Here is a 57,671-nt window from a genome sequence, read left to right as displayed (position 1 = left end):
AATCCAGCACACTAGATTGTATACCATCAAATTTTGAATTTTTAATGTATACGAATTCTGCATTGTATTCTCCCAAATCTTCATTCTCATCTGCTAAGCGAATTCCTCTTTTACAATTTTTAAAAATTGAATTATCTATCGAAATGGTATCCGAAAACGCATCTTTATAAGCATTTAATACCGTATCAAAATTGCTAACTTCTATATTATTGGTCGAAAGATTATAAGCACTTTTCATGTTTTTCTCTAAAGTTGCAAAAGCATATTGTACTTTGTTTCCTTTCAAAATTAGATTCTCAACCACCAAGTTACCTTTTGGCTCCATCAAAAAAGCAGGGCTTTTGCTAGCTCCAGAATACACAATTGTTGCTTTATTTTTCTTGTCTTTTCCTTTAATTGTGATTACTTTATTAATGACTAATGATGCTTCTATTTTGTAGACTCCTTTTTTTAATTCAATAATAGTTCCATTAACCGCACTCTCCAAAACAGCTACCAATTCTTTGGTAGAAGCTACTTTTATCGTTGCTGTAGTTGCTTTATTCATCTTTGTAGAAAACCAGTTGGTTCCGTACGCTTTTGCTACAATTGTTCCTTTATTTTTATCCACAGGTAAAACTATTGCGCCAATTGCATTTGATAAGACTCTATCTTTGCCAAAAATATCTTTTTTAATGTTTTCGAAATCAAAGCCATTATAAACATCAATATTATTTGTAGTAGGAACATACAACCAATCTGATATTTTGGTTGCAGAAAAATTTTCTGTTTGAATCCCACTATCTTTTACAACGCTGTTATTAGGACTATTCAAAATATTGTTTTTGAATACTACTCCATCTACCTTATCATACGCCTTCACCGGAAAGTTATTTGGTATTTGATTGTAAATAACATTGTTTGCAACTACAATTCTATCGGGTCTTGCCGAACGGATTTCTTGTGCTGGTAACACATCACTTTTACTCATATTTGCACCAACACTGAACTGCCATGGTGTACTACAATCTACAAAAGTATTATAAGCAATCACTGCATCTGTCACTTGATTGTAGCGATTTAATGGAGATTTTGGAACTCCATTCATAACTGCCAAAGCGCTTCGAAATTCATCACCTTTGATTTTATAAAAATAATTATTAGTGATCCAGTGTCCTGTATTCACTACACGAACACCTCCCATGAAATCAGAATTTTTGTCTCCTATAAATATGTTTCCGTCAATAGTACAGTAATTTCCATGACGCAATACCAATGAACCTTCAGACTTGTAGAAAATATTATTTCGGTATTCATTATAATTTGATTTGTTCGAAATAATCTCAACCTCACCATCACATCTTTCGAATAAATTATAAGAAACTAGAGTAAATGAAGGCACCATTGAAGTTCCGCTGTCTCCAATTTGAATTGTTTCACCATGTGGCCCTCCTTTTCTAGGTCTTGGTCCAAAATGATTGTTGGTGATTTTGTGATGATTATTGATATGTTCATTTCCTTTCAAAACTACCATTATAGTTGGCCCTTGATTCGATTTTCCAGTAATATAATTGTGATCCAATTGATTGTTTCTTCCCCAAAATTCAATCCAGTGATCGTCTTTTACACGATTTAATTGCGTAAAATCTTCGATAACACATTGTGAAATTTTACAATGATTAGCTATTAATGTTTCGTCTATATGAAAATCAATTATGGTACTCGATGGAGTATATCCATTTCTGAAGTACAATCCACTCACTTCAAGGTAAGTCCCTCCTATTTTTAAATCAGAAACTCCTTCTATAAAAACTTCTCCTGAAGTTTCGGCTCTCATAACAATCGGAGCCTCTTGCGTTCCTTTTCCCTTGAATTGTATTTGAACATCTTTCCACACCCCATTTGCTAGAATAATTTCATCTCCAGCTACGGCCTCTTTAATCGCTGCGTTTAACTCTTGCAAATTAGTAACCTTAGTACTTTTACCCATATCTGTTGGACGAAAGGAAAACAATAAAAAAATGATTCCTAAGAAAATTACCTTCTTCATAACGTTATTGACTTTTATATTTTAATTACTTATCTTTACGTAAACTAAATTGGTTTGCCAGTTTGGGTTTCCAAATATAGACATAAATTATTGATTTCAATACCCTTTCTTTTAAAAAAAATTATTAAATGAAAAAATTATCTGCCACAACCAGAGAAAAATTAAAAACAGTAAGCACACCTACTATTGCAACTTGCTTGTATAAAAAAGGATTTAAAAATCAGTTCATCCAAGAAGTAAAACCATTACAATTAGGCAAACCCACTATGGTTGGAGAAGCCTTTACTTTACGATACATTCCGGCGAGAGAAGATCGAAATCCAATCACTGTTTTTAGAAATGTAGATCATCCACAACGAGTTGCAGTCGAAACATGTCCTGAAGGAAGTGTATTAGTGATTGACAGCAGAAAAGATGCTCGTGCAGCCTCTGCCGGAGATATTTTAGTATCTCGATTGATGGTTCGTGGAGCCGCAGGAATTGTTACCGATGGTGGCTTTAGAGACTCCGCATCAATAGCAAATTTACCATTCTCAGCATACCATAATCGCCCATCTGCTCCAACCAATTTGACGCTGCATGAAGCATTGGATATCAATATTCCAATTGCATGTGGTGACGTAGCCATTTTTCCTGGTGATGTACTTGTAGGAGATGATGATGGGGTCATGGTAATTCCTGCTCACATTGCTGACGAAGTAGCTGATGAATGTATAGAAATGACGCTGTTCGAAAATTTTGTTTTAGAAAAGGTAGCTGAAGGCAAACCTATTATTGGGCTCTATCCTCCAACGATCGATCAAACATTGGTTGATTTTGAAGAATGGAGAAAAAGAAAGTAGTTAAAAAAAGTTCCACAGATTAAAATAATTAATACAGATGGAATCTGTGTAATCATTTTAATCTGCGGCAAAAGTAGGACCTAACAATTCAATTATTTATACAATTGCCTCCTTCGAGAAAGCTCCATTTACAAATCGCATAATTTGATCTGGATTTTCATTTTTCAACGCATTTGGCAATAGAAAAGATGGATAATTCTGAAAACATACAGGACGCACAAAACGTTTGATTGCCTGTGTACCTACCGATGTAGATTGTGGTGCAGTCGTGGCTGGATATGGACCTCCATGTACCATTGAATGACAAACCTCAACCCCTGTTGGAAAACCATTAATCAGGATTCTACCTACTTTCAACTCTAAAATATCGAAAAGTTCTTTGTAATTTTCAAAATCTCCAGTTGTACCATGCACTGTTGCGGTCAGGTGACCCTCTAAATTTCGAGCAGCCTCTAATATTTGCTCTTTAGTTTCTGCTTCGACTAAAACTTGTGATGGACCAAAGTTTTCTTCTACCAAGTAAGGAGTATTAATAAAATTTCTTATCGAAGTTTTGAATACCATTGCAACACCTCCATTCTCTGTTGTTGCTGATTTTCCTTTGGCTAGTTCTACTACATTATTCATAGCAGCTATTTTCTCAAGATTCTTTTTATACGTTTTACCAATTCCAGCTGTTAACATCGTTCCAGCAGGTGTTTCGGTGATATTTTGAGTTAATTGACAGTAAAATTCGTCTGCACTTGCCGATTTTTGTATGAATACCAAACCTGGATTGGTGCAAAACTGGCCCACGCCTTGTACGATAGAACCCGCCATTCCTTTTGCAATTGAAGTTGCTTTTTCTTTTAAAATTTCAGGTAAAATAAAAACGGGATTCGTGCTACCCATTTCTGCAAATACAGGAATAGGTTCTAGTCTTCCATTAGCCAAATCAAATAAAGCCTTCCCTCCTGTAAAAGACCCAGTAAAACCAACTGCTTTTATAGAAGGATGACTTACTAAAGCTGTGCCCAATGCGTTTGTATTTCCTTGGACTAAGGCAAAAGTGCCTTTTGGCATTCCGCAAACAGCAATAGCTTTCTCAAAAGCTGAAGCCACCAAAGCTGAAGTTCCTGGATGTGCAGGGTGCCCCTTAAAAATTACTGGACAACCTGCCGCCAATGCAGAAGCCGTATCACCACCGGCAACAGAAAAAGCCAACGGAAAGTTACTCGCTCCAAAAACCGCTACAGGTCCCAAAGGCAATAACATTTGACGAATATCTGGTTTTACTAAGGGTATTCTCTCTGGCTGAGCGGTATCAATTTTTGCCTCTACCCAGGAACCCTCTCTTACAAATGATGCAAATAATTGCAATTGTCCAACGGTGCGCCCACGTTCTCCTTGTAACCTTGCTAGCGGTAATGCTGTTTCTAGATGACATCTTTCTAACAACGCGTCACCAAGATTTAAGATTTCCTTCCCAATTTGATCTAGAAAATCGGCAATTTGATTCTTATCTTTCTTTCGATAAATATCAAAATCATTTACAGCTTGCTGTACAACAACATCTAATTCCGAATTAGTCGTATTAATAAAACCTCCATTTAATAAAGTATTAGTAGTAGGATTGACGGCATGAAATTCTGTACTTAAACTCATAATTAATTAGATTTATTCGTAAAAAGATTACTTAACTGCTTTTACACTGCAATTTGAGTAAGCAAATATACCATAAAACTACTTTATTTCACTAAATTGGTTAACCAATACTGGTAACAAAAATATTTTAATCAAAAAATAGACTATTAATCCCGCAAAAAAATAGAGTTTAAAAACTAAATTCTTTAAAAAAGAATGATTATATAAACAAATACATATAAATACAATACACATTGATAATTAACCACTAGAAACAAAAATATTATATAAAAAATTAAGTAAATTAGTCGTTAAACATGATTATACTACTAAATATTAATGATTTCTTAAACTTTTAATAAAACCGGGAATGATAAAATTAACACCAAATTTAAACCCAAAAGGATGGGATGAGATGTTTTCTAAGGATGGAGTAAGGGAACCATATCGTCAAGTACTACAAACATTAGAAAGTTTAAACCTTGAGAAACTAACTCAAAAGCAAAAACAAGCTTCTGATATTTTTATGAACCAAGGAATCACTTTTACGGTTTATAGCGATAATAACGAAGGGATTGAACGAATTTTTCCCTTTGATATTATTCCCAGAATAATAACGCAAAAAGATTGGCTCGAAATAGAAACAGGAATTGCGCAGCGATTAAAAGCATTGAATTTATTTCTAGAAGATATTTATAATAATCAGAATATTATCAAAGACGGAATTGTTCCTGCTTCATTAATTGCCTCATGTCCACATTATTTACAAGAAGTACACGGAATAAAGCTTCCGCATAATATTCATGTTCACATTGCTGGTATTGATTTGATACGTGGTGCTGATGGAGAATTTTATGTTTTAGAAGACAATTTACGCTGCCCTAGTGGTGTGAGTTATATGCTCGAAAATCGCGAAATCACCAAACGCGTTTTCCCCGAAATGTTCAAAAGTAACAACGTGAGTATGGTAGTGAACTATCCTATGATTTTTCACAACATCTTAGTTTCACTATCTCCTAGAGCAATTTCAAATCCAAATGTGGTTTTACTAACACCAGGAGTTTATAATTCTGCCTATTATGAACATACCTTTTTGGCACGACAAATGGGTATTCCACTTGTAGAAGGTCGTGACTTAATTGTAAACAACAATAAGGTATACATGAAAACAACTTCAGGACTACAACAAGTGGATGTAATATACAGAAGGATTGATGACGAATACCTAGATCCATTGGTATTCAAGCCAGACAGTACACTTGGGGTTCCTGGACTTATAAGTGCATACAAACTTGGAAACGTAGCTCTTGTAAATGCAGTAGGAAATGGAGTAGCCGATGATAAAGCTGTTTATGTTTATGTTCCAGATATGATTAAATATTACCTGAATGAGGAACCTATATTAAAAAATGTGCCAACCTATCAAATGGAAAACAAAGATGAAAGGGAACACGTTTTTGCCAACATGGAAACAATGGTTATTAAAGAAACGAATCAAAGTGGAGGATACGGAATGATTATGGGAAATAAAGCTACTCAAGAAGAACTTGAAGCAGCAAAAATTGCAATCGTTGCCGATCCTAGAAATTTTATTGCACAACCAATTATTCAACTTAGCACTGTTCCTTGTTTTATTGATGGTGAACTAAAATTACGACATGTTGATTTAAGACCCTATGCTTTATGTGGACCAAAAGGTGTAGAGATTGTACCCGGAGGACTTACCCGAGTGGCATTGACCGAAGGTTCATTAGTGGTTAACTCATCTCAAGGAGGTGGTAGCAAGGATACTTGGATAATGAAATAATATTAATTAAATCTATACAACTTAAACTCTATTATATGGAAGTAAATATGCTTAGCCGCGTAGCAGATGGAATCTATTGGCTTAATAGATATATGGAAAGAACTCATGGAATGTTACTGACATTAAATACTCTTTACAATTTATCTTTTGACCAAGAAGCCGGTGACTTTCAAGGCTACAAACCACTACTAGATTACTACACAAACTTGACCGAAAAGGAGAAAACAGAGGTACAATACAACACCAATTTTGTATTGAACTATATTATTTGTGATGCAAAAAACAACAATTCAGTCAAATGTTTGATCACAAAGGCACGCGAAAATGCAAGAGGTGCGCAAGATAAAATTACCAAAGAATTATGGGAACATATCAACTCGATGTATCATTATATGAATGAACCCGATTTACCTAAGCGATTGGAGACAGCAGAAGCTAGTGCCATATTATCTAAGATAAATAAGGACTTTCTATTATATAACGGAGTATTTCATGTAACTATGCCCCGTGGTATTGGATGGAGTTTTTCTATCATTGGTAAAAATATTGAACGTTGTTTACAAACCATCACCTTTACACAAGCTTATTATGCTCCGATTGAATACAACCTAGAAGGAGAAGGAAACCTATTGTATTGGAGAAAACTCTTACTATCGCTATCTGGATATGAACTATATATGAAAAGCTACAGTAACATACCTCATAATCGCAAAGTAGTGCAACAAGTCATCTTCAACAAGGATTTTGCCCATTCGGTAATTTACACACTGGGATTGATAGAAATTAGTTTGAATAATTTATTCAAAGACAATCATTTGAGTGAAGCTAGAACCATGCGCAATCATTTTGGAAGGCTAAAGAGCGCTGTAGAATTTACAGATTACCACAATTTAACAAATCAACAATTAGAACATATATTAGAGGATACAAAAAATCAACTATATAACTTCTCTGCAGATTTTTCTAAACTATTCTTTTCTTATACCTAAAAAAAATGGCAGTATTCAAAATCGTACATATCACAAAATACCAATACAATTGGCCCATAAAAGAGAGTGTTAACGAAATACGTCTGTACCCTTATAACTTTGCCAATCAAGATGTACTGCAATTTCAGCTCTCGATTACCAATAATCCCGAAGTAGCCGTTTCTACTGACAACTTTGGGAATCAAGTTGGTAATTTTAGCACACTCGAAAGCCATACCGAATTGGTAATAGAAAGTCGCATAGTTGTACGTGTCAATCACTCACTTAAAATTCCAGAAATCGACCACGATACACTAGAAGATTTAACAAAAGAAAAAGAAAAAAGCATCGCGCTACTTCGTTACTCATATCCTGATGTCATTACAAAACAAAACATAATTGACGAAATTCTGGACGAAATAGGAACAGAGGATAAATCTATCGTTATGTTAGCGCAAGAGTGTAGTTCCTATATTTACAATCGTTTTACCTACTCCAAAGGGATTACTACCATTTACACCACTCTAGATGAAATTTTAGTTACCCGAGAAGGAGTTTGTCAAGATTTTGCACATGTTCTATTACAACTTATGCGAACCAAAGGTATTCCTGCGCGTTATGTAAGTGGATACATCTGTCCCAATAAGGTAGGATTAAGAGGGGAAGGCGCAACTCATGCTTGGGTTGAAATTTACTCTCCAACACAAGGCTGGTTGGGAATTGACCCAACTAACAATATCTGGACAATGGACAATCACGTTAAGCTTTCGGTTGGTTTGAATTTTGCTGATTGTTCGCCTGTAAAAGGGACCTTTAAAGGTATTGCAGTACAATCCTTATCTGTTTTTGTATCTATTGGATATGAAGACGGAAGACACTTTGAAGAATTTAATGATGTACAACTAGAAGAAATACCAGAGGATGTAAAAGCACAACTAGAATACATAGAACAAGCCCGCCAACAACACATTCAACAGCAGTAAGTCACTTTATTTACTTATTAAAACTAAGAAAGGTATATATCAAAATCAAAACGGCTATCTAAAATGAATTAGATAGCCGTTTTTCTATATTATAAATAGTCTCTTTAATTTTTCAAATCTTTGATTACCTTAAATGCTACATCAACTTGCTCTTCACTTACCAATATTGTGAATTCATTTGAAGTCGAAATTACTTCGTTGATTATAATTCCTTCCCATGCCAAACGTTGGAAGATGAAATAATAAATCCCTGGAATCACGATATTTTCTTTTGGTAATTTAACCGTAATAGAAGCTAAATTATCAATTTTCTGAAGCAATTTTTCGTTTACAAAGTGTTTATCAACCAAAGCATTAACGCTATTACTTACCACAATATTAATTTCATTAACACCTCGAGAAGAAGTATAGAATACATCTGGAAAAGCATTGATATCTGAGATTAATTCGGCTTGCTTATTCAAAACCGTTTCTGAAACTGCAAAAGCATAATCTGTCAAAGCAGAACGCACCGTAATTTCACCAATATTCTTGATAACCTTATTAATTTTATGATTGAGTCGAAAGTCTAATTCCTCGGTCAAGCGCTTTAGAGACATAACTACAGCTCCTTGTTTTACTTCTTTACCAAATTCACTTTCTAACTCAGACATGATGTTTCTAGACAACGAAGTCAAATTGATAATCCCTAGAGATAAAGCGTTCAATAAAAATGGCTTTGTTTTGATGTAATTCTCTACAATTGACGATACAGTTTTCATAATCTATATAGGTATTTATACTTAGTTTTTTAGAATTGTCTAATTGTTTAGCAAGTCAAAAACTTACACAAAGATATATAAAAAACATTTTGTTACAAATATAACAAGATGTTTTTTTAATTAAAAATGATAAAAAGCATCTGTAATATGTTCTATAACAAAGGAATTATGCTCTTTATAGATTGATATTACATCAAAACGGACTTCAACATCAAGATTTTTTGCGCATACGTATTCATCTATAGCCCTTGTAAGTAGTCGGATTTTCTTTGTGTTAACAGCGTCAATTGGTAAACCAATTTCAATCGAAGAACGCGTCTTTACTTCAACTACAACAAGAAAATCATTTATCGTGCAAACTATATCGATTTCGGCTTTTTGAAAACGCCAATTTGTATCCAAAATAGCATATCCATTTTCTTTTAGAAAATTTACAGCCATTTCTTCACCCAATTTACCAAGATCATTATGTGCTGCCATGTTTAAAATAAAATTATAATTTTAGAAAAAACTAAGTAAAATAACTAAGTATGAATCCAAGCAAGACTATTCAAAAACAACAGTTGATTTGGATGTATTAACATCTATTGTAATTGTATTCCCCATGATCAAGGTACGATTATCATGAATGTGTCCAGCAGGAAAATTATAGATAATGGGAATATTGTATTGCTTGGTCACATCTTGAATAATCTCCATAGCATTTTTACCCCAGGGTATATCATTATCCTTCATACTACTCATTGCACCCACCAAAATTCCTTTAATACTTTCTAAACAGCCATTACGCTTAAGATTCATCATCATTCTATCAACATGATAAAGGTATTCGTCCAAATCTTCTATAAAAAGAATTTTATCCTTGCAATCTATCGATGATTGCGAACCAAACAAACTGTACAAAATAGAAAGGTTTCCTCCTACCAACTCTCCAGTGGCTGTTCCCATTCGATTCATAGGGTCTGGAGCAATTTCATATGATAGCTTTTCACCAAACAAAGCTATCCTCAAACTTTCAATGGCCGCTTTGGTTGCTCTAGGGATACTAATTGGCATAACCCCGTGAATGGACTTGAAACCCATTGTATTCAAATGACTATGCAAAACTGTCACATCACTAAAACCAATCACCCATTTTGGACTTTGTTTAAATTTCGTAAAATCTAATAAATCTACCATTCGTACCGTTCCATAACCACCACGAACACACCAAATTGCTTTGATATTGGGATTATCCATTTGCGACTGAAAGTCGGCAGCTCGTTCCTGATCACTCCCAGCCAACTGATTTTCTTCCAAACCTATGGTCTTACCAATAACCACCTCTAGTCCCCAACTATGCAACAAACTAATGGTGGGTTTCAAATTATCAACATTATTTTTTCGAGCGGTTGATACAATCGCGATTGTATCCCCTTTTTGCAAGTATGCAGGTGTAATCATAGTATTTTGAGATTGGCAATTAAAAATAGTTAGTAAAAAAATTAAAAATACAAAATTGAATTTTTGTAAGGTAGCTATCGAAAAAGAAAAAATAGACATCATAAGAAGTTAATAGATAAGACTGACTCCACTAAAATCAGTACAAAACAAAGATACGTTTTTTTGAAAATAAGAATTGTTTTCTAGATCGAATTTGTATTTTTACTATACTAACACACTTACAATGAAATCTTTAATCACAACCCTAATTTGCATTGTTTCGATATGCTCTGCCCAACCTAAGAAATACAGCATACACACGGTTGCTTTTTATAATTTTGAAAACTTGTTTGACACTATTAATAATCCATTGACCAATGATGACGAGTGGACTCCAAAGGGTTTTCAACATTGGGATTCTAAAAAATACAACCAAAAGCTTCATAATTTATCCCAAGTCTTAGCAGAAATTGGCACCACTGAAAATACAAATGCACCAACCCTAATTGGTTGTTCTGAAATTGAAAATAGAACAGTTCTGGATGACTTAATCAAACAACCCTACATCAGTGATAAAGATTACGGTATTATTCATTATGATTCACCCGACAAACGGGGAATAGATGTGGCACTCTTATACCAAAAAAAACATTTCAAACCAACGTCCTATACCAATATCCCATTGATCATTTACAGTAAAGAGAGAAAACAAGATGTACCGACCAAAATTCAAGATAACACAGAGGACGAAGCCGAAATTAGCTTGGACAATCATCGAATATTCACTCGGGATCAACTGTTGGTCACTGGGTATCTTGAAAATGAAGAAATTCATATCATCGTTAATCACTGGCCATCTCGATCAGGAGGCGAAAAAAAATCGAGTCCATTGCGAGAAGCTGCAGGAGCTTTGAATCGAAAAATAATTGATTCATTACAAAGAATAAATCCTAATGCAAAAGTCATCACCATGGGAGATTTGAATGATGGTCCTTTCAATAACAGTCTAAAAAAAATGCTCAACACCAAATCCAAAAAAGAAGAGGTACCACCACTAGGAATATTCAACCCTTTTGAAGCGATGGCCAACAAAGGGTTTGGCACTATAGCCTACAGAGATTCTTGGGATATTTTTGACCAGGTTATGGTTACTCAGTCCCTGATTCAAAATGACTACAAGCAATTTCAATTCTGGAAAGCTGGCATTTATAACAAACCATTTCTTATTCAAACTACGGGACCGTATAAGGGATACCCCAAAAGGCATTCTGCAACAGAAATTGGTTTTAGCGATCACTTTCCAGTATATGTCTATTTGATAAAAGAAAAGAGGTAAGGTAAGATAACATTAATAGTTTTCTTTATGATATAAAAAGCAACTACTAGATAGACCCACTTGCTAAGAAGATCTGAGTATGTCTCACTATACAAGAAAATACTTTTTTGTACCTTAGCAAAACAAACAATACGCAAATTCAACATGGCAACAACACCGACCACTTTCGACATACAACAAGTTCTTTTTCAATTAGGAATAAAACCTGTTAACTTAGGAACCTCAACTGGAATAGAACGATTCTCAAACGGTGAAATTTTTGACAGCCACTCTCCTGTAAATGGACAATTAATAGCCAAAGTGTATGCAACTACTGCAGACGATTATGAACAAGTAATAACTTCTGCAACAGAAGCTTTTCAAGTTTTTAAAACCGTTCCTGCACCAAAAAGAGGTGAAATGGTACGTTTGTTTGGTGATAAACTAAGAAACAACAAAGAAGCTTTAGGGAAATTGGTTTCGTTTGAAATGGGAAAATCATTGCAAGAGGGATATGGTGAAGTACAAGAAATGATCGACATCTGTGATTTTGCAGTGGGACTTTCTCGCCAATTACACGGATTAACCATGCATTCTGAACGCCCTAGTCACCGCATGTATGAGCAATACCATCCATTGGGAGTAGTTGGAATTATATCGGCATTTAATTTTCCCGTTGCAGTCTGGGCATGGAATACTGCTTTGGCATGGATTTGTGGAGATGTATGCGTTTGGAAACCTTCAGAAAAAACACCACTTTGTGGCATAGCGTGTCAAAATATTATTCGAGAAGTGATTCAAGAAAACAACCTACCAGAAGGAATTTCTTGCTTAATAAACGGCGATTACAAAGTAGGCGAAATGATGTCTCAGGACAATAGAATTCCTTTACTATCTGCAACAGGATCTACCCGAATGGGAAAAATAGTTGCACAAACTGTAGCAGCAAGGCTAGGAAAAACATTATTGGAATTAGGTGGAAACAACGCCATTATTATAACTCCAGATGCTGATTTAAAAATGACAATAATAGGTGCTGTTTTTGGCGCTGTAGGAACGGCAGGACAACGTTGTACCTCAACTAGGCGATTAATAATTCATGAGAGCATGTACGACAAAGTAAAAGAAGCATTGGTCACTGCGTACAAACAATTAAGAATTGGAAATCCATTGGATGAAAATAATCATGTAGGACCGATTATCGATAAAGAATCTGTTGCTAATTACTTGGATACTTTAGAAAAAGTGGTTATCCAAGGCGGAAAATTATTAATTCCTGGCGGCGTCCTTTCTGGTGAAGGTTATGAAAGTGGCTGCTACGTGCAACCCGCCATTGTAGAGGTCGAAAATAATTATGCTATTGTGCAAAAGGAAACTTTCGCTCCTATTCTCTACTTGATAAAATACCATGGTGAGGTTACCAATGCGATAGCATTACAAAATGGAGTGGCTCAAGGATTATCATCTGCTATTATGACCAATAACCTTCGTGAAGCCGAATTATTCCTATCCTCATTAGGTTCTGATTGCGGAATAGCCAATGTAAACATTGGAACCTCTGGTGCAGAAATCGGTGGTGCTTTTGGTGGTGAAAAAGAAACTGGTGGCGGTAGAGAATCTGGCTCTGATGCTTGGAAAGTCTATATGCGCCGACAAACTAATACGATTAACTATAGTACAAGCTTACCTTTGGCACAAGGTATAAAGTTTGAATTGGACTAAAGTATAGGTCAAAAAAAAAGGCAATTGAACTGATTCAATTGCCTTTTTTTTTGACCTATATGTTGTTTACAGATTAAATGAGAACCCGATATTAACCACAAATTGATTGTTTAAATTCTGGAATCTATCAGTTGTAGTAGGATCGTATTTTGCAATAGGAAATCCGATTTCACTAAAAACTCCAATACCTTCTGAGAAAAAGTAACGCGCTCCTAAGTGGGCACCAAAATTTTTCAAACTTAAATCTAAACCTGGATAAATATCAACATTTTGACCCAAAGTTAAAATAGGACCTAAGTGTGCATCAAAACGACCTTTTAAATCAAAACGATCTCCAAAATTTGGCTTTTCTCCTTCAATCTTAGATACTCCAAGCAAATAAGACGAAACGAATCCGAATGAAATGTTTTCGGCAACACCAAAGTCAGCTGCAACGCGAACTCCAGAACCACCATCTTGAAAATTTGCTCCAACATCAAATTTAGTATCCCCTTTTCCTTTGAATGCTTGTGCGTTAACAAATACAGCAGAAAACATTAATAATAAAATAAAAATCTTTTTCATATTCTTTTTTTTAAATTTAAATTTTCTGCAAATCTACACTATAAATTTAATTTCTTCCTTTTTCATCAAAATATAAATGGTGTAGAGGTTCTGACTGCCAATATTCTTTAGTATCTATGTCCATAATTGTCAATGGCCCAGTGAACGCTGCGCCTGTATCGATGTTCCAAATACAAGCTCGGTGAATTGGAACAGTTTCATTAATACGCGTAACAGGAGTATGACCTATATAAATTTCATCGTACAAGGTCAATCTTTTTGGGTATAGTAAATCATTTGGTTTGATTGAAGTATCTAATGAGAGAGCTGTCTCCCAAAGTGTTCTATCCCAATAAAACAATTTAGAAAAATATTCATATTTGACACCATTCATGTTCGTAAAACCAGCATGAAGAAACAATCGATTTTTATTATCTAAGTAATAGTCATCCAAAGAAAGTAAAAAATCGATATGCAACTGCTTGGTTACTTTATCTACAGATTCATAGGCATTCAGAGTTGCTTCGCCACCATGTTCAAACCAAAGCTCATTGTCTTTGCCATCTCTTAACCAATGTAGTAAAAGTTCATCGTGATTCCCTCTAATAAAGATACAATTATTGGTAGATCTTAATTCAATCAAACGGTTAATCACTTGTGGTGATTGGCTCCAACCATCTACATAATCTCCCAAAAAAATCAAAGTATCATTTGGGGTTACCTTTGCTCTTTCAATAATTTGATGGAGTGCACGTAGACCTCCGTGAATATCTCCTATAACTAATGTTCTCATTTATTTCTTAACGCTTACATTGAAAGTATCCTTACTTTCATTTCTATAAAAATAAGAAAAACTGTGATGCTAGTACGTTTTTTTCTTGTTTTTTTAATCACCAAAGAAAACATTCATTCATAAACGTTGAAAAACACGATCATAATCCACTCAAAATAACCGTCTAAATATACCCACTTTTAGTGATTGACATAGTATTAAAAAGCAATTATCTTTGTACTTGAAATACTGAGCAAGAATTATAACATACTGATTATGAAAAAAGCAGCACTTTACATTAGCCTTTTGATGAGTATCTATCTTATACTAACTTTTTTAAGTATAATCTTCAATCCAATCCAAAAATGGACTCAATATAATAATGAATTCCGCTTTGGTCTTATCTTTACTTTAATTATTTTCGGATACCTTTCCCATCTTTTCACAAGGCCTATTAAGAAGTAATCTTTTCAATTTTCCTTTTACAGTAAAGAAATCTATAGCATACATCCATTTGTTACCTAAAATTTCAAATTATTTAAATAACTATTTCGTACTTAAATGTTAAATTTTAATTAAATTAGCCTAATTAAAATACCAACAAATGCATAAATTTTGGACTGCTTCCCTACTTATCCTTTTTCCAATATTTGTTTTTTCACAATCAGAAACAAATTCATTACTCAATGAATTAGATGCTACTCTTGAGAACAACCATATCTATAAAACAAAAAAAGAAAATGAAATTGGCAAACTTAAAGAATTATTAAAATTCACTACAACTGATCTTCAAAAATATGAAATTTATGGCAAGTTGTTTGGAGAGTATCGTTTTTACCAATCGGATTCAGCTTTAAGTTATGCCAGAAAAAATCTAAGAATCGCCAAACAATTAAGTGATATCGCCAAAGTAAATACGGCCAAACTAAATCTTGCGTCGATAATGGAAACTTTGGGCATGTATAAAGAAGCTACCGATATTATAAATAAAATTAATATTCAAATAACTCCAGAAATCAAAGTTACCTATTTTGGCGTCGCCAGTTCTTTGTATCTTTCGATGTCGTACTATGCTGCTTCAGTTGAAGAAAAAAAACACTACATAGCCCTTCGAAAAAAATATAGCGATTCTATTTTAAAATTCTATCCCACGCAATCAAAATCACATTTATTTACTACTTCAAACCAATTACTAGAAAGCGGAAAATACCAAGAAAACTTAGATTTATTACTGAATTACTATCCTAAATTAAAGAATTCAGATACCGACCAGGCCGTTGTTGCCTATTTAATTTCTCAAACCTACCATCAAAAAAAAGAGTTTGAACTTGAAAAAGAATGGCTCATCAAGTCGGCTATATCCGATTTGAGACTAGAAAAAAAAGAATACATTTCGTTACGTGCATTGGCTTTCCTATTGTATCAAGAAGGAGATATTGATCGCTCCTACACCTACATAAAGCGCTCGCTCGAGGATGCGCTGTTTTGCAATGCTCGCTTGCGTACGTATGAGATTTCGAAAATGATGCCCATCATTAATAAAGCCTACGAGAAGCAAAACGAGACCAACCACAACCAATTGGTTTATTTTTTGGTCAGTGCAACAGTCTTGTCTTTGATATTGCTAGTGATTTTGTTTTTACTTTTCAAACAAATGAAAAAGTTGGCCAAAGCGAAAAGAGAGATTAGCATTGCCAACAAACAATCATTGACACTAAATGAAGAGCTAAAAGTTTTTAACGAAAAACTGAATGAAACCAATACCACTTTGAAAGAAGCTAATTTGGTAAAGGAAATTTATATTGGTCGTTACATGGATCAGTGTTCCGTATACATTAGTAAACTTGATGGTTACCGAAGAAAATTGAACGTAATTGTCACTAGTGGTAAAAAAGACGAGCTAGTACGTGCCATCAAATCAAAAGAATTTATTGATGAAGAATTGAAAGATTTCTATAATAATTTTGACAAGACATTCTTACTACTCTTCCCTAACTTTATTGAAGATTTCAGCCGATTGTTAACCGACAAAGATGATATCAAATTAAAATCGGGTGAACTGATGAATACGGAACTTCGCATCTTTGCTTTGATACGATTAGGAATTTCAGATAGTGTGAAAATATCTGAATTTCTTCGCTATTCCTTATCTACTATTTATAATTATCGCACCAAACTGCGTAACAAAGCCGCTGGACCAAGAGAGGAATTTGAGGCCAACGTAATGCGCATTGGAACCAATAAATAATTTTTAAAATCCTACCTAAACACCTCTTTTATGCTGTTTTTTGACATAAAAGAAGTATTTTTTTGCTACAGAGTCACTACTTTTTTTGTGTTAACAAAAATAAAAAATCCTTTATTAGCAAGGCTTTACAAAGAGTCGCTCACTACATTTACTACCATTTTGGAATATTGAATTTAGTCAAGGCCAAATCATCTTAATTTTGGGTTATTAAAGATTTCTAAAGCAATTTATAAATACATTAACTAAACCATAATGAAGCAATTTCTAGTAACCACATTAGTTTGCCTTGCCTTTTTTCCTCTGGCAATTGGACAACAATTAAAATCCCCCAATTCAAAACTTCAAATGGAGTTTTCCTTGCAAAAGGATGGAACACCAACCTATGCTTTAAACTATAAAAACAAAGCGGTAATAAAAACTAGCAAGTTAGGACTGGAACTAAAAAACGATCCCAAATCATTGCTAAATGATTTTAAGATTATCGACACCAAAACAGCAACTTTCAATGAAAATTGGACGCCGGTTTGGGGAGAAGTAAGCAGCATTCAAAACAATTATAACGAACTGGCTGTTACTTTAAATCAGAATACTACTGATCGAAAATTAATTATTCGTTTTCGTTTATTTAACGAAGGTCTTGGTTTTCGATATGAATTTCCTTCGCAAAAAAACCTAACCTACTTCGTTATCAAAGAAGAGCATACGCAATTTGCTATGGCTGGAGATCACAAAACATTTTGGATTCCAGGTGATTATGAAACACAAGAATACGACTACACTACATCAAAAATGTCTGAGATACGCGGTTTGATGAAAACAGCTACGACAGAGAATGTATCCCAAAAATCATTTTCACCAACAGGAGTACAAACCTCTTTGATGATGAAAACTGCCGATGGATTGTACATCAATTTGCACGAAGCTGCTCTTATTAACTACTCCTGTATGCATTTGAATCTAGATGACAAAAACATGATTTTTGAATCTTGGTTAACACCTGATGCAAACGGAGACAAAGGATACATGCAAGCTCCTGGAACATCACCTTGGCGTACGATCATGGTGAGCGATGACGCACGTGAAATCTTGGCTTCAAAAATGACATTGAACCTAAATGACCCTAGTAAAATTGAGGACACTTCATGGATCAAACCTGTAAAATACATTGGTGTTTGGTGGGAAATGATTACCGGAAAAAGTTCTTGGTCTTATACCAATGATTTTACCTCGGTTGAACTTGGAAAAACAGATTATTCTACAGCAAAACCAAACGGAACACACGGAGCAACCACTACCAACGTTAAGAAATATATTGATTTTGCGGCCAAAAATGGTTTTGATGCTGTACTTGTTGAAGGATGGAATACAGGATGGGAAGATTGGTTTGGTAACTCCAAAGATTATGTTTTTGATTTTGTAACCCCTTACCCAGATTTTGATTTGAAAGGAATTCATGCTTACGCAAAAGAAAAAGGAATTAAGATGATTATGCACCATGAAACTTCAGGATCAGTGCGAAATTATGAACGTCACATGGACAAAGCCTACCAATTCATGAAAGACAATGGGTATGATGCTGTGAAAAGTGGTTATGTTGGAAACATGTTGCCGAGAGGTGAGAAACATTACAGCCAATGGATCATCAACCATTACCAATACGCTATAGAAAAAGCGGCTGAATACAAAATTATGGTCAATGCACACGAAGCTGTCCGACCAACTGGGATTGCTAGAACGTATCCAAATTTAATCGGGAACGAATCTGCACGTGGGACGGAGTACCAAAGCTTTGGTGGCAACAACCCGAATCACGTCACTATACTACCCTTCACCCGTTTGATTGGAGGTCCAATGGATTACACACCTGGAATTTTTGAAATGGATTTGAGTAAAATGAATCCAGAAAACAATTCTCATGTAAACAGTACAATTGCCAACCAATTAGCCTTGTATGTTACTATGTACAGCCCGTTGCAAATGGCAGCTGATACACCTGAGAACTACAACCGCTTTCCAGATGCATTTCAATTTATAAAAGATGTGGCTGTAGATTGGGATGACAGCAAATATCTAGAGGCAGAACCTGGAGATTACTTAACTGTTGCTCGAAAAGCAAAAGGAACCAACAATTGGTTTGTAGGGAATGTAAATGGAAATACAACACGTACTTCTACCATCAATTTTGATTTCTTAGAAAAAGGCAAAAAATACATCGCCACGCTATATGCAGATGCAAAGGATGCCAACTACAAAACAAATCCGCAGGCGTACACGATCAAGAAAATGAAAGTGACTAGCAAATCAAAACTGAATCAAATTTCGGTCCCTGCAGGTGGATACGCCATTAGCATTATGGAACAAAAATAAATACACAGAAACTAAATTATTTAGGGAGAAATGTTTAAATTGATTTAGCAGTCTTAAAAATTGTTTTTTTGATAGGATTGCAGTTCTTTATTCGAAAAATAGTAGTGAAATATTGACTTTTAAGCCTACACAACCACTACTATTTTTCTTTTAGAAAAACACATAAAACACTATAATTCAGTATTTTATTTTCGAAAAATAGCAAAATCAACTACTTTTTAATTGTTACAACTATAGTCAGGCTATAAGCAAAATATCTTTACTTTAAGAAATCGATATAGTTGAAACCACAGTTAGAAAAAACTAAACTGATTTCCCGAAAAACTAAACTTTAACAAACCAAAAAAAACCAGAAATTATGGTACAAATGAAAAAAAGTTTGCATTGCATTCTTCTTTTATGCAGCATACTATTTATTATGCCAAGTACAATTGCCCAAATTGCATCAAAGACAGTCACGGGAGTTGTCATGGATCAAAAAGGAGAAACCTTAATAGGGGCTAGTGTCGCTATCAAAGGCACAAGTATTGGAACAATTACAGATGTTAACGGAAAATTTACGTTGCCAGTAAGTGGCAAATCAGCTATTATCGCGGTGTCTTTTGTGGGTTTTGAAACCAAAGAAGTACCAGCTGCACAGAGTTCAAAAATTATTTTAATCGAAAACTCCAACGAACTTAAAGAGGTCGTTGTTCAAGTTGGATACGGTACCGTTAAGAAAAAAGACGCAACAGGATCTGTATCTCAAATCGCAGCCAAAGACTTTAACAAAGGTCAAAACGTAACACCAGAAAGTTTGATAAGCGGACGTATATCAGGTGTGAATGTAACCGGTGGAGGAGCGCCAGGTGCCAAAGCAGATATTCGTATCCGTGGAGGATCATCACTAAATGCATCCAACGATCCTTTAATTATCTTGGACGGATTACCATTGAGTAACGCCGTACCGTCTGGATCAACAAGTATCTTATCAACTATTAACCCAAACGATATTGAATCTTTTACCGTTTTGAAAGATGCATCTGCTGCCGCAATTTATGGTTCTCGTGCTGCCAATGGTGTAATTGTGATTACTACCAAAAAAGGTACAAAAGGTCGTGTAAAAGTAAACTTCAGCTCACAAGTGGGTGTGAACACGGTTGCTAATACGGTTGATGTTTTGAGTACAGACCAATATAGAGCTTTGGTAAACGAAAAAGGATCAGCTGCTCAAAAAGCATTACTAGGTACTGCAAATACCAACTGGCAAGATGAAATTTTCAGAACTGCTTTGACTGTAAACAACAACATATCTGTAAGTGGCGCCTTGTTTGACAAAGTTCCTGTACGTTTGTCTGTGGGTAATGTAGACAATCCTGGTATCTTGAAAAACACAAGCTTTGAAAGAACAACTACATCGCTTGCTATTAATCCGGTATTGTTTGACAACCACCTAAAAATTGACATCAGCGGAAATTTATCTTTTGGTAAAAACCGTTTTCAAGACGAAAACGCTGTAATAGGTAGTGCTATTGGATTTGATCCAACACAATCCGTTTACCAAACAGGTTCGCATTACGGAGGATACTTTGAATGGTTGGAGCCTAACGGAAACCTAGCTTTGTTACCAGCTAAAAATCCGGTAGCTAGATTGAATCAAAACGAAAGCAGATCTACCTCTACTAGAAAATGGGGTAATGTGCGTTTGGATTACAAACTACATTTCTTTGAAGATATGAGAGTGGTAGCCGAAGCAGGAATTGATAGATTTGATAGCAATGGATACACTCAAGTAAGCAATCTAAGTGCTAACGGATACCAAGCTGCTGCTTTTAGCTCAGGAAACTGGACCAACGTAGGAAATTATTCGAACTACACTGATGCACTTCAAAATAAAAACTTGAATACCTATTTGAATTATACCAAGAAGGTTGCGGGATTGAATGTTGATGCTACAGCAGGATACAACTATCAATTGTTTCAAAAAGTGAAATATGAGTCTGGAGAAACAAGACAGCCTACACCAAATGAAGATGTTACTACAGACCCAGATATTAACTTACAATCGTTTTTTGGTCGTTTAAATTTAGGATATGAAAGCCGTTATTTATTGACTTTAAATTATAGAAGAGATGGTACTTCTCGTTTCTCGAAAGAAAACAGATGGGGTAACTTTGCTGGAGCTGCTTTTGCATGGAATATTGCTGAAGAATCTTTCTTGAAAGACAATAATACTATTTCTGGCTTGAAATTGAGAGTAGGATATGGTACCACTGGTCAACAAGATATCTCTGCATCGTATGATTATTTGAGAAGAGTAACTCTTGGATCGATAAATACACAATATGTTTTCGGAAACACGGTTTATGCAACTGCTCGTCCTGAAGGATATAACCAAAACATCAAATGGGAAGAATTATCAGAGATGAACGTAGGTTTGGATTATGGTTTCTTCAACAACCGAATTACGGGATCTATTAACTATTTCGATAAAAAATCAAGCGACTTACTAGCAGACGTTCTTGTTCCTGATGGAGCAAATTTAAGAAATCAAGGTTTCAACAACATTGGTAGTTTAAGCACAAAAGGACTTGAATTTAGTATCGAATCAGATATCGTTAAAACTGATAACCTACGTTGGAATGTAGCTTTCAACACAACCTACATCAACCAGAAGATCACCGATTTGGGAGCGACTGTTCCTGGATTTACAGGATATGCTGTAGGAGACATCTCGGGTGGACAAGGAAACAAAATCCAGATTAACTCTGTAGGATCGTCTCCAAACTCTTTCTTTGTTTTCGAACAGTTGTATGATGCCAACAAAAGACCTATTCAAGGGGCGTATGTAGACCGTAACCAAGACGGAAAAATTGATGATGGGGATCGTTACAAATTTCACAAAGCAGCACCCGATTATACTTTTGGATTGTTCTCTACTGTGAATTACAAAAAATTTGATTTCACAATGAACTGGAGAGCAAGTATGGGGAACTATATTTTTGATAATGTGAGTTCAGACAAAGGATACCTACTTGCTGGTTTAAGAAGAGATACCGATTTATCAAACGTAAGCTCAGACTACCTCAACACCGGATTTACTGCTGAAGACAATGGAACACAACGTTATTTATCTAATTATTTTGTGAAAGATGCTTCTTTTATCAAACTAGACAATGTAACAGTAGGCTACACCTTTGACAAATCATTGTTGAAAGTGGCTACTTTGCGATTTACTTTGGGCGTTCAAAATGTATTGACTTTGACCAAATACAACGGAATTGATCCAGAACGTTTTAGCGGAATTGACGGAAATGTATACCCAAGAGCAAGAACATTCTTGTTTGGAGTAAATGCAAATTTCTAAATACATCAGGTTGAAACCATTAATTTAAAAAACACAAAAGATGAAAACATCATTTAAATATATATCTTATTTCTTCCTAATGATTTTGGGATTGAATTTGACACTTAGCTCTTGTACGAGCGACCTAGACGTGACTCCAAAAGATGACGATGAATTTCTGTCAGAAACCTTTTTTCAAGATCCTGCATCTTACAAACAAGTCCTAGCCAAATTATACTCTGGATTGTACGTAGGAGGAAATGACGGAGACAACAAACCGGATATTGCTGGTATTGGTGGCGATTTTAGTAGTTACTTGCGTTTACTTTTTGTAATGCAAGAATTCACGACAGACGAAGCTATCATTGCTTGGGCAGATGGAACTTTGCCAACCTTAAACACGCAAACTTGGGCACCTGCCAATGAGTTTTTGTACGGAACTTATTCTAGAGCTTTTTACGAAATAAGTTTGGCTAACGAATTTTTGAGACAAACGTCTGATGATAAATTGACCTCTCGTGGTGTAGACGCAAATTTAAAAGCAGAGATTGCGAACTTTAGAGCAGAAGCACGTTTTTTAAGAGCTTTCTCTTATGTGAACTTGATGGACTTATTTGGTAACGTGCCAATTACAACAGAAAAAGATCCAGTGGGTTTCTTTTATCCAGAACAAAAATCAAGAGCTGAAGTTTTTGCTTTTATCGAAAGTGAATTGAAAGACCTTGACAATAGCTTGGTCGCAACAAAAACAAACGAATACGGACGAATTGATAAAACGGCTGCTAAATTTTTATTAGCAAAAATATATTTGAACGCTAAAGTTTATACCGGAACTGAGAGATTTAATGATGCAGCAAAACTAAGCTCAGACATTATTGCAACCTCTGGTTATACGTTTGCAAACGTACCTTACAAATTTTTATTCTCTGCAGACAACAATCGTAACGGTGCACAAAATGAAGTGATTTTTCCTGTAGTAAGTGACGGAAATGCGATTCGTGCAACAGGTGGAGGTATGAGTTTTATTCTTCATGCTTCTATCGGTGGGTCTATGGATGCTGCTGCTCAAGGAATGAATGGTGGATGGCAAGGAATCAGAACTCGCAAAGAGTTTGTTGCTTTGTTTCCTGATGCTACTGCTACTGCAGACAAAAGAGGAACTTTCTATACTAGTGGTCAAACATTAAGCATTGCCAATGTAGGAACCTTTACAAACGGTTACGCAGTTACAAAGTACACTAATGTAAATTCTGATGGTACTGCAGCGCAACGTAACGATATTCCTGATACTGACTTTCCTATGTTCCGCTTGTCAGATGTGTACCTTATGTATGCAGAATGTGCGGTACGTGGCGCAACAGGTACAGACATGACTACGGCGCTAGGCTACATCAATAAACTGAGAACAAGAGCAAATGCTAGTGCTGTAACAACGGCAAATCTAACGCTTAATTTTATTTTGGACGAAAGAGGACGTGAATTATTCTGGGAATGTCACCGTAGAACTGATTTGATTCGTTTTGGAAAATTCACCGGTGGAGACAAAATTTGGGAATGGAAAGGTGGAACTCAAAATGGTGCTGCGACAGCAAGTTTTAGAGATTTGATGCCAATTCCTGCCAAAACAATCCAAGCAAACCCTACGTTGAAACAAAATCCTGGATACTAAACTAACCACTTTTAAAAAACCATAAAATGAAAAAAATTAACCAATTTTTGTTCGCTTTTATAAGCGTACTAGCGGTATCATGTACTGCTGACGATGTTGAAAACCGACCAGTTGTTTCCAAAATTGCAACACCTGAAATGACTGCACCAACAACAGCCAAACAATATGTTCTGAAAGAAGTGAATGCAAGCAGCGATGCCGACCGTTTTGTATGGACTGCCGCTCAATATTCAGAATCTGTGGTGGTTCAATATTCTTTGATGATGGATGTTTCTGGTGGAGATTTTACCAAAGCACAAACACTAGTAAAAACAAGTAGCGTTACCCAAGCATCGGTATCTGTAAAAGCATTGAACCAAGCAGCAATTGAATTGGGCGCTGTACCTGGCACACCAAAACAATTTGATGTCAAAGTAATGGCTACGGTTTCTGGTGGAGTTCCTACCGAATCGGCAAAAGTGATTACCATTAGCATCAATACGTATTCAGGATTAATCGCTTACCCATTTACAGACTGGTATTTGGTTGGAGACGCTACAGTTGCTGGTTGGGATAATAATAATAAAAATCAAGTACTTTTTAGAGGAGGAACGAACCCAAAAGAATACCGATTTACAGGTTATTTCAAAGCGGGTTATTTCAAACTAATTTCTACTTTGGGACAATGGGCGCCAATGTATGGTAAAGGTGATGCGGGTACAATCGTGTCTAGAGCCAAAGATGCCGATCCAGATCCAGCAAGTTTTGAAATTGCAACTGCAGGATATTACACTTTTACCATGAATACTGAAACCTTAAAATATACTTTGGTGCCGTACAATGCAACCGCAGCAACAAGCTATACTCGTATTGGTTTCATAGGTTCATCAAGAACAGGAACAGATGCAGGATGGTCTGGAGATGACACACCGATGGTCAAATCTACTTTTGATACACACTTATGGACCTTAACCATCACACTATTTGATGGTAAAGGAAAATTTAGAGCCAACAATGCTTGGGACAAAAGTTGGGGTGGCGATACAGCCTTTGCAGCTTTCCCTACACAAGGTGTTAGCGGAGGTGATATTCCAGTAGCACGATCAAAATACAAAATTTTATTTAATGATTTAGATGGCAGTTATATGATGTTCCCTAACCAAGAATAATCAATTAGTACAACTATTTAAGGGCTATCTACTATTGGATAGCCCTTTTTTTTAAAACCAAAAAACCATGAAGAACACTATACTTATATCAATTTTGTTTTTATGCAGTACCCTGGGTTGGTCACAATTTACCACTACGCCCTCTCCTGCACTCGCGAACGCAACGGTCACTTTAAATTTTAATAAAGCAGGCACACCTTTGGCCACAGATACGGGAACATTATATGCTCATATTGGCTTAACGGTCAATGGAGCGCCATGGCAAAACGTAAAAGGAAGCTGGGGAAACAACAGCACACAACCAGCACTAACACTAGTTTCTGGCACAAACTACAAACTAGATCTTGCTCCCGATTTATACACCTCATTTGGAGTTCCTACAACAAGCACCATAACAGCCATTTGTGTCGTAATTCGCAACAGCGCCGGAAACCAACAAACTGCAGATACTTTTTTTAATGTCGGTGCTTTTCAACTGACCCTAAACACTCCCGCAGAAAATAGTACATCCATCATCAATTCTGGAAGCAACTTTACTATTTCAGCATCCAACACAGGCGGAAATTCTAGTTATGTTTTAAAATCAAATGGCGCAACAATCCATTCTAATACAGCGACTACAAATTACAGTAACACCCACAGTAACATACTTTCTAATCAAAATTATGAATTGGTTGTTTCGAATGGGAGCACGACTATCACCAAAAAATTTGCAACTATTGTAAACCCTGGAGCCAGTAGCAAAACCATGCCTGTCGGTATGGAAGACGGAATAAATTATTCGAACACAAATACTACTCAAGCCACTTTGGTCTTGGATGCTCCTTTAAAAGATTTTGTATACGTTGCAGGAAGTTTCAATAACTACCAACCAACTACTGCTTATGCCATGAAGAAAGATCCTACAACGGGTAAATTTTGGTTAACACTATCAGGATTAACTTCGGGTACAGCCTATACCTATCAATATTGGGTAGGCGAAACAACACCTATTGCCAATTCACCAGCAATGGTCAAGACCGCCGATCCTTATTCTACCTTAGTACTATCACCGTTTGATGACCCAACCATTCCTGCTGCTTCATACCCAAACCTACCCGCTTATCCACAAGGGCAAGAGCGTGAAGTAACTGTTTTACAAACCGGACAAACAGCATACGCTTGGAGCACGGCTACCACCAATTTTGTAAAACCTCAAAAAGAAAACCTAATCGTTTATGAAGTTTTGGTGCGTGATTTTGATTCGAATCGAAATTTCCAAGACTTGATTAATAAGATTGATTACTTTAAGAATTTAAAAATCAATGCGATCGAATTATTACCCGTAATGGAATTTGAAGGCAATGAAAGCTGGGGTTACAACACCTCGTTCCACATGGCATTGGACAAATACTATGGAACAGCCAACAAGTTTAAAGAATTTATCGATCTATGCCATCAAAACGGAATCGCAGTTATTCTTGATGTGGCTTTGAACCACGCTTTTGGTCGCAACCCGATGGTGCGCATGTGGATGAACGATCCTGATGGCGACGGTTGGGGATCACCAACAACCGAAAATCCGTTTTTTAATACTGTGGCCAAACACAGTTACAGTGTGGGCGAAGACTTTAACCATCAAGCTACCAAAACCCAATATTATGTAGAGAGAGTAATCAAACAATGGATTCAAGAGTACAAAATTGATGGTTTCCGTTGGGATTTAACCAAGGGGTTTACACAAAATTGTACTGCTGGTGACGAAGCCTGCACCAATGCCTACCAACAAGACCGTGTAGATGTATTAAAAAAATATGCAGATTATTCGTGGAGCTTAGACCCTACACATTATACTATTTTCGAACATTTGGGCACTAATCTAGAGGAGCAACAGTGGGCCAACTACAAAATCAATGAGTCACCAAGCAAGGGAATTATGATGTGGGGTAAAATGACCGACAACTACAACGAACTTTCTATGGGCTATCCTGGCAACATCTCCGGAATTACGAGCAGTAGTCGCGGCTTTACGGCCAATCGATTAATGGGGTATGCCGAGAGTCATGACGAAGAACGATTAATGTATAAAAACCTGCAATATGGAAACAGTGCTAATGCAACACATAATGTCAAAAATTTAGATATTGCATTGTCTAGAATGTCGGCAATTGGAGCAGTTTCACTTTTAGTACCGGGACCAAAAATGATTTGGCATTTTGGCGAATTAGGAATGGAGAATTCTATTTTTTCTTGTAATAATGGGACAGTTAATACTGCCTCAGATACAACTGCTGGCGATTGTAAACTAGACAACAAACCACAGCCACAATGGATAAATAACTGGTTAACAACAAATTCAAGAGCTACTATTTATAACGATTGGGCAAAAATGATTGCTTTAAAAATTACCGAACCTGTTTTTCTAGGTACAGCAACCATTAGTAACAGCGCATCTTTAACTCAAAATATTAAGATCAGCAATCCCAATTTGACAGCTACGCAGCTTAAAGACGTGGTTATCTTAGCCAATTTTGATGTAAGTTCTCAAAACATTACTGCTAACTTTCCGTATGCGGGAACTTGGTACAATTTGATGGACAACACTACAATCAATGTAACAAATACTTCTGGACCGATCACGATTGCCGCAGGTCAGTTCAAAGTATTCGGGAACAAAAATGCTAGCCCATTAAGCAATCCAAATTTCGTTTCAGACAATAATTTGAGTGTATACCCCAACCCTGCTCATGCCACTTTCAAATTGAACAAAGCCGTAAATTTTGTAGAAGTGTATGATCTAACGGGTAAAAGAGTATTACTATTTGAAGGTACATTCGAGTCACAACATGAGTTTTCAATTGCTACCCTTGGATCAGGAATCTATTTGGTAAAAACGAGCAATTCATTAGGGCAAACAAGTATCGTTAAACTGATAAAAAACTAAAAAACAACATTTTGAATACCTTAAAAAACCACTTTTTACTACTACTGATCGCCTTTTTAACATTTGCCACACAGGCTCAGGTTCAAAAAACGGAACCACCTTACTGGTATGCAAGAATGAAAAACAGCTCACTTCAAATTGTGTTTTATGGCCCAAATATCGCAGAAAATGAGGTAAGTGCTCCTACTGTAATTCCGATTCTAGACGTCACAAAAACCGAAAACCCAAATTATCTCTTTGTGACCATTGACACAAAAGGTCTTTTGCCGCAAGAGATTGTTTTTTCTTTTTCGAAAAATAAAAAGAAGCAGTTCACACAACACTATCTTTTGAAGGAACGTAGAGTAAATTCCGCTTTACGCGAAAGCTATTCGAGTGCAGATGTGATGTACCTATTGATGCCAGATCGCTTTGCAAATGGAAATCCAAAGAATGACAACGACAAAACGGTAACCGAAAAAGCCAATAGAACAGCTGAAAACGGCAGACATGGAGGTGATATCGAAGGAATTATCCAGCATTTAAATTATATCCAAGAACTGGGAGCCACGACAGTTTGGTGCACGCCGTTGTGCGTAGACAATGACCCGAGAGGATCGTATCACGGCTACGGACAATCGGATGTGTACCAAATTGACCCACGTTATGGGACCAATGATGACTACTTAAGGCTATCAAATGAGTTACACAAAAAAGACATGAAATTGGTCATGGATTATGTGACCAACCATTGGGGTGCCGAACATTGGATGATTAAAGATTTGCCAACCTACAATTGGATTCATCAATTTCCGGGCTATGCGCAAACCAATTACCGCATGACGACACAGTTCGACCCCAATGCTTCCAAAATTGATGCTCGACTCTGTGCCGATGGTTGGTTTGTAAAATCGATGCCTGATCTGAATCAGTCGCATCCTTTGGTGCTGACCTATTTGACACAAAACGCAATTTGGTGGATCGAGTCGGCCAACTTGGATGGTTTTCGAGTAGATACCTATTCGTACAATGACAAAAAAAGTATTGCAAAATGGACCAAAGCGATTACCGATGAATATCCCAACTTTAATATTGTAGGTGAAGTTTGGATGCAAGACCAAGCACAAATGGCCTATTGGCAAAAAGACAGTAAAATTGCTGCGATTCAAAACTACAATTCCTATTTGCCAAGCGTCATGGACTTCACGTTTATGGATGCAGCAGCCAAGGTTTTTGATGAAAATGAAGCAAGTTGGAACAATGGATTGATTAAGTTGTATGAGAATTTTGCCAACGACTTTTTGTACCCCAATCCCAACAACCTACTTACTTTTGTTGAAAATCACGATACGCAACGCTTTAACGAAATCTATAAAAAAGACATTAAAAAATATGCCATGGCGATGAGCATTTTGGCAACAGTACGCGGAATACCGCAGCTTTATTACGGTTCTGAAATTGGTATGGCGGGAGACAAAAGCAAAGGAGACGGTGCTATTCGACAAGATTTCCCGGGTGGATGGCAAACTGACACCAATAATGCTTTCACACAAGCAGGAAGAACGCAAGAACAGCAACTGTTTTTTGATTTTAGTTCGAAATTATTTCAATGGCGCAAAACCAACGAAGCGGTACAAGTCGGCAAAACCACTCATTACCTTCCGATTGATAATGTGTATGTTTACTTTCGATACACCAACAAAAAAACGGTGATTGTTATAGTGAACAACAATTTACTTTCGAAAAAAATAAAAACAGATCGCTTCCATGAAAACATTCTCGATTTTAAAAACGGAAAAGAAATCCTCACGGGCACCATTTTCAATCTAGAAAATGAAATCACGGTAGCGCCGCAAACTGCAATGATATTCGAATTAGAAAAATAAATCCACTTGAACTGGAATTTTGATTTTATCAATCTAACCTTTAGAGATAGAAAAAATGAAGGTTTTATGATTTATGAAGAGCAGTACTTTATCATTCATGAAGAAGACAAATCATTTTTGAAAAATTATTAAATGCAAAAAGACCGCCGTTATGGCGGTATTTTTGCATATAAAGGACTTTAATAAAAAAGCTATACTTTTAACTAAAATTTGATTTTACTATTTACAAATTCTCAAAAAAGTCATTCCCTTTATCATCTGTAATGATAAAAGCGGGGAAATCTTTGATGGTGATTTTTCGAACGGCTTCCATACCTAATTCGGCGAAATCTACGACTTCTACTTTCAAGATGTTGTCTTGTGCTAAGATCGCAGCAGGACCACCAATTGAACCTAGGTAGAAACCACCGTAAGTGTTACAAGCATTGGTTACGTCTTTGGTACGGTTCCCTTTGGCTAGCATAATCATACTACCGCCGTGCTTTTGGAATTCCTCTACATACACGTCCATACGACCTGCAGTTGTAGGCCCAAAACTACCTGATGGCATTCCGTCTGGGGTTTTTGCAGGACCTGCATAATACACAGGATGATTTTTGAAATACTCTGGCATTGGCTCTCCTGCATCAAGCATTTCTTTGATTCTAGCATGAGCAGCGTCACGAGCCACAATCAAAGTTCCGTTCAATTTCAAACGTGTTTTGATAGGGTATTTGGTCAATTCAGCTAAAACATCAGCCATAGGTCTGTCCAAATCTATTTCTACCGCTGGGTCCAAATGAGGTGCTGTTTCTGGTAATAAACGCGCAGGATTCACTTCTAATTGTTCTACAAAGATTCCGTCTTTGGTAATTTTGCCTTTGATATTTCTATCAGCAGAACAAGAAACCCCCAATCCAACCGGACAAGAAGCAGCATGACGTGGCAAACGAATCACACGTACATCATGGGTGAAGTATTTTCCGCCAAATTGTGCTCCAATGGCACTTTCTTGGCAAATCAATTGCACTCTTTTTTCCCATTCCAAATCACGGAAAGCTTGACCGGCTATGTTTCCTGTAGTTGGTAAATGGTCAAAATAACCCGCAGATGCTTTTTTAACAGCAGATAGATTCGCCTCGGCAGATGTTCCTCCTACCACAAAAGCCAAGTGGTATGGTGGACAAGCCGAAGTCCCTAAATCTTTGATTTTGGCACGAATGAAAGCATCCATAGATTTCTCATTCAACAACGATTTTGTTTGTTGGTACAAATAAGTTTTATTGGCAGAACCTCCACCTTTTGCCAAAAACAAAAACTCATAGGTGTTCCCTTTTTTAGCATAAATATCAATCTGTGCTGGAAGATTGGAACCGGAATTCTTTTCTTCGAACATGCTAATAGGTACGATTTGAGAGTAACGTAAATTACGTTCTTGGTAGGTGTTGAAGATCCCTTTGGATAACCATTCGGCATCATCAACGCCTGTGTAAACGTTCTCCCCTTTTTTGGCCATGACAATCGCTGTTCCTGTATCTTGACAAGAAGGCAATTCTCCCTGAATAGCAACCGCTGCATTTTGCAACAAATTGTAGGCTACAAAACGGTCGTTATCTGTCGCTTCTGGGTCGTCAAGAATGGCTCTTAATTTTTCTAAATGTGCCGTTCTAAGCATAAAAGAAACATCTTTCATGGCTTCTTGCGACAACAACTCTAACCCTTTTGGGTCAACTGTTAGAATTTCACGGTCGCCTAGTTTTTCCACTTTTACAAAATCCGAAGAGATTTTGCGGTATTCTGTATCGTCTTTTAAGATGGGATACGAATCTTGATATATAAAATCCATAATGTGATTGTTGTTTTGTATGTCAAATATAAGAATTGTTGAAGGAACGGGTAGCAATTTATATCAAGAACTCATATAAATTAGTGAAATAAACAAGACTCACTACTACCCCATGTCTACAAACAAAAAAAGCTACAGATTTGATTCTCTGTAGCTTTTTAAAAATGATATTGAAAACATTTATTAATTTACCGAAATTAATTTAATATCAAAAATTAAAACAGAACCCGCTGGAATACCATTATAATCAGCACTTCCGTAGCCTAAAGTCGCAGGAATTAATAAAATACCGCTTCCACCAGCTTTGAAATACGGAATTCCTTCAGTCCAACCTTTAATCACTTGACTCAGACCAAAAGTAGCACTGGCACTTTGATCAAAAACGGTTTTATTAGTGTAGTATCCTTTATACGAAACAGTTACATTTGAAGTTGCGGTAGGATTTACTCCTGTACCTTGATCGGTGATGATATAATACAAACCAGAAGCTGTTTTTGTAGCTGTTAAATTATTATCGGCCAAATACTTTACAATCGTAGCATCATTTGTAGCACTGTATTCTACCGCAATTAGTTTTATTTCGAACACCAAAACTGATCCCGCAGGAATATTTCCATTAGCAGAATCACCATAAGCTAGACTTGCTGGAATAATAAGAATTCCTTCTCCTCCCTCTTTAAAAAAAGGAATCCCTTCTATAAATCCTTGTATAAGTCCTTGCAAATTGATCGAAAATCCTTCATCACTACTTTGACCAATAATCGTTTTATCAGTATAATATTCTTTATATGTAATGGTCACATTTGAGGTTGCGATAGGTTGCTTACCCGTACCTGGCTTGTTCACCACATAATACAAACCCGAATCAGTCCTAGTCGCATTGAGGCTATTTGCCGCTACATAGGCTTTAATTTCTGCTTCATTTTCAACCGAATAATCTTTGGCAGGAGTCACATCATCTTTACTACACGATATAAATAGGAAGGCAGCAATTGCCATAAATGCATATTTCATAAGAGAAAATAATTAAAAATTAGAGAAAACAAATATAACGTATTGCATACAAACAGAAACAAAATCTATATCGAATAAAAAAACCAAAACAATACAAGCTTTAACAGTATCATTTTGGTTTTAAAACCTATTGCATCAGCAATTGAAATTTAACGTAGCAAACTTGCTACCAAAAATAAGATTACAAATCCTATTGCGATGTACTTTGCGTATTTATTCATTTTTAAACTATTTAGATTATTATTTATTTCGAATTAAAAAAACCAACTGGCAACAAATATAGCTGTTACTACGCAAATTGCATCAACCAAAAGCATGGTTCCTAAGGCATAACGCGTGTTTTTGATATTGACCGAACCAAAGTAAACAGCAATTACATAAAAAGTACTTTCGGCACTACATTGAAAAATACTACTCAAACGCCCAGTCAAAGAATCGGCTCCAAACGTACTCATAGAATCTAATAAAAACCCTCTCGAACCTGCAGAACTAAAAGGTCTAAGCAAAGCCACTGGCAAGGCATCAACAATTCCTTTGTTTACACCTAAGTTCGAAAATACATATCCAAGACCGTTGCTAATGATTTCGAACAAACCACTATTTCTGAACAGCGAAATTGCTACCAACATTCCTAAAACATAAGGAAAGATAACTACACCGGTTTTTACACCATTGTTAGCTCCAACTACAAAACTTTCAAAAACGGTTGTACTTGCTTCAGTAAATTTCTTTTCATGTTTGAATGAAAAAATTAAGGTAAAAGCAATAATTCCGACCAAGATTAAACCAGAAAGGTTATTGGTAAAATAGTTTTTGCCAATCAAATCCAATTGGTTCACATACATCAACAAACCAATAATAGCTCCAATTAAGGCCATTAATACCCCAACTAAAGAAGCACTTTTGAAATTGATTTTTTGTTTGATTCCCACGATTAAGAAAGCGGCAATGGTACCTATGAACGAAGTAATAATACAAGGTAACATCACATCGGCCGGATTGGCAGCCCCTGCAGCTGCACGATACCCAATGATAGATGTTGCTATTAATGTCAATCCTGACGCATGTAAGCACATGAACATAATTTGCGCATCACTCGCACGGTCTTTTTCGGGATTAAGCTCTTGCAAACTTTCCATAGCTTTCAACCCAAATGGGGTTGCAGCCGAATCAAGTCCTAAAAAGTTAGCTGCAAAGTTCAAGGTCATGTATGAAATCGAAGGGTGGTTTTTGGGGATACTCGGAAATACTTTTACAAAAACAGGACTCAATACAATAGCCAATTTTCCTGAAGCCCCAGAAATAATCAAGAGTTCCATCAATCCACAGAAGAAAGCCAAGTAAGCAATCAAAGGTAAAATGATGTCTACCAAAGTGCTCTTGCACGTTGGCAATAAACCATCTGATTTTTGAACACCGCTGTAGATTTTTACGGTTTTGCTTGTGTAGACATAAGTCGTGTCTGGATTTGAAAGATCACGGTTGACTACAAATGTATTCTCTGGCGCAGCCGTAATACTATCCTTTAAATAAACCGGAAGCTGTTCTAAATATTTTTCAGAGACCAAAACCTTATCTCCTTTAACTCCATTTAAAACAAAATCAATAGTATAGGTATTGGCAGTAAACAGACTCACTACAATAAAAATAATCGATGAAATAAAAATTACTAACCAAAATCTACTTAAAACCATATTCTTTTATTTTTTGTAAATGTAATGAATCAAAGTTCAAGTTCAAAAATCAACTTCAAAGTTCAAAAATCAAGTTCAAAAAAACTACAAACAAACTTTTATTAAATTTTATGCTTTGCATAAAATCAACGCATTGTCAAAGTATTAAAGTTTTGAGCTTGACTTTTGATATTTAATTTTTGATTTCTGATTTCTGCTAAACGTGAATTATCTCCTCCTCTATCAACAAATCTTCTCTTCGTAATCTCAAGAAAATTTGTGCTACGGCGATGGTATCTTTTTCGCAATAGGTAACTATTCGATCAATGTCTTTTTCGACATAAAAAACATGTCCTACTTGACTACCATCAATATCACCTTTTGGAGAAGGAATACCAAGGACTTTGCACATCAATTTGAGTGAGGTATAATGTTTATAATCACCAAATTTCCATAACTCTAAGGTATCGAGATGCGGAATCTCCCATGGTTTTTTGCCAAATAAATTCAGTTTGTTGGGTATCGCGATTTGGTTGATAATCATACGTCTAGCCAAAAACGGAATATCAAATTCTTTGGCATTGTGGCCGCATATTACATGTTGCGGTCCGTTGAAGTGGTTGTTGAGCAGGTTATTAAAATCATGAAGTAATTTTTTTTCTTCACCAAAAAACGACGTCACTCTAAAATTTCGAACATCGCCTTTGATTACAAAAAACCCAACCGAAATACAGACAATTTTGCCAAATTCGGCCCAAATTCCAGCACGATCATAATATTCTTCTGCCGTAAAATCTTCTTTTCGTTGGTACTGCGTTTTTTGCTCGTACAATGCTTGCACCTCATCATCTAATTCCTGAAAATCTTCGTTTTCGGGAACGGTTTCTATATCTAAAAACAGAATATGGTTCAAATTAATTTTTTCGATCATAATTTTATTTTTTTTCGAGGCTTAGCATTTTATAGGTTTCTTCAAGATAAACGGTAAAATCATCCGTTTCGGCCTTTCCCTTGGTACTGCGAATGTTGTGATGTCCTAATCGAACAATAATCAATTCGTCTGCAGGAATAGCGATTACATATTGTCCCAAATGTCCTTTCATGTAGAATACTTTTTTACCGTTGAAGGTACTCAGCCACCAACCGTAACCGTAATTTGGTGATTGCTCAAACCTTGGTGTTACCGACTTTTCGACAAATGTACTGTCCAAAAGTTGTTTGCCATTCCAGTTCCCTTTTTGCATATATAATTTTCCAAAACGAGCAAAGTCCCGTGCATTACTGGCAATACAGCAATAGGCTTTTACCAATCCGTTTGGCGCATCGGTTTGCCACAAAGCGTCACTCTCTGCTCCCATGGGTTTCCAAAAAGATGCTGAAACGTAATTAGCCAACTTTTGTCCTGTAGCTTTTTCGATACACATGGCCAACAATTGCGTATTCCCGCTCAGGTATTTATAACTTTTACCAGGTTCTTCAATTCCTTTTAATCCTAAAATTAATTCATACAGATTGCTATCAAAATAGGCTTGAGTAGTGATCGAAAGTGGATTAAAATACGACTCATCCCAATTAAGACCAGAAGCCATGGACGACAAATCTCCCACCGTCATATTTACAGACTTACCTTGATTAAAAGTCGGAAAAAAATCAGAAACTTTTTGGTCCAAACTAGCAATCTTTCCATCCATGATTGCTTTACCTAAGGCCGCAGAAACGATACTTTTCGCCATCGAAAAAGAGTTCGATTTCGAATCCTTAGAATACTCATCATAGTAGCTTTCGTGCCAAATACTGTCTTTTTTAATTATTAAAAAAGCAACAGTACCAATGTCTTTATGTAGGTTTTCTAATATTTGGGTGCCTTTGACTTGGTTGCAATTTTTAGCGATTTTCCATGGTTGTAGGATGCCCCCTTTTGCAATTATAGTGTTATCGAAATAGTTGTAATCGTCTAAAAAAGCTGTTTTATGCCCGTTTAGATAGGTAACTCTAACGGCTTTGATCAAGTATTCTTTTTGAAATACAAAGAGTCCTACCACGAGCAGTACCAATAATCCTAAGAAACGGATAAGCAGTTTTTTTAACAATTTCATTTTTTGCAGTTAAGTGTTTGAAACGAATTTACCAAAAAACTAGCAAACTACTTCACTTTAAAACAAACTTTGTTGGGCAGAAGGATTTTCATGTTCTAGCAGCCATTTTTTTCGGCCAAGTCCTCCTGCGTAGCCCGTGAGCGACCCATCACTCCCGATCACACGGTGGCAAGGAACTACAATCCACAACGGATTTTTCCCATTAGCAGCCGCTACTGCACGAATGGCTTTGACATCTCCTAATTTTTTAGATAATTCGAGATACGACATTGTTTTTCCGAATGGAATATTCTCCAATTCTCGCCAGACTTTCTGTTGAAAATCAGTGCCTTTTGGGTTGAGTTTCAAATCGAATTCTATTCTTTTACCTTCAAAATAATCGGATAATTGTTGAACAGACTCCTGTAAAATAGCTGGAATAGTGTTCGAAACCTCACCATCATACTTTACGCTGATAGCGGACAGACCATTTTGATCACCAACAATTTTGGCAATTCCAAGAGGTGTTTTAATATAGACGGTTTCCATGATTGCTACAATTGAATGTTAATGTACATAAAGTTATTCACTAATATCTAAAATCATGTCATTACCGTTTGGCATTATATAACAATCGCATTAAACTCGGAAAAACCATAAGTAACATAGGTAATCCTACTACAAAACCACCAATCACAGCCACTGCCAGAGGTTGCTGCATCTGAGCACCTAATCCCAAACCTAATGCCAATGGCATAAGTGCCAAAATAGCTCCAATGGCCGTCATTAATTTTGGTCGAATTCGCAAAGCAATTGCATAATTAATAGATTGATCAATATTATTATTGTTCTGTTCCATGTTAAATCGAAATTGGGCTACCGTAAAAATGGCATTTTCGGATAAGATCCCTACAATCATAATTATTCCAGTATAACTACTTACATTCAGCGGAATATTCGTGAGGTACAAAGCAATAATACAACCACAGATACCCATCACTGAAATAAATAATAGTAACAAAGACAGTAACCATTCTTTGAATAAAAACAAAAACACACCAAATACTAAAAGTGAAGCGAGTAAAAGAATCAACATTAACTCTTTGAACGATTGTTGCTGTTCTGCATACGCACCTCCATAAGCAATAGAATAACCTTTGGGTAAGGATAATTTTGTATTTAATTTTTGTTGTATTTCAGCAATAGCACTACCCAAATCACGATTATCCAAACGGGCAGTTAGAACTACACAGGATTTTAAATTTTCTCTGCGTTGTTCATTTTCTCCTTTGACCACTTTCACATCACAAAAGAAAGTCAAAGGCCTTGTAGTACCATCTGGCAAGAAAATTAGTTGTTGTTTTATTTTCTCAAGGTTGTTTGCATTCATATCAGCGTAGCGCATGATAATTCTTCGCATTTGTTCTCCTTCTTGAATTTGACCGACTTGAATTCCAGCAGTCATGGCAGCTTGCGCAGGCGAAGGAACAGGCTGATTGGCATTACTACCCAAGGTAACACCACCTGTATAAGCGGACAATTGGGTTTGAAAATCAAGCAAGGAAATTTTATATTGCGTTAAGACTTCTTGATTGGGCATAAAAATCAAAGAAGGGCCTGCAAGTCGCATTCCATTATCAATATCAGCTACACCAGAAATGGTGCCTATTATTTCTTCGGCTTGTTTGGAAATATGTTGCAACTGTTCGTAATTATCACCAAAAAACTTTACTTCAATTGGAGATGGAGTAGACATTAAATCGCCTAGTAAATCGGCAATTCGCTGTCCAAATCCAATGTGTAGTACGGGTTGTTTGGCAGCAATTGCTTTTCGTAAATCATCAATCACATCAACAGTAGTTTTACTTCTATTGTTTTTAAGTTGTATCGAATAATCTCCAAAATTTTGCGGTACAGTACTAAAGGACATTCGGATACCCGTTCTACGGCTGTAGGTTTCTACATCTGGATGCGCAATAATTATTTTTTCAACTTCATTGAGTACCCTATCCGTTTCTTTTAGCGATGTTCCCTCGGGCATAAAATAATCCAAAACGATTGTTCCTTCGTCCAAATCAGGAAGAAAACCCGTTTCCAATTTGCTAAAACTGAACCAAGCCGCTACAATGAAAAAGAAAATCATTGAAAAAGAAAAAATAGGTTTGTCAAAAAACCAAGTGAGCCAACGTAGCTTTTGCTTCGAATCTTCCTCTTTAACCAGATGTGAATTTTTGGGTTGCTTAAACCCAATAAGAATGTGAATCACGGGCAATAACAACCAGGTCACCAAAAAGGACGTAATCATCGTTAATTGCATAGTATCTGAAAGCTCTTTAAAGAAACTACCAGCCAATCCACTCATCATTCGAAAAGGAAAATGAATTACTATCGTTGCCAATGAAGATCCAATCATAGCAGGAAAAAGGTCATGAATGGCTTCTTTTACAACATCATAACGGTCTTTATTGGGGTCTTCTTCGTGTTTGCGGTAAATTTGTTCAATGATCACAATGGCATCATCTATTATCAAACCTATCGAAGCCGCGATGGCTCCCAATGACATGATATTTATCGAAATTCCAGATAAATATAATACAAGGATGGTAAAGGCCAAGGTAACCGGAATAGTAATCATCACCACCAAACTAGCTCTCCAAGACTTCAAAAAGAAAATCATAACAATAATGGCCAAAAACAATCCTTCATAAATAGTTTTGATTACACTATGAACACTTTCTCCAACAAAATTGGATTGGTCATAGTATGGTTTTAGTACCATCCCTTCAGGCAATTGTTTTTGAATTTCAGCAGCCTTACTTTGACAATCATTAGCAAAATCAATTAAATTAACTCCCGGTTGTTTTATTAAATCAATTATTACTGCATCATGTCCATTGGCATTGACCACCACAAATTCCACCTGTTCTTTTATTTCGACTTTGGCAATATCTTTTAGTTTAATGAGTCTTGTTCCGTCATTCTTGATAACCGTATTTTCAAGTTGGTCGAAATCCAAAATACGAGTATCCGTTAACGATAAATACAATCTATCATAATTTTCAACGGAACCATTGGACAATACATAGTTATTGTTGTTGAAAACTGTAATAATGGTATTGGGAGTAATCCCCAAAGTAGCCATTTTTGTGGCATTGGGAACAATTACAAATTCTTTATTTTTTCCACCTCTAACGATGGTGTTTGAAATCCCTTCCACTTGCGAAAATAAAGGTCGCACAATCAAATTGGCTTTGTCTTTCAATGCAACCAAACTATGTGTTTTGCTTTCTAAAGTAAAACCATAAACTGGAAATGTCGATTGATTCATCGCCTCGCTAGCAATACTAACACCTTGAGGCAAAAAGTTTTTTATTTCATTAATCCGACTTTCCAATTGTGTTTTAGCGTCATAAACATTAGTACCCCAGTCAAAAAAAACATCAATCACACAATTCCCTCTACTGGTCGTACTTTTGACAATCGTAACACCTTTGACTTTTTTTACAGCACTTTCCAGTGGCTTTGTCACCGTAATCATCATGCGGTCAATTGGTTGTTGACCAGCATCAGCGATTAAAGTAATTCTTGGAAATAGTACTTCAGGAAAAAGATTGGTTTGCATTTTGGAATAGGAATAAATTCCCGCCAATAATAGCAACAGTCCTACAAATAGGATTGGTTTTTTGAATATTTGAAATATATTTTGCTTTTTCATTTTTCTTTGGTAGTTGCTATTTTTACTAAAGAATTATCGGGTAATTCATAATTCCCCTCACTTATGATTCTATCTTCAGGATTTAATTTTGGGGAAAGAATTTCTATCCATTCCTTATTTTTATTTCCTATTGTTACCAATTGTTTCACAGCAATACTATCATTCTTAATTATCATTATCCAAAATTCTTTCATCATTTCATCACTAGAGACACATGATTTTGGGAGTAATTGTTGACCACTTTGCCCTCCTTTATTTAGGCTCACTTTTACGATCATATTTTCGGGTAGGAATAGCGTTTTGTTGCACTTTGCCAAAATCGTTTGTGTTTGTGCATTGACATTCATGGCCATCAAGGCTTTTGTAAAAATGGCAGTATACTTCAAATTATTGGGTAAAATGATCGTACACGTTTTCCCCGTTTGAGTATAAGCAGTATATTCAAATGGTACATTTACCTGAAATATCAAATCATTACTTTCGGCGATAGTACACAATAAGGCACCTTCCAAAACATAATCGCCCGCTTGTTGTTTGTCTAGTGTCGTAATGATACCGCTCGCTGATGCTTTAATTTTGATGATACCAAACCCATTAAGAGAATCGTCAATTTTTGAAACATTGTTTCCTAATGCTCGACTTTCTTTCGATTCTAACACATACAGTAAATCTCCTTTCTTTACTTGGTCTCCTAATTTTACATGCACTTGAGTAATAAATGCAGGTATAGAAGCGGTAACCAAATTTCGTTTTAAATAAGCCGTAGTTCCAAACAAAGTCAGTTCATCATTAATTGATCCTTGCATTACCCTTGCTACCTTTACCAGTGTTTTGGGCGTTTCGACTACCTCATCGGTGGTTTCAGTCTTTTTCCCGCAAGAGAACAAGAGCAAAGTTATTACCGTCAAAAAATATAGTTTATAGTGTTTCATTTTTATATTATGTTGTTTACCAGTTCCAGTAATTGTAGGCATTAATAAGTAATTGTTGCTGTGAAATCAAGATTGCATTATCACGCTGTAGCATTGACATATTTTTCAAAACCGTGATATAATTTATAATAGTTAACTGTCCCGAAAAAATCTCTTTTTTATACGTTTTTAGTAATGAGTCATAGTCTTTGAGTTGCTGCTCTGCAATTGCAATTCGGCTAGAAAAGGATTCAATTTCTGCCTCTATTTTTGATTTCCGAATAGTATTTTGCGAAATAAAATTGTCTTTGTAAAAGGAAATAGACTCTTCTAATATTTTCGTTTTCCTTTGAGTCAATTGCTTTTGACCACCATCAGAAAAATTATACGTAAAACTCAAACCTGCACTCAAGCCAAATCGGTTGGGTATCGTGGGCGCATAAGTCGCATTGAGCCCTGTATTGGCATAAAGGTTAATTTGTGGTTTGTATTTTAATTCAAATATTTTTTGCTGCGCGACCAAATTAATACTGTCCAACCGGTATTTCTCCATAAACATTGATTTGGTACTGGTACTAGTCAAACTCAGTTCTATATTTTGCAGTTCATGTAATTCTGTATCCTTAATGCCGCAAAGAATGTTTAAGTCCATTAAATCTCTGCGATAATTGGCTTTGAAAGTAGTCAATTGCGCTACAAAATTTTGATGTTCGATACTTAATAAGGAAAGATCCGATTGTTTATAAATGCTGCTTTCAACCAATTTCCTTAAAATCTCTTTTTGATCTGCCAATAATTTGACCATTGATTCCGCATAGCCTGTTTGTTTATTGTCTTGCAAACATAAAATGTATTGATCGCTTACAATTTTCTCCAAATCATGTTCTGTTAATTGGGCATTATTTTGACTTATTTGAGATGCAACGGCCACTTGTTCACTAGCTGTTTTATAACGTATCCCATTAAATAAAGGCTGTGTAACATTTAACATTGCCTGATACGCTCCACCATTGGAATAAGCCAAATCATAACCATAATACTTAGTCGCTCCAGCTGAATTGGCTTCGAAAGTGGTTTTGTTATTGTCTCTAGAAACAAGTGGCGAAAACAAATAATTGGCTGTAACACCAATTTGGGCTTTGGTATAGAAAGCTTTTAGCCTCTCTATTTCTAATTGATTGCTTTTATTGACTAGTTTATTGTCATTTATTAAAGGACTATTTTGTTTGGCTGCCGTGTTGTAATAACCCAAATCATTCTGCGCTATAACACATTCGAATGAAAATAATAGAACAACAATAGGCATCACCATAATTAGTAAACGTGTTTTTATCATGGTTTAATCTTTTTCTTCTAATAAATACTTCCCATTCGCATCAAAGACAATTTCTTTTCCAGGGATTTGAATTTCATAAGTAATTGTTCCGCTAGCAGTTGTTATTTTCTCATAACCCTGCATTTTCTCTTTAGGATAATTTGCTTTGATGTAGTTAGGAATAGTCGCTCCATTTGGCAACAAATCCTTTGTGATGACCAATTCTGTTTCAGTAATAACCGCATTTTCATCATAGGATACAGCACCTTTTTCAGTAGATTCTTTGTATTTTACTTCCCAAAATGGTGGCTCATCATTCCATTTTAAGATAATTGCATAAGGATGCGATTTTACAAAAGCCATTTTTATATTTTCCGGAACTTCTCTACTAGTGCTGGACTGTTTGCAAGCGGTGAACGCAAACAATACAGTAAGTAGAAGAATTAAATTTTTCATTTTCGTATATTTTAGTCCAAACTTACTATACGATTTAGAAGAAATTTAGAATTTGCGAAAGTCTATAGTGAAACAATGAAAATTATGGTTGAAATTATATCGAATAGTCCAGTCGTTACTATCTACAATTTTCTTAACAATAGCCAAACCTAAACCATTACCATGCTCGGATGTATTTGACTTTGAGAATCGATTAAATAATTTATCTGTTGTCAACGTAGTAGGAAGTCCCGTATTCGAAAAAGAAAGTAATTGATTGGAAAACGTGATCGTAATTTGTCCGTTTGAAATATTGTGTTTCAAGGCATTAAGAAACAAATTACTAATTAAAACCTCTGCTAACACAGGGTTTGACACAATGCTAAACGATGGGTCAATATCCGTTTTAATCGAAATGTTTTTGGCAGCTGCTTGCTCTATAAAAAAGCCAAGATTCTTTTCTATAGCCTCTTTCAAATAGAAAGTTTGCTTATTGGCGTAATGATCATTTTCGATTTTAGAAAGCAACAAAAGATTTTTGTTCAAACGATTCAGTTTTGAAACGTTATCATTCAAAGATGACAAAATCTCGGATTGCTCTTGTGTCACATCATTACGCTGAATGAGTGTATCAATTTTAGCCTGAAACACGGCTAATGGAGTTTGCAATTCATGAGCAGCATTTTCAATAAATTCCCTTTGACCTCTATAGATGGAAGTATTCTTTTCGATCAATTTTTGAATACTTTGATTCAAACGGTTAAATTCTTCTGTATCCGTTTCTGCAAATTGTGGTAAGTTTGACTTATCTATTTCAAATTGTTCAATTTGCAATAATGTTTTGTAAAAGGGTTTCCATAGATTAAGAGATAGCCTTTTCGAAATAAAAAATAAACCAATAAGCAACAACGAAATGATGACCAAAAATAAGATGGCGATACTCTCGATTAAATCAGATGTTTCTACCAAATTTATTCTTGCCGAATAGGTATATGACTTGCCTTCAATTTTTATAGGCAAACGCAATTCTCTATAAGGTTCATTTTCATTATACAATGTATCATAATAAAAGGTATAAAAAAGGGAATCTTTTTTCAGTGAAGTTGCCTTAATAATTTTGATATCACGATTGAATTTATTCCAAATTGGAACATCGGTTGTTTTAAGATTTTTTACAGAATATTGAATAAATTCATTTTTATGAAGTAGTAAGGCTTCATCGGCATCATCGATATATAGTTTTTCGATTAGAATATAAAATAATGGAGCGGCCACTAGTAATAATAGCAGTGCAAAAATAAGATACGCTTTTGATGTTTTATGTAAAAGTTTTTTACTCATTTTGCCATTTATAACCTAGTCCATAAACCGTTTTAATGTAATCTATGATTCCAGCTTCCTTCAATTTATTTTTTAAGTTCTTAATGTGTGCATAAACAAAATCGTGATTGTCTAGCATATCGGCCATATCTCCCGAAAGGTATTCTGCAATAGCGCTTTTTGAAAGTACTCTGTCTTGATTTCCAATTAAGTACAAAAGTAAATCGAGTTCTTTTTTTGTAACATCGAGTTTTCTACCGTTTACCTTAACCGTTTTCGAAAGGATATCAATTTCAATCTCGTTGAAGGTTACAAAATTGTTTCCTTTAAATTTTTTTCTCCGAATAATAGCTTGGGTTCGTACTAATAATTCAGACAGATGGAAAGGCTTGGTTAAAAAATCATCCGCACCCAAAGTAAGTCCTTCGATACGAGTTTCTAATGTTTCTTTTGCAGAAATAATAATAATCCCTTCCGATTTGTTCTGTCTCTTTATTTCTTTCAAAACTTCAAGTCCATTTCCGTCGGGCAAAGTCAAGTCCAACACGATACAGTCGTATTCATAATTAGAGATTTTATCAATCGCAATCTTCACTTTATCTGTCCACTCACAAATAAAGTCGTTTCCTGACAGATACGATTTAATACTTTCTGCCAATTCTTTTTCATCTTCAATAAGTAGAATTTTCATAATACAAAGCTATTCTCGAATTTAGAATTAAATTTGAAGTTTTTATAAAAACAGTTTTTTTTCGAAAACAAATACACACATTACACCCTATTTATTAATGTTTTTAGAACGAGTTAAATTACACGCCAAATTGCGTTAAATGATGATCCAAATGTTTATAAAACATATTGTTCCATTCCATTTGATTTAATACCCCAAAAGAATTGGATTCCTTACCCTCAAAATGATTTCTCCCTAATTTTTGAGTCTTATTGAGGTAGGCCAGTAATCTGGTTTTCTCAGAAAGAAAATCTTTATCCACAGTAATCATAAACATAGGAGCAGTACGCCCATTTTTGGAAAACGGTTTTTCATTCACTACTACTTTTTTAACGAACGTTTTGAGTAACCACTTTTTAAAACCAGTTACTTTGGGGTGATTGTCTTCATAGACGAGCTCATAAGTCACATTACAGTGTGCTAGCATTTGGGCTACTTCCATTTTTCCCCAATTGGGTTTTGTAGTAGATTTCAATTCATTAATTCGATTTTCTAAGGTTGCAACCACCACTTGATCAAATATATTTTTCATGTCGACTTCTTTATAATTTTATCCTGAAAATTCATCTGTTTATTCAAAGATAAACTATTCAATCGGACAAGACTTTTTTTATGATTTAAAAAAGAAGCAAACGATTGTGAATGCTAATAAACTCTTAAAATTGGTAAAACGAACAATAAATTAAGAGTCAAATGATAAATTACTCTTAAAATAGGGTAAAAAACCTTCATAACAGAATGCAAAAAAGGATTAAATTGTACCTTTCTTAAAATTTAAATGAATTTGGTATGATCACACTAGTAGTTAACAAAAAGAAGCACACTTTAGAGGCATCTCCAGACATGCCACTTTTGTGGGCATTGCGCGATACATTGGGACTCACAGGAACAAAATATGGCTGTGGTGTTGGAGCTTGTGGTGCTTGTAAAATCTTAGTCAATGACGAAGTTACCTACTCCTGTTTGACACCAGTTTCGGCTGCCATTGACAAAGACATAACGACGGTCGAAGGCGCTACGCCTAACTTACAATTACTTCAAAAAGCATGGATCGAATTTAATGTCCCACAGTGCGGATTTTGCCAACCGGGACAGTTAATTGCAGCCACGTCTTTGTTAAATTCAAATAGTAACCCTACAGATGAAGAAATTGACGATGCCATGAGCGGAAATATTTGCCGTTGCGGAACTTACCAACGCATCAAAAAAGCCATTCATCATACGGTTGAACTTAAAAAACAACAAAAATAATGAGCGATATTCAAAACCTAAGCAGAAGATCATTTATTAAAAATATAGGATTGACTTCAGGCGCATTGATCATTGGATCTCATTTGCCTTTGTTTGCCAATGAAACAGAGTCTATTTTGGCTGGTTCTTTTCAACCCAATTTATTTGTTGAGCTGCTACCCAACGGTGACTTAATATTAGTTGCTTCTCGTTCTGAAATGGGAAATGGAATTCGTACCTCCCTAACCTCTGTCATTGCTGACGAAATGGAAGCCGACTGGAATAGAGTGAGCGTTCAACAAGCTATAGGACATAAAAAATATGGTGACCAAAATACTGATGGGTCACGTTCGGTGCGTTATTTATATGAAACCATGCGGAAAATGGGAGCAACGACTCGAATGATTTTGATCTCGGCAGCTGCCCAAAAATGGAAGGTTCCAGCATCGGAATGTCGTGCCGAAAACCATTTTATAGTGCATAAAAATGGTAAAAAAATAGGCTTTGGGGAATTGGTCGAAATAGCCAAAACCATCGAAGCACCAAAAGATATTATTCTAAAAGATCCAAAAGACTTCAAATACATTGGTAAAAATCTAAAAAGTATTGATGTCGAAAAATTCGTAAAAGGAAGTGCTGTTTTCGGACTCGATTTTCGTTTGCCTAATATGAAATTTGCAGCCATCGCACGTTGTCCAGTAACTTTTGGTACAGTAAAGTCATTCGATAAAACGGAAGCCATGAAAATTCCGGGTGTCGAAGCTGTTTTTGAAATTGAACGCATCAAGACACCTTTTGGTGCATTGGGCGGTGTTGCCGTCGTTGCCTCCAATACTTGGGCCGCTTTCAAAGGAAAAGAAGCTTTAATCATCGAATGGGATAACGGTAAAAACGGAAGTTACGATTCCGATAAATACATGGAAATGTTAACCGAAAACGTTCATAAGCAAGGTGTGGTGAGTAAAACTAGAGGTGATATCGAAGCCGCTTTTACTGCTTCTGCGAAAGTGATCGAGAGTACCTACCAACTCCCTCATTTGTCACATGCACCCATGGAAGTCCCTAACACTGTAGCTTGGGTCAAGGAAAACAGTTGTGAAGTTTGGTGCCCAACGCAAAATCCACAAGCGGCACATGCCGAAGTGAAAAATTATTTAGGATTTGACGATGAAAAAGTTATTATCAACGTCACCTTATTAGGTGGTGGTTTTGGCCGAAAATCCAAACCTGATTATGTGGTCGAAGCAGCTATAATTTCCAAAGCTATAAAAGCCCCCGTTCAAGTAGTTTGGACTAGAGAAGATGAAACACAACACGGTTATTATCATACCGTAAGTGCACAATATATGAAAGCATCACTGGATGAAAAAGGAAATGTAACTGGTTGGTTGCATCGCTTTGCTTTCCCTCCTATTAAATCTACTTTTGATCCTACTTCTGATTATCCAAATGGTTGGGAAATAACGTCGGCTTCAGAAGTTCCTTTCGATATTAAAAACTTTCAAATTGAAGTAGGCCAAGCGCCTGCCATGGTGCGAATTGGATGGTTGCGCTCTGTAATTAACATTCCACACGGGTTTTCGATCAATGTTTTTACAGATGAATTGGCAAATGCAGCAAACCAAGACCCCTTGGCATTTAATTTAAAATTACTAGGCGAAGATACTCCAGAAGACGATAAAAGTAACAAATTCAGTTCAACTCGATTGAAGAATGTTTTGAAAAAAGCAGCAGAAAAGGCGGGTTGGGGCAAACCGCTTCCAGAAGGACACGCACAAGGTTTGGCTGTACATTATAGTTTCATGTCCTATGTAGCCTCTGTCGTCGAAGTTTCTATGGTTGATGGCATCGTAAAAATTCACAAAGTTACTACCGTTATTGATTGCGGAACAGTAGTCAACAAAAATACCGTTATTGCACAAATGGAAGGTGCTGCTATTTTTGGTATGTCACTCGCTTTTTATGGAAAAATTACCGCCAAAGACGGAGCGATCGAGCAAAGTAATTTTGGCGATTACCGTCTGATTCGAATGAATGAAGCTCCTAAAATTGAAGTAGAAATAGTTGAAAGTACTGCACCACCAACAGGAGTGGGAGAACCTGGAGTACCTGTGATTGCTCCTGCTATTGTAAACGCTATTTTTAAATTAACGGGTAAACGCTACCGCAATTTACCGCTGAGTGATTATGAATTGGTTTAGACCGTTACACCTTTATACTATTAAATAGTAAAAAAGGTTGTAAAATCAAACTATTGACAATTTTGCAGTAAGAAAGCTGTATACTATTTTTCAATTGCCTCCAGCTTTAGCTAGAGCAAAAATGAGGAACACAAAAGAGGCTTTAGCCAAAAGCATTGTTTTACTTGGCTAAAGCTTAATATAAATAATACCAATTTCACCCCCAGCTAAAGCTGGAGGCAATTAATTTTAAAGAAACATCAGTACTGAACAGTTACTCAGTAGGACTTTGAAATCATAAACCATTAAGAAATAAAGATTCATTAAGCCTGATTTTCTTAATGGTTAAAATAATTATTTTATATCAAACAAGATTTAAATGAATAATTGGCTTGCCTTATTACAAAATTTTAAAACCAAAAACACTCCTGTAGCTTTGGTAACAGTAACTCATATTTTGGGTTCAGCACCTTGTAGATTAGGTGCAAAAATGATTGTCGTAAACCAAAGAGAATTTTATGGCACTATAGGCGGTGGAAAACTGGAATTTCAAGTTATTGATGAAGCAGTTACGGCCATACAAGAGAATAAAACAAAATATTTTAGTTATACTTTGGGCCCCGAATTTGAACAATGTTGCGGTGGTAAAGTAGCCTTAATTATTGAACCTATGAATCAATCTCCTCAGTTGCATTTATTTGGCGCTGGCCATATTGGTGTTGCTCTTTGTGATATTATGAAAGATACCCCTTTTGAAATTCACTTATATGACACTCGAGAAAACTGGCAAGAAACTATTGTCATTGATTCTACAATAGAATACCACAAGGAACCGTTTGACTTATACAAACAAACTGTAGGTTGGGGAGAGCATTGTTATGCCGTAATTATGACCCACGACCACAAATTGGATTTTGAAATAACTGCATTGGCTCTGGCCTCCCAAACCAAATACATAGGTTTGATAGGCAGCAAGACCAAAAAGAACAGATTCAATGCTATGCTTATAAAGGAATTAGGAATGAAAGAAGGTATTGCTCCTGTACACTGCCCAATTGGACTAAACTTGGGGGGAAATACTCCCAAAGAAATTGCCATCAGCATTGCCTCTGAATTATTGAAAACATATTATGGAAAATAAAGCCGCGTTTGTGCTATTGGCAGGTGGAAAATCAGAAAGAATGGGTTTTCCCAAAGGATTAATGGTGTACAACCAAACTGTTTGGATTTTGGAACAGCTCGATCGGATTGCAAACGCTTCCGTCTGTACCGTTTATATTGGACTCGGATATTGTTACGAAGACTATTTCTGTGTTGTTCCCTGGTTTAAGGAAGCACAACATCGGTTTGTAAAATACAATGATCTGAAGATCAAAGTAGTCGTAAATACCACACCTCAAAATGGCTCTTTTTCGACTTTACAAGCTGTTTTGGCCCACATTCCAAAAAAACAAGTGATCTTAATTCAGCCTATCGATGTTCCACTTTTGAATATTACAGAATTAGAATCAATACTTGCCACCGAAAATGCTATTGTACAACCTCAATATGAAGGTAAAAATGGTCATCCCGTTCAATTACTACCTAAGTTTTGGAATCCATTGCTAAAACTAGATCAAACCCATGAAAATTCAAGATTAGATTTTCAAATCAAGAAAAAGAACCCTAAACATTGTACCGTGATTACTGTTAAGGATTCTTCGGTAATTCACAACCTCAACACGCCCGAAGATTGGGAGAACTTCACCCAAAATTCAGAACTATTGGTCTAAGAAAATGATTGGTCTGAGCCTGTCGTAATCTTAGTAATTCTTACAATTCGACAAGCTCAATCCAATAAGCTAAATGTGAAAAAACAAATTATTTTGTTCTGACAATAATATAATCACTAAACGATTACCTGATTTTCTTTACCATTTCTGGTGTAACCACTGATTTGTTATTCCCCCAACTAGCGTATACATACGTCAATACGTCTGCCACTTGTTGGTCTGTCAAATCTTGTTTTGGCATTGGAGTAGTATATTTTTTCCCATTTACGGTTATTGCTCCTAGCGAACCTTTTAATACTTGTTTAATAGCACGATCGACATCAGCATTAAGATAATCAGACTTTGCTAATGGCGGAAAAGCACCTGGAATTCCAGCACCATTCATTTGATGACATGACATACATACTTTGTTGTACATTAATTTTCCTTTGCTGACTTGTTGCTCTGGAATGTTTTTTATAGTTAAATACTCGGTTGGAGTATTGAAACTGAACAACATAAAAGCAAGAACTGCAACTCCTAAAATATATTTTTTCATGATTTAATTGGATTAGAATGATTGGTTTTAATTTAAAACTAAGGTTTCAAAAACTAAGCCATTGTTTAAAAAAAGAAATGACTAGATAATTTTCATTTATCGAAAGGTAAAATTAAGTAGATATATAGTTCTCCAAAAGTATTAATAACTAGTCAGAATAAATTCATTGAGACCCTTATTTCCTATTGCTATTTCCTTAAAAATGAAATTTTCATAAAAGCACCGCCGAAGAAGAATGTTATTCTCGGCGGTATTTCATCTGTTATTTTTTATAAAAAACATTTTCAATTCCTTGTCGGAAAGCTTCGTCACCTACTTCGTTTCGCTGCGCGTACATTGCTTTTGCATCAGCGCCAGCGACATAGCGTAAGGTTGATTTTCCGTCAGTTGCGGCTTCATAAACTACAGCTGCAATTTTTTCCGGTGTCGAATAATCTTTGGCTCTTTCTGGATCCATAAAAACCGATAAGACTTTGTTCGTCTGTTCTTGGTAAGCAGGATGTTGTGTCATCACTAAGGAACGACCTGCAAAATCGGTAGCAATTCCGCCTGGTGAAACTGTTTTTACTGTGATTCCAAATTCTTTAAGTTCGAATGCCAAACTTTCATTCCAACCTTCCAATGCCCATTTTGTAGCGTGATAAACGGAGTTGAAAGGCAACGTAATCAAACCACCAATAGAAGTTGTTGTTATAAAAGTACCTGCTTTGTTTTCTCTAAAATGTGGCAAAAATTGCTGTGTTACGCGCATCACTCCCAAAAGATTGGTGTTCAATTGGTTTGTTAATTGGTCATCTGTAGCTCCTTCAAATGGGCCTGCTAGTCCGTAGCCTGCATTGTTAAAAACCACATCTATTTTGCCAATTGCTAAGGCGTTTTTTACAGTCTCTTGAATTTGCTCGTTGTCGGTAACATCCAATGGCAAAAGCGTTATGTTTGCTACTTCAGCGAGTTCTCTTTCGTTCTCTGGTGTTCTCATGGTGGCGATAACATTCCAATTATTTTTTGCAAAAAGCAAAGCCGCTGCTTTTCCTAAACCAGAGGAAGCTCCGGTTATAAAAATTGTTTTTTTCATAATAATATAATTTTGTTTTTTGTTTTAATTGCTAAGGATTTGTGGTTATTATTTGGCAATAGTCAGCTATACTGATGCCCATTTATAAAAGGCAAAAGCATAAATTAGTTACAGTAAAAACCAGATTATTTGGGTGTATTCAAACAGAACATTGCTTAATTCAAGCTTTGCCTGTACTCGTTCGGGCTCATAGCCGTTTTCTTTTTGAACATTTTACTAAAGTATTGCGGATATTCAAATCCCAAGGCATAGGCGATTTCGCTAGCGCTTTCTTTGGAATTCAGCAATTGGTTTTTGGCCTTTTCAATAATGAATTGGTGAATATGATCTTGTGTACTTTGACCCGTTTCTTTTCGCAATAAATCACTTAAATATTTAGAGGACATATTCATCGCTTCTCCACAATATTGGACTGTTGGAATCCCTAATTCAATTTGTTTATTGGCTTTGTAATATTCCTTAATTACTTGCTCAAATTGACTCACAAAATCCTGATTCAGATTGGTACGGGTAAAAAACTGACGGTCGTAGAATCGCAAACAGTAATTGAGTAACAGCTCTATATTCGAAATGATTAAAGTCTGACTGTGTGCATCGATATTGCTGTTGTATTCTCGTTCTATTTTCAAGGCAATTTCAGTCACCGTTTTGCGCTCTTCGTCTGAAAGATGCAGTGCTTCATTCGATGAATACTCAAAAAAAGAATACTTCTCGATTTGCTTACCTAAAGTTGATTTTCGAATTAGATCGGGGTGAAAAACAATACTCCAGCCGGTGTCTTCGCGATTTACATTTTGTTTTTCTACTTCCAAAACTTGATTTGGCCCCATAAAAACCATCGAACCTTCTTGGTAGTCATAGGAGTTTCTGCCGTAATTGGTGATGGTAAAAGGGCAATTGTCCTTTAAACTAATTTGGTACAAGCCTACAGAATATTTAAATTTTTCGATATCTAAATCCTTCAATTCTTTGGCCAATCGAACCACCGAAACCAAGGGGTGCTTTGGCTTTTCTAAACCAAAAAAGTCATGCAGTTCAGAGATGGTGTTTATGTTGATGATTTCCTTCATAGCTTTCGAATAAAATTAAATGACTGTTTCTTTGTAGCAACATTGAGCAAATATGGAACGCGGATTAAACGGATTTTCAAACGCTGATAAAAACGGATTTTTTAAAAAATGCAATATAATTTTGTCAAATCGAGCGCAGTCGAGATGCAATATGTGGTTCTCGACTGCGCTGCCTATGACGTTATTTATTAAATAGGGCTTCGACAAGCTCAGCCTGACAGCGACAACGTCATTTTATATAGCTTTTTTTAAAATTAAAATTACTCCTCGAACGGACAAAAGGACCATTTTATAAAAAATATTGATTAGAAATCTGTTTTTATGCGTGTCTTCGCGGTAGCGAATCAGCGTCATCCGCGTTCCTATTTCCCTTGTGTGTTATAAATTTTGCCACCAATTGCTGAACGTATTGTTTCCTTGTACTAGAATTTCTTGTCCAATTTTTGGCGTGATTACTTCTAGATTTAGCTCTTTGGCTTTGGCTTGCACTCGGTTGATTGGGTCTTTCCAGTCGTGCATTGCTAGTTTAAAACCTGCCCAATGTATCGGCATGATCTTTTTGGCTTGAACATCCACTCCTGCTTGAGCAGTTTCTTCGGGCATCATGTGTATGTCGGACCATTTATCGTTGTACTGCCCACATTCCATTAAAGCCAAATCGAAAGGGCCGTATTTGTCTCCGATTTCTTTGAAATGCGATGCGTAGCCGCTGTCACCACTAAAAAATAATTTCTCCTCTTTGGACTGAATCACCCACGAACACCACAAAGTACTCTGCCCATTGTTTAACTTTCGACCTGAAAAATGTTGGGCTGGCGTACAACTCAAAGTTAAGCTATCAAATTGAATATCTTGCCACCAATCGAGTTCGGATATATTAGAAGCGGGAATTCCCCAGGCTTTTAGGTGTTCGCCAACGCCAAGCGGTGTGTAAAAGTGTTTCGTTTTGTCTTTTATCTTCATGACGGTTTCATAATCGAGATGATCGTAATGGTCATGCGAGAAAATCACGGCGTCTATGTGCGGAAGTTTTTCGATAGCGATAGGCAATTCGGCATTAAAACGGTCGGCGCCAAGCATTGGGTGCGGTGCGGCTACTTTGCCAAACATTGGGTCTAGCAAAATCGTTTTCCCATCCATTTGCAATAAGAAAGCCGAATGTCCAAACCATACCAATCGTGCTTTGCCCTTGTAATCGGCTACGTCAATCGAATCGATTTTTTGGACTTTCAAATCTTCTTTTGGGCGGCCATTTTTTACTTTGGTGGTGAAAAAATAATAGGCAATATCCAACTTTTCCGAAAAGCTGAGTTCTTTAGGAACAGCATTGGTATTGTTGAATTTCCCGTTTTTGTATTGTGCCGATTTTTGGTACACAAGTTGTTTTTCTTTCGAAACATCTCCTCCAAAATTGGGATAGAAGTTGGTGAAAGCCAAATAGACAACTACCAAAAGGCTAATTATCAGGAGCGTTAGTATCATGATTCTTTTTATAATTCGTTTCAAATTTCTATTCTTCATTTATTTAGGACAAAATTAAACCAATTATAGGGTATAGCTGTATACTAATTACTTTTCGTTGTATGCTTATTGCTGAATTGGGTAGTTTTGAGTATTATCTTTCAGGTTTAAACCTATTTTAAAGAATATTTGAGTTTTTGGCGCTTAAAAGCACCCAACGGAACGCAAAGCTAATCCACTTAGTTTGTCATTCTGAAAGAATCTCACACATGCATACACAACATATATCCGCAATCAAGGTCCTTGCGAGGAACGCGGCAATCACATACAGAGCGTCACCTCATTTAGAATTGTAATTTGATCTTAAACGATTATTATTAGTGCTTGCTTTGGGTTGGCTTTTTTAACCATATAAGCCATTTAAGTTTTTACATTCTTTGGGACTTTTAAACCATTTAAGAAATTAAAGAACATATAAGTATTAGCGATTAAAAGCACCTTACGGTACGCAAAGCATATCTACCTAGTTTGTCATTCTGCAAGAATCTCACATACGCATGCACAACGAGCATCCGTAATCAGGTTCATTGAGTGGAACGCGGCAATCACGTACTGTGCATAAATTTTTATTGAGCTACTGATTTATTTTTAACGATAATTACTGGTGGTTTTGTTTGTCTAGTAAAGGAATTAGTTTGCGGGCACAGAATGCAATTCTGCGCGAACCAACCCTTGCAACTGCTGACATATCGGCGCGGTCGAGCAATATTTTTAACTAATTTGAAACTTCTTTTGATTTGAACATTATTTTCATTTTTTACTCCCGAAATATATTCCTCCTTTTGGTCGCTTGTCTTTCCATACTTCCTAACTATCTCATCTAACTGAAATTTATCTTGAATTATAAAATTTAAATGCTTTACTTTTTCTAATAATTTCATTTTTAATGATTTTATTTGTATTCTAATTCTATCAGTTTATCCAATATTTTGCACATTAATAATTTAGATACATTTTCTTTTAAAAATTCACCCCTTGTAAACCACCATCCCGAATCTAGTTTATTTCCAAATTTTTTGATCATTGGTACTGTCCAAGTAATACCCTCATTTCTCAATATTGAATCCCAATGAATTTGATTTTCATATTTTGATAAATTAATTTCATCCCAAGGAAATTTTTCATTTATACATAAATGATATATATTCCATTTATCTCTAAATTGATTAAAAAATTCGGTTGACCTCCATGGTAATGATTCATTTAAACTTATCGAAGTATTATCTTTCCAGAGTATAATCGAATCAAATTCCTTAATAAATTCTGTACTCCATTCTGTATTTGAACTCAAACTCAAATTCATTCTAAAAAAATAAACAAAATCAAATTCATTTGTGTTTCGTGAAAAATTATTAATATTTTCTTGAATAATAGATCTTGTCCATTTAAAATTTGGATTTCTTGAATATTCAAGTTCTAATTTCCTTATATACTTCTTTTCTTTATATATATCGTTTATTTGTAATGTAGTAACCGTAAATGCAAACCAATCAAATTTTTCAGGATAAAAATCTATCATTTCGTTTGTCCAATAAATAGCCGTATTAGCACATAATCCATTCCAATTCCATTTGTTTTCATACTTACGAATTAAATCAAACGACCAGTTCACATAAATATTTGCACTTAAATCATCAAAAAAAATATATTTGTCAAAATACTTAATTAAATCAACAGTCCATTCAACCTTTTGTTCTAGACAAATCCACTTCCAAGAAATTTTATCTTTATAATAATCTAACATTTCAAATGTCCATTTTATCCCATTATTACTACTTATTCCCCTTTTTACAGAATAATACTCCTCATCAAAATCTTCTAAAAAATCAAAATTATGATTATTAACAATTTTTAAATATTTTTCATACTTTCTAATAAATTCAAATGACCAGGGCATAGCTTCATTATTTTCTGATATTACTTTCCAATCCCATTTGTCAATAAAAAAGTCTAATATTTCATAATTCCATTTAATTTTTGTGTTACGACTTAATCTTTTAAAATCTAAAAAGGCTTCATACTTTTTCAACATCTCAAGATCAAATGAATAACCATCAAGACGATTAATCATTTCTTTAAAATCATTATTTTTATATTGAGTTATAAAAAAATTTAATATGATTTTATCGTTTGAATCTTCAATCAAACTCAACAATTTATTCCCAATTTCAATCTGTCTTTCAATTCGATTGATAGAATTATTTGTAATCAATAAACTATTTTTATTTTCCATATTAATCTTGATTAACTTCTAATTCTTCTATCATTTTTTGAAATTGTTGTTTTGTTTCTTCAAAATAAATTTCCCAATTGTCAATTTTTATAACTTTCCGATGTATTTCGGTGTTTTTTAAATATTTCAAGCTTTCTTCAAGTGCTTTTCTTTTTGTCTCTAATTGGTGCTTGATTAAAACTAGTTTCTCTTTTATAGTAATTGTTTCCCCTTGCGATTTGAAAAAGCCTTTCTCTAAATCAGATAAAATAGACTTTACTTTTTCCAAATCATTATTGTCATAAGCTTCTTTCAAATCATTAAAAACCTTTTGTGCTAATTCTTTTTGGTCGTCAGTTACTTTATCAGGATGACATAATTTAGTGGCTTTTCTATACGTTTGCTTCAAAATTCTCAAATCGTCTTCGTTTAATTCTTTTGGCTTTTCTTTTTTTAAGCTTTCCTGATAAGTGTTATAGAAATCTTCGTAATCTTGTTGGGCTTGCTCAAATTCAGTTTTCATTTCAGTATCGTCTTTATTTTAGCCCCTTATAAGTTCAGAGTGATATTCTAAATTTCAAATAGTACATTTGAGATATGAAATACAAGAAATGGAGTTTAGAAGAGAAGTTAGAAATTTTATCTTCTTGCGAAGAATTAGGCGTTGTAGAAACCTGTCGTAAATACAGTGTTAGTACAGGAAGTTTGTATAGTTGGAAGAAGAAGCA

General features: G+C 35.6%; 46 protein-coding genes (1 of these 46 running past the window's edge). 19 read left to right on the top strand and 27 right to left on the bottom strand.

Annotated elements, in window-relative coordinates; all coding sequences use genetic code 11:
- Positions 1-2,029: the 5' portion of a chondroitinase-B domain-containing protein gene (locus M2326_RS02815; RefSeq protein ID WP_264618034.1), read on the bottom strand. The gene continues 278 nt to the left of window position 1, outside the view; the window shows 2,029 of its 2,307 coding nt (coding positions 1-2,029); the start codon lies at positions 2,027-2,029; its stop codon lies off the left edge, out of view.
- 128 nt (positions 2,030-2,157) lie between these two features.
- Between M2326_RS02815 and M2326_RS02810 the strand changes: the two genes are divergently transcribed.
- Positions 2,158-2,871, top strand: a complete 714-nt coding sequence (locus tag M2326_RS02810) for a ribonuclease activity regulator RraA (RefSeq protein ID WP_264618033.1) — start codon at positions 2,158-2,160, stop codon at positions 2,869-2,871.
- 96 nt (positions 2,872-2,967) lie between these two features.
- Here the strand turns inward: M2326_RS02810 and M2326_RS02805 are convergent, their stop codons facing one another.
- On the bottom strand, positions 2,968-4,515 hold the full coding sequence (locus tag M2326_RS02805; protein ID WP_264618032.1) for an aldehyde dehydrogenase (NADP(+)): 1,548 nt from the start codon (positions 4,513-4,515) through the stop codon (positions 2,968-2,970).
- A 349-nt stretch (positions 4,516-4,864) separates the two neighbouring features.
- Here M2326_RS02805 and M2326_RS02800 point away from each other — a divergent pair, with 349 nt between their 5' ends.
- Genes M2326_RS02800 through M2326_RS02790 form a run of 3 tightly spaced genes read left to right on the top strand, consistent with a single transcriptional unit; the run spans position 4,865 to position 8,252 of the window.
- Positions 4,865-6,301, top strand: coding sequence for a circularly permuted type 2 ATP-grasp protein (locus M2326_RS02800; protein WP_264618031.1), 1,437 nt, complete (start codon positions 4,865-4,867; stop codon positions 6,299-6,301).
- A 35-nt stretch (positions 6,302-6,336) separates the two neighbouring features.
- The gene (locus tag M2326_RS02795) at positions 6,337-7,290 is read left to right on the top strand and encodes an alpha-E domain-containing protein (protein ID WP_264618030.1); all 954 of its coding nucleotides are present in this window, start codon (positions 6,337-6,339) and stop codon (positions 7,288-7,290) included.
- 5 nt (positions 7,291-7,295) lie between these two features.
- Positions 7,296-8,252: a transglutaminase family protein gene (locus tag M2326_RS02790; protein ID WP_264618029.1), complete on the top strand. Its 957-nt coding sequence runs from the start codon at positions 7,296-7,298 to the stop codon at positions 8,250-8,252.
- A gap of 104 nt (positions 8,253-8,356) precedes the next feature.
- Here the strand turns inward: M2326_RS02790 and M2326_RS02785 are convergent, their stop codons facing one another.
- From M2326_RS02785 to M2326_RS02775, 3 genes are all read right to left on the bottom strand, one after another.
- Positions 8,357-9,013, bottom strand: coding sequence for an aspartate kinase (locus M2326_RS02785; protein ID WP_264618028.1), 657 nt, complete (start codon positions 9,011-9,013; stop codon positions 8,357-8,359).
- A gap of 120 nt (positions 9,014-9,133) precedes the next feature.
- On the bottom strand, positions 9,134-9,493 hold the full coding sequence (locus M2326_RS02780; RefSeq protein ID WP_264618027.1) for a YraN family protein: 360 nt from the start codon (positions 9,491-9,493) through the stop codon (positions 9,134-9,136).
- Positions 9,494-9,559: 66 nt separating this feature from the next.
- Entirely contained in the window at positions 9,560-10,456 is an 897-nt protein-coding gene (locus M2326_RS02775) for a S66 peptidase family protein (RefSeq protein ID WP_264618026.1), read from the bottom strand.
- Between the two features lie 223 nt (positions 10,457-10,679).
- Here M2326_RS02775 and M2326_RS02770 point away from each other — a divergent pair, with 223 nt between their 5' ends.
- Positions 10,680-11,771, top strand: coding sequence for an endonuclease/exonuclease/phosphatase family protein (locus M2326_RS02770; RefSeq protein WP_264618025.1), 1,092 nt, complete (start codon positions 10,680-10,682; stop codon positions 11,769-11,771).
- Positions 11,772-11,915: 144 nt separating this feature from the next.
- Positions 11,916-13,472, top strand: a complete 1,557-nt coding sequence (gene amaB, locus M2326_RS02765; RefSeq protein ID WP_264618024.1) for an L-piperidine-6-carboxylate dehydrogenase — start codon at positions 11,916-11,918, stop codon at positions 13,470-13,472.
- Between the two features lie 66 nt (positions 13,473-13,538).
- On the opposite strand, the gene M2326_RS02760 is transcribed toward amaB, so the two are convergent.
- Together M2326_RS02760 and M2326_RS02755 are read right to left on the bottom strand one after the other, a co-directional pair.
- Positions 13,539-14,036: a DUF6646 family protein gene (locus M2326_RS02760; RefSeq protein WP_264618023.1), complete on the bottom strand. Its 498-nt coding sequence runs from the start codon at positions 14,034-14,036 to the stop codon at positions 13,539-13,541.
- Positions 14,037-14,082: 46 nt separating this feature from the next.
- Positions 14,083-14,808, bottom strand: a complete 726-nt coding sequence (locus tag M2326_RS02755) for a metallophosphoesterase (RefSeq protein WP_264618022.1) — start codon at positions 14,806-14,808, stop codon at positions 14,083-14,085.
- A 583-nt stretch (positions 14,809-15,391) separates the two neighbouring features.
- Between M2326_RS02755 and M2326_RS02750 the strand changes: the two genes are divergently transcribed.
- The 8 genes from M2326_RS02750 to M2326_RS02715 all read left to right on the top strand — a co-directional run bounded on the left by M2326_RS02750 (position 15,392) and on the right by M2326_RS02715 (position 30,464).
- Complete coding sequence (locus tag M2326_RS02750; RefSeq protein WP_264618021.1) at positions 15,392-17,035, top strand: DUF6377 domain-containing protein; 1,644 nt, start codon at positions 15,392-15,394, stop codon at positions 17,033-17,035.
- Between the two features lie 252 nt (positions 17,036-17,287).
- A complete protein-coding gene (locus M2326_RS02745) occupies positions 17,288-19,402 on the top strand; it encodes a glycoside hydrolase family 97 protein (protein ID WP_264618020.1) in 2,115 nt (704 codons plus the stop codon).
- 358 nt (positions 19,403-19,760) lie between these two features.
- Complete coding sequence (locus M2326_RS02740; RefSeq protein WP_264618019.1) at positions 19,761-22,748, top strand: SusC/RagA family TonB-linked outer membrane protein; 2,988 nt, start codon at positions 19,761-19,763, stop codon at positions 22,746-22,748.
- 40 nt (positions 22,749-22,788) lie between these two features.
- Positions 22,789-24,396: a RagB/SusD family nutrient uptake outer membrane protein gene (locus M2326_RS02735; protein WP_264618018.1), complete on the top strand. Its 1,608-nt coding sequence runs from the start codon at positions 22,789-22,791 to the stop codon at positions 24,394-24,396.
- Between the two features lie 26 nt (positions 24,397-24,422).
- Positions 24,423-25,544: a SusE domain-containing protein gene (locus tag M2326_RS02730; protein WP_264618017.1), complete on the top strand. Its 1,122-nt coding sequence runs from the start codon at positions 24,423-24,425 to the stop codon at positions 25,542-25,544.
- A gap of 67 nt (positions 25,545-25,611) precedes the next feature.
- Positions 25,612-28,467 (top strand): alpha-amylase family glycosyl hydrolase, encoded by a 2,856-nt coding sequence (locus M2326_RS02725; protein ID WP_264618016.1) that lies wholly within the window; start codon positions 25,612-25,614, stop codon positions 28,465-28,467.
- Positions 28,468-28,478: 11 nt separating this feature from the next.
- Entirely contained in the window at positions 28,479-30,332 is a 1,854-nt protein-coding gene (locus M2326_RS02720) for a glycoside hydrolase family 13 protein (RefSeq protein WP_264618015.1), read from the top strand.
- Between the two features lie 6 nt (positions 30,333-30,338).
- Positions 30,339-30,464 (top strand): hypothetical protein, encoded by a 126-nt coding sequence (locus M2326_RS02715; protein ID WP_264618014.1) that lies wholly within the window; start codon positions 30,339-30,341, stop codon positions 30,462-30,464.
- A gap of 91 nt (positions 30,465-30,555) precedes the next feature.
- Here M2326_RS02715 and M2326_RS02710 read toward each other — a convergent pair whose 3' ends face one another.
- The 13 genes from M2326_RS02710 to M2326_RS02650 all read right to left on the bottom strand — a co-directional run bounded on the left by M2326_RS02710 (position 30,556) and on the right by M2326_RS02650 (position 45,877).
- The gene (locus M2326_RS02710; protein WP_264618013.1) at positions 30,556-32,157 is read right to left on the bottom strand and encodes a fumarate hydratase; all 1,602 of its coding nucleotides are present in this window, start codon (positions 32,155-32,157) and stop codon (positions 30,556-30,558) included.
- Between the two features lie 183 nt (positions 32,158-32,340).
- Positions 32,341-33,171, bottom strand: a complete 831-nt coding sequence (locus M2326_RS02705; protein ID WP_264618012.1) for an FKBP-type peptidyl-prolyl cis-trans isomerase — start codon at positions 33,169-33,171, stop codon at positions 32,341-32,343.
- Between the two features lie 254 nt (positions 33,172-33,425).
- Positions 33,426-34,865 carry a nucleoside recognition domain-containing protein gene (locus tag M2326_RS02700; protein WP_264618011.1) on the bottom strand — a complete coding sequence of 480 codons (1,440 nt, stop codon included), beginning with the start codon at positions 34,863-34,865 and terminating at the stop codon, positions 33,426-33,428.
- Between the two features lie 196 nt (positions 34,866-35,061).
- Complete coding sequence (locus M2326_RS02695; RefSeq protein WP_108739692.1) at positions 35,062-35,775, bottom strand: 3'-5' exonuclease; 714 nt, start codon at positions 35,773-35,775, stop codon at positions 35,062-35,064.
- 4 nt (positions 35,776-35,779) lie between these two features.
- The gene (locus tag M2326_RS02690) at positions 35,780-36,940 is read right to left on the bottom strand and encodes a serine hydrolase domain-containing protein (RefSeq protein WP_264618010.1); all 1,161 of its coding nucleotides are present in this window, start codon (positions 36,938-36,940) and stop codon (positions 35,780-35,782) included.
- A 57-nt stretch (positions 36,941-36,997) separates the two neighbouring features.
- Complete coding sequence (locus M2326_RS02685; RefSeq protein ID WP_264618009.1) at positions 36,998-37,468, bottom strand: methylated-DNA--[protein]-cysteine S-methyltransferase; 471 nt, start codon at positions 37,466-37,468, stop codon at positions 36,998-37,000.
- A 61-nt stretch (positions 37,469-37,529) separates the two neighbouring features.
- Positions 37,530-40,634 (bottom strand): efflux RND transporter permease subunit, encoded by a 3,105-nt coding sequence (locus M2326_RS02680; protein ID WP_264618008.1) that lies wholly within the window; start codon positions 40,632-40,634, stop codon positions 37,530-37,532.
- On the bottom strand, positions 40,631-41,608 hold the full coding sequence (locus M2326_RS02675; RefSeq protein ID WP_264618007.1) for an efflux RND transporter periplasmic adaptor subunit: 978 nt from the start codon (positions 41,606-41,608) through the stop codon (positions 40,631-40,633). The genes M2326_RS02680 and M2326_RS02675 overlap by 4 nt, the downstream gene beginning before the upstream one ends.
- On the bottom strand, positions 41,583-42,881 hold the full coding sequence (locus tag M2326_RS02670) for a TolC family protein (RefSeq protein ID WP_264618006.1): 1,299 nt from the start codon (positions 42,879-42,881) through the stop codon (positions 41,583-41,585). Before M2326_RS02670 ends, M2326_RS02675 begins: the two co-directional genes overlap by 26 nt.
- A 3-nt stretch (positions 42,882-42,884) precedes the next feature.
- Positions 42,885-43,316 (bottom strand): hypothetical protein, encoded by a 432-nt coding sequence (locus tag M2326_RS02665; protein ID WP_264618005.1) that lies wholly within the window; start codon positions 43,314-43,316, stop codon positions 42,885-42,887.
- A 45-nt stretch (positions 43,317-43,361) separates the two neighbouring features.
- Positions 43,362-44,636, bottom strand: a complete 1,275-nt coding sequence (locus tag M2326_RS02660) for a sensor histidine kinase (protein WP_264618004.1) — start codon at positions 44,634-44,636, stop codon at positions 43,362-43,364.
- A complete protein-coding gene (locus M2326_RS02655) occupies positions 44,629-45,306 on the bottom strand; it encodes a response regulator transcription factor (RefSeq protein ID WP_264618003.1) in 678 nt (225 codons plus the stop codon). Before M2326_RS02655 ends, M2326_RS02660 begins: the two co-directional genes overlap by 8 nt.
- 118 nt (positions 45,307-45,424) lie before the next feature.
- Positions 45,425-45,877 carry a DUF1569 domain-containing protein gene (locus tag M2326_RS02650; protein ID WP_264618002.1) on the bottom strand — a complete coding sequence of 151 codons (453 nt, stop codon included), beginning with the start codon at positions 45,875-45,877 and terminating at the stop codon, positions 45,425-45,427.
- A 257-nt stretch (positions 45,878-46,134) separates the two neighbouring features.
- Between M2326_RS02650 and M2326_RS02645 the strand changes: the two genes are divergently transcribed.
- The 4 genes from M2326_RS02645 to M2326_RS02630 all read left to right on the top strand — a co-directional run bounded on the left by M2326_RS02645 (position 46,135) and on the right by M2326_RS02630 (position 50,527).
- On the top strand, positions 46,135-46,596 hold the full coding sequence (locus M2326_RS02645; RefSeq protein WP_264618001.1) for a (2Fe-2S)-binding protein: 462 nt from the start codon (positions 46,135-46,137) through the stop codon (positions 46,594-46,596).
- The gene (locus M2326_RS02640; RefSeq protein WP_264618000.1) at positions 46,596-48,776 is read left to right on the top strand and encodes a xanthine dehydrogenase family protein molybdopterin-binding subunit; all 2,181 of its coding nucleotides are present in this window, start codon (positions 46,596-46,598) and stop codon (positions 48,774-48,776) included. The genes M2326_RS02645 and M2326_RS02640 overlap by 1 nt, the downstream gene beginning before the upstream one ends.
- A gap of 358 nt (positions 48,777-49,134) precedes the next feature.
- Entirely contained in the window at positions 49,135-49,896 is a 762-nt protein-coding gene (xdhC, locus tag M2326_RS02635) for a xanthine dehydrogenase accessory protein XdhC (protein WP_264617999.1), read from the top strand.
- Entirely contained in the window at positions 49,886-50,527 is a 642-nt protein-coding gene (locus M2326_RS02630) for a nucleotidyltransferase family protein (RefSeq protein WP_264617998.1), read from the top strand. The genes xdhC and M2326_RS02630 overlap by 11 nt, the downstream gene beginning before the upstream one ends.
- Positions 50,528-50,651: 124 nt before the next feature.
- On the opposite strand, the gene M2326_RS02625 is transcribed toward M2326_RS02630, so the two are convergent.
- The 7 genes from M2326_RS02625 to M2326_RS02595 form a co-directional block, all read right to left on the bottom strand.
- Positions 50,652-51,065 carry a c-type cytochrome gene (locus M2326_RS02625; protein ID WP_319800818.1) on the bottom strand — a complete coding sequence of 138 codons (414 nt, stop codon included), beginning with the start codon at positions 51,063-51,065 and terminating at the stop codon, positions 50,652-50,654.
- A 262-nt stretch (positions 51,066-51,327) separates the two neighbouring features.
- Entirely contained in the window at positions 51,328-52,140 is an 813-nt protein-coding gene (locus M2326_RS02620; RefSeq protein ID WP_264617997.1) for an SDR family oxidoreductase, read from the bottom strand.
- Positions 52,141-52,295: 155 nt separating this feature from the next.
- Positions 52,296-53,210 carry a helix-turn-helix domain-containing protein gene (locus M2326_RS02615; protein WP_264617996.1) on the bottom strand — a complete coding sequence of 305 codons (915 nt, stop codon included), beginning with the start codon at positions 53,208-53,210 and terminating at the stop codon, positions 52,296-52,298.
- Positions 53,211-53,588: 378 nt separating this feature from the next.
- Positions 53,589-54,731 carry an MBL fold metallo-hydrolase gene (locus M2326_RS02610; RefSeq protein ID WP_264617995.1) on the bottom strand — a complete coding sequence of 381 codons (1,143 nt, stop codon included), beginning with the start codon at positions 54,729-54,731 and terminating at the stop codon, positions 53,589-53,591.
- 566 nt (positions 54,732-55,297) lie between these two features.
- Complete coding sequence (locus M2326_RS02605; RefSeq protein ID WP_264617994.1) at positions 55,298-55,612, bottom strand: hypothetical protein; 315 nt, start codon at positions 55,610-55,612, stop codon at positions 55,298-55,300.
- A gap of 11 nt (positions 55,613-55,623) precedes the next feature.
- Positions 55,624-56,964, bottom strand: coding sequence for a hypothetical protein (locus M2326_RS02600; RefSeq protein ID WP_264617993.1), 1,341 nt, complete (start codon positions 56,962-56,964; stop codon positions 55,624-55,626).
- A gap of 1 nt (position 56,965) precedes the next feature.
- Positions 56,966-57,466, bottom strand: a complete 501-nt coding sequence (locus tag M2326_RS02595; RefSeq protein ID WP_264617992.1) for a hypothetical protein — start codon at positions 57,464-57,466, stop codon at positions 56,966-56,968.
- A 74-nt stretch (positions 57,467-57,540) separates the two neighbouring features.
- On the opposite strand from M2326_RS02595, the gene M2326_RS02590 reads away from it, so the two are divergent.
- The coding region (locus M2326_RS02590; RefSeq protein WP_264618102.1) for a transposase at positions 57,541-57,671 on the top strand (131 nt) is incomplete at its 3' end.

The sequence above is a fragment of the Flavobacterium psychraerolatum genome, from assembly GCF_025960985.1.
Classification (GTDB): domain Bacteria; phylum Bacteroidota; class Bacteroidia; order Flavobacteriales; family Flavobacteriaceae; genus Flavobacterium.
Note: the sequence above shows the minus strand (reverse complement) of the source record. Positions and strands in the feature narration are given on the sequence as shown.

What these genes read in the sequence shown, in the direction of transcription:
- M2326_RS02810 (WP_264618033.1), top strand. Translation starts at nt 2,158, where the DNA reads ATGAAAAAATTATCTGCCACAACCAGAGAAAAATTAAAAACAGTAAGC.
- M2326_RS02805 (WP_264618032.1), bottom strand. Translation starts at nt 4,515, where the DNA reads ATGAGTTTAAGTACAGAATTTCATGCCGTCAATCCTACTACTAATACT.
- M2326_RS02800 (WP_264618031.1), top strand. Translation starts at nt 4,865, where the DNA reads ATGATAAAATTAACACCAAATTTAAACCCAAAAGGATGGGATGAGATG.
- M2326_RS02795 (WP_264618030.1), top strand. Translation starts at nt 6,337, where the DNA reads ATGGAAGTAAATATGCTTAGCCGCGTAGCAGATGGAATCTATTGGCTT.
- M2326_RS02790 (WP_264618029.1), top strand. Translation starts at nt 7,296, where the DNA reads ATGGCAGTATTCAAAATCGTACATATCACAAAATACCAATACAATTGG.
- M2326_RS02785 (WP_264618028.1), bottom strand. Translation starts at nt 9,013, where the DNA reads ATGAAAACTGTATCGTCAATTGTAGAGAATTACATCAAAACAAAGCCA.
- M2326_RS02780 (WP_264618027.1), bottom strand. Translation starts at nt 9,493, where the DNA reads ATGGCAGCACATAATGATCTTGGTAAATTGGGTGAAGAAATGGCTGTA.
- M2326_RS02775 (WP_264618026.1), bottom strand. Translation starts at nt 10,456, where the DNA reads ATGATTACACCTGCATACTTGCAAAAAGGGGATACAATCGCGATTGTA.
- M2326_RS02770 (WP_264618025.1), top strand. Translation starts at nt 10,680, where the DNA reads ATGAAATCTTTAATCACAACCCTAATTTGCATTGTTTCGATATGCTCT.
- amaB (WP_264618024.1), top strand. Translation starts at nt 11,916, where the DNA reads ATGGCAACAACACCGACCACTTTCGACATACAACAAGTTCTTTTTCAA.
- M2326_RS02760 (WP_264618023.1), bottom strand. Translation starts at nt 14,036, where the DNA reads ATGAAAAAGATTTTTATTTTATTATTAATGTTTTCTGCTGTATTTGTT.
- M2326_RS02755 (WP_264618022.1), bottom strand. Translation starts at nt 14,808, where the DNA reads ATGAGAACATTAGTTATAGGAGATATTCACGGAGGTCTACGTGCACTC.
- M2326_RS02750 (WP_264618021.1), top strand. Translation starts at nt 15,392, where the DNA reads ATGCATAAATTTTGGACTGCTTCCCTACTTATCCTTTTTCCAATATTT.
- M2326_RS02745 (WP_264618020.1), top strand. Translation starts at nt 17,288, where the DNA reads ATGAAGCAATTTCTAGTAACCACATTAGTTTGCCTTGCCTTTTTTCCT.
- M2326_RS02740 (WP_264618019.1), top strand. Translation starts at nt 19,761, where the DNA reads ATGGTACAAATGAAAAAAAGTTTGCATTGCATTCTTCTTTTATGCAGC.
- M2326_RS02735 (WP_264618018.1), top strand. Translation starts at nt 22,789, where the DNA reads ATGAAAACATCATTTAAATATATATCTTATTTCTTCCTAATGATTTTG.
- M2326_RS02730 (WP_264618017.1), top strand. Translation starts at nt 24,423, where the DNA reads ATGAAAAAAATTAACCAATTTTTGTTCGCTTTTATAAGCGTACTAGCG.
- M2326_RS02725 (WP_264618016.1), top strand. Translation starts at nt 25,612, where the DNA reads ATGAAGAACACTATACTTATATCAATTTTGTTTTTATGCAGTACCCTG.
- M2326_RS02710 (WP_264618013.1), bottom strand. Translation starts at nt 32,157, where the DNA reads ATGGATTTTATATATCAAGATTCGTATCCCATCTTAAAAGACGATACA.
- M2326_RS02705 (WP_264618012.1), bottom strand. Translation starts at nt 33,171, where the DNA reads ATGAAATATGCATTTATGGCAATTGCTGCCTTCCTATTTATATCGTGT.
- M2326_RS02700 (WP_264618011.1), bottom strand. Translation starts at nt 34,865, where the DNA reads ATGGTTTTAAGTAGATTTTGGTTAGTAATTTTTATTTCATCGATTATT.
- M2326_RS02695 (WP_108739692.1), bottom strand. Translation starts at nt 35,775, where the DNA reads ATGATCGAAAAAATTAATTTGAACCATATTCTGTTTTTAGATATAGAA.
- M2326_RS02690 (WP_264618010.1), bottom strand. Translation starts at nt 36,940, where the DNA reads ATGAAATTGTTAAAAAAACTGCTTATCCGTTTCTTAGGATTATTGGTA.
- M2326_RS02685 (WP_264618009.1), bottom strand. Translation starts at nt 37,468, where the DNA reads ATGGAAACCGTCTATATTAAAACACCTCTTGGAATTGCCAAAATTGTT.
- M2326_RS02680 (WP_264618008.1), bottom strand. Translation starts at nt 40,634, where the DNA reads ATGAAAAAGCAAAATATATTTCAAATATTCAAAAAACCAATCCTATTT.
- M2326_RS02675 (WP_264618007.1), bottom strand. Translation starts at nt 41,608, where the DNA reads ATGCCTACAATTACTGGAACTGGTAAACAACATAATATAAAAATGAAA.
- M2326_RS02670 (WP_264618006.1), bottom strand. Translation starts at nt 42,881, where the DNA reads ATGATAAAAACACGTTTACTAATTATGGTGATGCCTATTGTTGTTCTA.
- M2326_RS02665 (WP_264618005.1), bottom strand. Translation starts at nt 43,316, where the DNA reads ATGAAAAATTTAATTCTTCTACTTACTGTATTGTTTGCGTTCACCGCT.
- M2326_RS02660 (WP_264618004.1), bottom strand. Translation starts at nt 44,636, where the DNA reads ATGAGTAAAAAACTTTTACATAAAACATCAAAAGCGTATCTTATTTTT.
- M2326_RS02655 (WP_264618003.1), bottom strand. Translation starts at nt 45,306, where the DNA reads ATGAAAATTCTACTTATTGAAGATGAAAAAGAATTGGCAGAAAGTATT.
- M2326_RS02650 (WP_264618002.1), bottom strand. Translation starts at nt 45,877, where the DNA reads ATGAAAAATATATTTGATCAAGTGGTGGTTGCAACCTTAGAAAATCGA.
- M2326_RS02645 (WP_264618001.1), top strand. Translation starts at nt 46,135, where the DNA reads ATGATCACACTAGTAGTTAACAAAAAGAAGCACACTTTAGAGGCATCT.
- M2326_RS02640 (WP_264618000.1), top strand. Translation starts at nt 46,596, where the DNA reads ATGAGCGATATTCAAAACCTAAGCAGAAGATCATTTATTAAAAATATA.
- xdhC (WP_264617999.1), top strand. Translation starts at nt 49,135, where the DNA reads ATGAATAATTGGCTTGCCTTATTACAAAATTTTAAAACCAAAAACACT.
- M2326_RS02630 (WP_264617998.1), top strand. Translation starts at nt 49,886, where the DNA reads ATGGAAAATAAAGCCGCGTTTGTGCTATTGGCAGGTGGAAAATCAGAA.
- M2326_RS02625 (WP_319800818.1), bottom strand. Translation starts at nt 51,065, where the DNA reads ATGAAAAAATATATTTTAGGAGTTGCAGTTCTTGCTTTTATGTTGTTC.
- M2326_RS02620 (WP_264617997.1), bottom strand. Translation starts at nt 52,140, where the DNA reads ATGAAAAAAACAATTTTTATAACCGGAGCTTCCTCTGGTTTAGGAAAA.
- M2326_RS02615 (WP_264617996.1), bottom strand. Translation starts at nt 53,210, where the DNA reads ATGAAGGAAATCATCAACATAAACACCATCTCTGAACTGCATGACTTT.
- M2326_RS02610 (WP_264617995.1), bottom strand. Translation starts at nt 54,731, where the DNA reads ATGAAGAATAGAAATTTGAAACGAATTATAAAAAGAATCATGATACTA.
- M2326_RS02605 (WP_264617994.1), bottom strand. Translation starts at nt 55,612, where the DNA reads ATGAAATTATTAGAAAAAGTAAAGCATTTAAATTTTATAATTCAAGAT.
- M2326_RS02600 (WP_264617993.1), bottom strand. Translation starts at nt 56,964, where the DNA reads ATGGAAAATAAAAATAGTTTATTGATTACAAATAATTCTATCAATCGA.
- M2326_RS02595 (WP_264617992.1), bottom strand. Translation starts at nt 57,466, where the DNA reads ATGAAAACTGAATTTGAGCAAGCCCAACAAGATTACGAAGATTTCTAT.